The following is a 57,671-nucleotide window of genomic DNA, read 5'->3' on the forward strand; positions in this document are numbered from 1 at the left end:
TCGGAAAAGGGAATATATTTGTTGGTTTTGATAACTATGTAAAAATGTTTAATGATCCGCAAGTTTGGTATGCTACTGGAAACACACTATTGTATACTGCAATAGTTATCCCGGTTTCCATTTCCATATCACTAGTGATAGCTGTGTTATTAAACGAAAAGATATTCGCAAGAACAGCTTACAGAACTATTTATTTTATCCCGATGATTGCAGCACCAGCTGCAGTAACAATGGTTTGGAGATGGCTATATAATTATGATTTTGGAATCATTAATTATGCACTAGGAAAAATTGGTCTTGGTCCAGTTAATTGGATTAATGATCCAGATGTAGCCATTATTTCGGTATCAATAATAGGTATATGGAGTATCATAGGATACAATGTAGTTTTAATGCTAGCAGGACTTCAAGAAATTCCGAAAGATTTCTATGAGGCATCGATGATAGATGGTGCTAGTCCCATTTATAAATTCTTTAATATAACTATCCCATTATTATCACCTACATTATTTTTTGTTATAGTGACAACTATCATTCAATCCATGCAAGTATTTGACTTTATTTATATGATGATTGATGTAACAAATCCGTCCTACAATCGAACTGTATCTTTAGCATATCTATTTTATAACAATTCCTTTAAATACAGTGATAAAGGGTACGGTTCAGCAATTGTTATGTTACTACTAGTGATAATACTGATTATTACGGTATTTCAAATGAAAGCACAGAAAAAATGGGTTTATTACAGATAAGGAAGGTGAAAAACCGTGCGATCAACTAGTAAGAAAAACCTTAGAAGATTCTTCATACATATAGTATTAATATTTGGTGCATTAATAATGGTTTTCCCGTTTGTATGGATGGTTTTAACAGCCTTTAAAACGGTGACAGAGTCAACGTCCATGAATCCATTCGTACTCTTTCCGAGTGAGTGGAGATGGGAAAACTTTGTGTCGGTTTTAGAAAGATACAATTTTGGAGTGCTTTATTACAATACACTTGCGATGATGTTTTGGCGTGTTTTAAGTGGTGTGTTATTTAGTGCGATGGCTGCTTTTGCTTTCGCTAGACTAAAATTTCCAGGTAGAGATTTCTTTTTTGGCTTAGTACTATTTCAAATGATGGTTCCACCACAAATTTTTATTATACCACAATATATAATGGTTGACTCTATGGGTATGAGAAACACTATTTTCGCTTTAGTATTTCCCGGTCTTGTAAGTGCATTTGGAACTTTCTTATTAAGACAGTTCTTTATGCAACTCCCAAAAGAATTGGAAGAAGCCGCAATATTAGATGGAGCACATACAGGACAAATCTTTACACGAGTTATGCTTCCTCTAGTTAGATCAGGATTAATTGCTTTAGGAATTTTCACTGCATTATTCTCTTTCAAAGATTTAATGTGGCCATTGATCATTAACTCTGAAGAAAACGCCGCAGTTTTATCATCGGCTTTAGCAAAAATTCAAGGAGCATATTCTGTAGATTATCCTCAATTAATGTCAGCTTCAGTACTAGCATTTTGGCCAATGTTGATTGTATATCTAATATTTCAAAGGAAATTTATTGAGGGTATTTCTACTTCTGGAGGAAAACTTTAGCCTATCATTAAATATAAAATTCATTTTTAGGAGGATATCATGGCAATAGTTTATCATGAAAAATCAAAAGAATTTCATTTATATAATAATGAAATAAGTTATATAATAAAAATCTTAGATAACAACCAACTAGGAAATTTATATTATGGTAAAAGAATTCAGGATCGAGACGATTTTAGCCACTTGTTAAAAGGGTGTTTAAGACCATTAGCAGCGTATGTATTTGAGAATGATTACACATTATCCCTTCAACATACAAAACAAGAATACCCATCATATGGGACTACTGATTTTAGGTATCCCGCTTATGAAATTAAGCAAAGTAATGGTAGCCGAATTACAAATTTTTTGTATTATTCACATGAAATATATTCAGGTAAGAAAAAGTTGCAGGGCTTGCCCGCAACTTATGTAGAGGATGAAAATGAAGCCACTACATTAGAAGTTACATTATTTGATGAGGTAATTGATACTTCATTGGTACTTACTTATAGCATTTATGAACAATTACCAGTTATCACTAGAAATACAAAATTTATTCATCATGGTAATGAAAAAATTATAATAACTAAATCAATGAGTGCATCAGTAGATTTACCAGATAGTGAATACGAGATGCTTAACTTAGCTGGTGCATGGAGTAGAGAACGTCATTTAAAAACAAGACGCATTGAACAAGGAACACAGGGTATTTATAGTATGACAGGTACAAGTAGTGCAGAACATAATCCATTTCTTGTTTTGAAAAGACCTAATACAGATGAAAATATAGGGGAAGCTTATGGTTTCAGTCTTATTTATAGTGGTAATCATTTGGAACAAGTAGAGGTTGATACGTTTAACAGAACAAGAATCATCATCGGAATACATCCAGATACCTTTGAGTGGTCATTACAAAAAAATGAAGTCTTTCAAACACCTGAAGTAGTACTAGTTTATTCTGATCAAGGGCTAAACAAGATGAGTCAAACATTTCATAAACTATACAGAACAAGGTTAGCTAGAGGATACTGGCGTGACAAACCTCGTCCGGTTTTAGTTAACAATTGGGAGGCTACAGAGATGGAGTTTACCGAGGAGAAAGTGCTTCAAATTGCAAAAGCAGGAAAAAAGCTTGGAGCTGAAATGTTTGTACTAGACGATGGATGGTTTGGTGACAGAGATAATGATAAGGTTGGATTAGGAGATTGGTATGTCAACAATTTTGACAAATTGCCTGAAGGAATTGTTGGTTTGTCTAGGAAAATTGAGGAAATGGGACTTAAGTTTGGGTTATGGTTTGAACCTGAAATGGTGAATAAAGATAGTGACCTTTATCGTCAGCACCCAGATTGGATTATTGCAACACCTAATCGTAGAACTTCTCCATCACGTAATCAGTACGTACTAGACTTTTCTCGAGAGGAAGTAGTTGATTATATCTATGGACTAATGGAAAAAGTATTAGGTGAAGCAAATATATCCTATGTGAAATGGGATATGAATCGATATATTACCGAGTGCTATTCTGTAGGAAGAGATTCAGAAATGCAGGGGATGAATTTCCATCAATATGTATTAGGAGTTTATTCTTTGTATGATAGGTTAACTCACAGATTTCCAAATATTCTTTTTGAATCGTGCTCTAGTGGAGGTGCTAGATTTGACCCAGGCATCCTCTATTTTGCGCCACAAGGTTGGACGAGTGATGATACAGATGCAATAGAGCGATTAAATATTCAATATGGAACATCTTATGTATATCCGATAAGTAGTATGGGAGCCCATGTATCAGCAGTTCCTAACCAACAAGTTGGAAGAATAACACCAATAGAAACACGAGCAAATGTTGCTTATTTTGGTGCCTTTGGCTATGAATTAGACCTTAACTTACTATCTGATGAGGAGAAAAATAAAGTAAAAGAACAAATATCTTTTTATAAAAAACACAGAGAACTAATGATGAAAGGTAACTATTATCGTCTTCTTAGTCCGTTTGAAAATCAAGACACTGCTTGGAGCGTTGTATCTGATGATCAATCTAAAGGTATCATTGGTTACTATAAGGTTTTAAATGTACCAAATGATGACTGGAAACGATTAAAACTACGAGGTTTAAATCAAAATAAACAATATATCATAAATGGTGATCCTAAACGAATCCATTTTGGTGATGAACTCATGCATGTAGGTATTATAATCGATGATGATGACTTTTGTAACAATAGTGTTGATTTTTCATCAAGCTTATATGTATTAACAGAAAAAATATAAAAAATAATGTTACCAAAATAAAACTACCACAACTTATCTTGATATTGTGGTAGTTTAATTAGTTAATCGATTTATTTTTCAGTGGCATATTCAGGTTCTTGATACTGAGTCCGATATAACTTAGGGCTAACTTCAAAATAACTTTTGAAAACTTTTGAAAAGGTTAAGGGATCATCATAACCTACATCAGCAGCAATGTCGCTAATAAGGCGATTAGTTGTCTTCAATAAAGTACATGCTTTATCAAGTCGGTATTTTACTAAATATTCTTTAGGGGATACCTTTAAATGTCTTTTAAAGATAGATGTTAAGTAACTACGGTTTATCCCAATATAATTTGCAATATCGCTTACCTTAATGTTTTTCTCATAGTTGTGAGCAATAAATTCCAATGCATGTTCAACATATATATGAAATGGATAGTCATAAGTTTCATTTTTATTCGATTTATTTTTTCTACTCTTTTCTTCAATCAATGCCGAGAGGAACATAAAAAGATATCCTTCACGCTTTAATTCACTAGCATAGGTTAATTTGCTAGCATTTAATATCCCATTTACGTAATTCCAAAGCGATTCTTCACACTCAAATTTATTTACTCGATTATCCTTGCTGAACGTTGCATTGTTTAGACATGATTCAGCTTTTATTCCATCAAAACCTATCCATATATATGTCCAAGGATCTTCTTTATCTGCTTCGTAATAGGTAACTTCAGATGGATAAATTAAAAAAGAGTCATTTTTTCCTAAATGATAGGTTTTTCCATTTGCTTGAAAAATACCCTTTCCCTCAATTATATAGTGTAGTAAATATTCATTTCGACTAACAGGTCCATAAAAATGACCTGGATCACATTCTTCAATGCCACAATAAATAAGGTACAAGTCATATGAATTTTTTTTTAAATATTCAAGGCATTTGTATCGAGCGGAATTAGTAAACTTTGGTTTCACAATATTTCCCTCCGAAAAAGAAAAAAAGTTTTTCACATTATATCACTAAATTTATTTTAATGTCTAAAAGATTAGGAAAGTTTTACGCTTTCTTTAGCTTTAATCAATAAATAAATTATAAATCAATGAAAAGGAATTATTATAATTGAAATATATAAGAGTGCGATGCAAAATCTACTAAACCATTGAATACTGTAAGATATCATAAATTAAGAAACAGCACTAAGCCACATAATGTGACTAGTAACTTCTTTAGGATTATGATAACATTAACTAAAGTTTACTAAAAGGAGTTATTTCAATGGTAAGAATTAGTGATATTGCGGATGCAGCTAAAGTATCTACAGCTACTGTGTCGAGAGTTCTTAACAATGATAAAAGAATGAGTGTTTCATCAGAAACTAGAAAACGAATATTAGATATTTCAAAAGAACTAGGTTATGTACCTGTAAAGCAGAGAAAAGTACAAACGAATAAAGAATTAAACAATCAAAAAGTTGGAATCATAATGTACTGCTCACAACAATACGAATGGGAGGATGTATATTTTTTATCCATACGTAAAGGTATTGAACAAGCATGTAAATCTAAAGGTTTATCAGTGACAAAAATAATACATCTGGGTGATAACCAAGTAGAAAATGCTGAAGGATTAGATGGTGTCATTGTTGTAGGTGGTCCTAATAAAGAAGAGGAAAAGAAGTTACATGAGTTGATGGGCGCGAATATTGTATACGTAAATAACCTATCAATAAATAAAAATTGTGACCATATAGGTATTGATTTTAAGACTGCTACGGAGAAGGCATTGAATTATCTATTTGAATCAGGTCATAGGCATATAGGATACATTGGAGGTAAAGAACACGAATGGCAGAAAGGACCAGAAATAAAAAACCCAAGAAAAATAGCATTCAACGAGATTATGAGTGAACATAACCAATATAACGAGAATTTTGTGTTCCTATCAAATGAATTTTTAATAAATGATGGATATAAATGTATGAAAAAAGCATTAAAAAATAAATCATTACCCACAGCTTTTTTTGTTGCGAGTGATGCAATGGCTATTGGGGCTATTCGGGCTTTGCATGAGGAGAGATTAAAGGTTCCAAAAGACATTAGTATTGTAAGCTTTAATGATATTGAAATGGCTCAATATATTCAACCTTCATTAACTACAGTAAAAATTTTCACTGAGGAAATGGGGAGCTTTGCTGTTAAAATGCTGATAGATAGATTTGAAGGGAGAGAAGTTCCTTTACAAGTTTTGTTTCCCTCCGAATTAATTGTTCGTGAAAGTGTGAAGAGGGTTGCGAAATAGTATGTAATTTAGCTTATAATTACTGAGCATATATAAGTTATATTTATACTTTAAATATAAGAAAAAACGATCATTAGATGATAAAAAGAAGGATTGAAGCGCCACTTTATTTCAGCTAAATTATTTACATTTTATTTATATTACATCAAGATGGCTACTTAAACTTTCTCGAGATAATATGGCAAATTTTTTGCATATTGTTCAGGGGAGTTTTTTTATGGTTATTACTCACGATCTTGGGATGGAGTGCACAGAAAACTCACATTGAAAAAATTTCTATAGAGGATTTGGTATAAACCTAGATGATAAGGTACTCTATATTCATATTTTTTGATTTAGATGTTTATTCTGTCGGGTCAATATCTATATTTCATGGGTATATCAATTTATTGAAATAAGTGAATTAGGTGATATTATCTATAATTCTACTGATTAATAATAGAGTGATTTTCCTGAAATGTAATATATTAAATAAATTTAACTAAAAAAATAAAGATATAGTAGAAAAAATAACCAAAACATGATACTATTACTAATAAATATTTAGTTATTATTTATCTCGTTCGTTGTCGGGTGAAATAAAAGATATTAACTATTTTGAAAGCGTAAACAAAGTTATCATATTTGAGTTAAGGGATGATTATTGTTGGTGTAAAATACCAAAGAGGCTTTATTCGATTAACTTCTTTAATATGCAATTTTACTTAAATTATTATATGTGAAGTGATAGATATTTACCATAGGGTTATTATATATATAAATTTTTATGTGTAGCTAGTAAATAAAAAGTTATTATTTTTAAAATATAAATAAAATAATCTCAGTTAAGGAGGTGATTTTGATTTTAAAGTAAACATGATTTCATTTTTAGTTAAGAAAATCAATATTTCTAAAGGAGTGAAAAATTTTAATGAATTTTAAACGAAGCTTATTAGTCTTGTTTTCTATCATCCTTTTTATTCCTCAAGCTCCTATGATGATTTTAGCTGAAACGACTAAAGAAACTGTTGATGAAACAGCTAATCCTGAGCCGTTATACCATTGGGGGTTTGAACCTGATCAAGTAGATGGGAAATTTGTTGCTAACGAAGTAAATGAAGAAGATGATTCACAAGTTGCGGAATTGAATCTGAATGCAACCGTAACAGAAGACGCAGAAAGAGGAAATGTATTACATTTACCTGGTGAAGGTTGGTTGACATTACCAAGTGGTATATATGATGAAGTTAGTGATGAATTAACTGTTACAATGTGGGCGAATATTAGTGGAGATGCCGGAGCTTATTCAAGACTATTCTCTTCCACTATCACTGAGAAGCATCAATATTTTCAGGGCGTTTCAGGTGCTTGGGCTGACCCTGAGTTTTCCATTGTAGCTGGTGGTGGTGAATATAATCAGCCAATTAATACTGGGACAGACCCAGAAGGAGCCGCTGACTATCGTGCTGCTATCCATTGGGAAGAACAACCCTTACGAGATGAATGGCAACATATAACTTTCACGATGAAGAGTGATGGAAGTTATCATGTATATCTAGATGGAATAGAAGTTGATGATGATGGTATCGATAGTGCTGCTAGTATTGAAGGTGCAAATGTAGAAGAAGCAGTTCAGAATTTCTTTAATCCAGAATATTTAGAAGCATTAATATATAATGATTTTGGTCGCTCTATCTACACATCTGATAATGATGTGATTGGTTACTTTGATGATATCAAAATCTATAATAAGGTAATAAAGCAAGAAGAGGTAAATGATTTAATGGGAGCAGATTATATTGCATCTCTTAAAAGCGTAACTATTGGGGAGGATATAATAGAAGTAAATAGCCGAAATATCAGATATGAGACCAATAAAACTGGATTAAACATTGAAGATATTACTGTTGAAAAAACAAATCCAGAATCAACAGTCGAAATCTCAGAAAGAGACGCATATAATTATGAAATTACGGTTACTTCAGCAAACGGTTTAAAACAAAACACATATGTACTTCAATTTTATAATCCAGAATTAGGTGCAATCGCAAACTTTAATATGACAGAGACAAATGGTGAAATTATGCATGGTGCTAGTGGCTTCTTATACGGTGTAAGTGAGCCGAACGTACCAACTGTTGATTTATTGTCTCCATTAAAACCACAAAGCGTGGAGCAAAAACCACCATTCGGGCTTCAACACCCAACAGGTGATGGATTAAGAGTAGCAGATACGTATTTTGAAGCAGGTACAGAATGGATTCAATTAGCAGTTCCAGATATGTACTTGGAATGGCCATATGAATATGAAGGTTTAGATCATTATGAAGAGTTAGTACGAGAAACTGTTAGAACAGTAAAAGAAACTAGACATGATGGAAAAATTGTGTATGTTATTTTTAACGAGCCAAACGGAATTTGGTTTAGTGGAAATCTTGATGAAGATGGATTCTTGAGTGCTTGGGAAAGAATGTATAATGTGGTAAAAGAAGAGGATCCTGACGCACTAATTGCAGGACCAAACTTATCACATTATGATAGCGATTTCCATGAGGAATTTGTTGAGTTTGCAGTAGAAAACGATGTACTACCAGATCAATTTACATGGCATGAATTATCTGGGAACAGTTCCTTAAGTAATTGGGATACTCATATGGAGCATTATAAAAATTTAGAGGAAGAATATGGATTTGAATTACCTGTTGTTATTAATGAATATGTAAACCCTGAAGATAGTGGGGTGCCAGGTAATTTAATCAGATGGCTTTCTAGAGTGGAAAATAGTAAAGTTTATGCAAGTCTGGCATATTGGCATTCTGCTAATACGTTAAATGAACTTGCAGTAGACATGAATAAACCAAATGGTGCCTGGTGGATGTATAAATGGTATGGGGATATGACAGGTGAAACAATCAAAGTTAATACTGCTAACACCACTGTAGATGGTTTGTATGGCTTAGCGTCAATTGATGACCAAAAAGGAAAGGCCTATACTATTTTTGGTGGTGAAGAAGGTAACATTACTACTACCCTGGAAAACCTTGCTGATACAGAAACATTTAAAAATGCAGAAGCTGCGCATGTTAAACTGTATCGTACAAAATTCACTGGATTTATGGGTAGCTATGAAACACCGAGAGTTGAATTTGAAGGAAATTTACCTATTGTAGATGGAAACTTAAATATTACCATATCAGATGCTGATGAATTAAATGGTTATCATGCTATTGTGACTCCGGCAACAGATGATAGTATTTCTGATATCCCAGGTTATCAAAAAACTTGGGAAAAAACCTATGAAGCAGAAGATGCGGAGTTAAATGGTGTTCAAGTTGCAGATCAAGGCTGGGTTACTAATTCAAATGGAAAATATGTTAGAGGATTAAATTCTTCTGATAAGATTGTGAAATTCACGGTAGATGCCCCGCAAGATGGAAAATATAAGCTTGAAGTATACTATGGAAACCAAGCACCATTAATTGATGGTAAGAATCGAGCGGTAGGAGAGCTTGCAAAACAATCATTAAAATTGGATGGGGAAGAATTTGATGTATTAACGTATGACTCCACCATGGATATGAATATGTTTGCAAGTGAAAAATTATATGTAGACTTAACTGCAGGTACCCATTCACTGGAATTTAGTAAACATAGTGGTCTGGATGCTTCACTTGACAAGATAGATTTGACATATGTAGGAGAGATTAATCAAGATGTGACAAAGACCTATCGATTCGAAGCGGAGGAATCTAACTATGATAATGGATTGAAATTAAGTCAGTCTAAAGAGAATTTTAGTGGTGCTGGTTATATTGAAGGAAATGGTAACAATGAATTCAGTGTTGTAGTAGAAGATAATGGATATTATGATTTAGAGTTAGGCTATGCGTCAGACACTGCTCAAACTGTTTCAGTAGAGAAACGGATTGTAAATTACCCTTCTGATGCTACTATAAATTCTGAATTAACTACAGAATGGAGATCCATTGCTAATTATTCAGTAGAACAAAGTAATGATATTACTTCTGTATCAGGGGAAAAAGTTTATCTAACAGCAGGTGCAAATACTTTAAAGGTAACAAGTGAAAATGAAGTATCACTAGATTATCTAACTTTTTCATATTTGCCAGATATTTCATCCTCAGAGGTAATTCAAATTGAAGCTGAAGATGGAGAGTTATTTGGAAATGCAGAAGTAACGGAGAATGAAAATACCTCAGGAGGGAAAATTGTAACAAACATTGGGGAAAACAAGGATCATGGATTTTCTTTTACAGTGGACGTAGAAGAGGCTGGTGATTATAAGCTGTCCATTGATTATATTAACAATGAACCTGCACCAATAATGTATACGGATAATCATCCAGACGGATATCTACACCCTTATAACAAAGACTTAGTGGAGCGTTATGCACAGATAGCGGTGAATGATCAAACGCCACAAACCGTCTACTTTAAAAATACTTTGTCTTGGGATACGGTGAAAAACCATGTTATCGATATTCAATTAGAGGCTGGGGAAAACACTATCACAATTTACAACGATAATTCTTATCAGTTCAATGATGTTATTCAATATGCTCCACACTTTGACAAATTTGAAATTGCCAAAGCTGGACTACCAAACCAAGAAGATGAAAATCCATCTCCAGGTAAAAGCAAGGGTAAAGGAAAAGGGAAATCAAAAGGTCACGAAAAAGGAAAAGGCTTCGAAGTGGGTAAGGGGTTTGAAAATGGTAACGGACATGAATAATACTAAAATCGGAATTACAAAATAAATTCCTTTCTAATCGACTGTTCCTTTGAAAATGTCGAGTCTACTACAGCTGATAATTTGTAGGACTGAACATTTTATTGGTCAATACTTTGAATAATCAGATTTTTTGTTATTTCTTCCTGTAGCAGAAATTAACAATCCCTACAATTTCTTTGAGGTGTCCCATTTGTGATTTTTTTGAAATCGAGTTGGAATGCTCTTAGGTTTTTGAAGCGACAGTCAAAAACAATCACATATTCGTCCTTTACTATTTTTTAATAAATATCTAGCCTGTGAAAATCATATTGTAAATGTTAGTAGGATATTTAAGTGATAAAATGGTTTATGAATTAGTTAATAAAATGGACTATAAACAGCTTCATATAAACCGTAATCATTTGAATTAAATAACGAAGTAATATAAGGGTCAGTCTAAGAGTATTAGTTGAGCCAGCTGACCCTTAGCTTAAGGTTGCTTTTTTTATCATGGTGTTACCCGTTTGTAAGCCCCACTGATCATAGTCTCACTTTATATTAGGTAGGGATCATTTGTTTGCTGCTAACTCTTCGCTTTCACTATAAATTGTAGAATAAATTTCATCAATTACCCCAAAATCAACGGCATCTACATAAATTTCCTCTAATTTATCATGTAAGGCTTTGGCCTCTTTCAAATAAGTGATACCATCTTTCATTCGTTGCTTGTAGCTTTTCGTGTAATAAGTAATATCTGATTCATACTTTTCATCCGTACCAGGAGTGACCGTTTGCTCGTATAAGTCAACAATTTCATCCCCTTGACGCTCAGGAAAATATTCATGTGGATCGGTACTATCAAACACACAGAACCCTAGCTCACGGATAACAACCATATCGATACTTTCCGGGTCAAAACCGCAGTGATACATTTCAACATCAAAGCCACTTTCCTCAGCATTAGTGGCAACTTTTTTTAGAAGTGTTGATTTACCAGTGCCAGCACGCCCTTTAATAAAGTAACGTTTCGTCAATTCTTCAGTAATAGACGGAATAAAATCAACAACACCTTCTGGGGTAGATGCACCGAAAAAGCGATGTTTGATGACCGCATTTCCTTGAGTACTTATTTTATTAAGCAAAATCTTTTGAATTAATTCGTCAGTGACTTGATTTGCTTTGTTAAAATCCATTTCATTAATGTATATATCCTCTAAATAATCGTGAAGGTGAAGTCCCTCTGCAAAACAGTCATAAGATGATTGAAATGCCGCGCTTATTTTTGTTTGCAACTCAACGATTTCATCTTTATTATCTTTGAGCTTTGTTTTGTCCCAAGCTACTCCAAGGTTTACGTACTGTTCCATTGCACCTGGGGCCTTTGGCTCTAAAACATGTGGAGCAGTAGCATCAAAAATTCCAAATTGAAGTGAAGGGATAATAAGACCGTCTAACGACTCATTATCGGATGAACAATGAATTCGCTCAATATTATATCCTTGCTGTACCCATGCATTTGCCAGCTTTTTAATCATCGTGGATTTTCCCGTGCCAGGACCACCTTTTAATAGATAGATATTTTCTAAACCTTGCATATTAGACTCAAACAGGTCGTAGAATCCCTTTGCCGTGTTACCACCAGCATAATAGTTAATCACTTTTCCTGACAAAATCACCACCCCTTTGTAAAAAGATTTACACATTAGCCTATGCAATCGTAAGACTATCTGACACTAGCAGAGGCCGAGAGGGGTGGACTTAAAGCTGTTGTAGAAAAAAGAAAGAGGCTGAAAAGGTTATTATCAGGAACTGAAAGAAACTCAAAAATTGGAACCTAAAAATCTCAAAAAAAGTTCGTTCATTTGATATACAAAGTCATAAAATTCTAATATACTAGTATTATATTTATTTACACTATAATGGAGGGGTATGATGGAGAAAACGACGAAGAAGAATGAACCTTTGGTGACGCATATTTATACGGCAGATCCTTCAGCGCATGTGTTTGATGGAAAACTATATATTTATCCATCTCATGACCTTGATCATGATGGACCTTCGAATGATAATGGCGATCAATATGCGATGGAAGACTATCATGTGTTATCTATGGAAGATGTGAACGCACCATGTGTAGACCATGGAGAAGTGCTTCATTTACGAAATGTCCCTTGGGCAAGTCAACAACTTTGGGCGCCTGATGCTGCATACAAAAATAACACTTATTATTTGTTTTTCCCTGCAAAAGATAAGGAAGGCATTTTTAGAATTGGTGTCGCGACAAGCTCGAATCCTGCAGGGCCTTTTAAAGCAGAGGAAAGTTTCATTCCAGGAAGCTTCAGCATTGATCCAGCGGTGTTAGTGGACGATGACGACAAGGCGTATGTCTATTTTGGTGGTCTGTGGGGAGGACAGCTGGAAAAATGGCAAACACGAACGTATAAAGCTAATGGAAAAGAACCAGAACCGACAGAACCTGCTTTAGGACCCATAGTAGCTGAATTAAGTGAGGATATGAAAACGTTTAAAAGTGAACCCCAGGAAATTTCGATAATAGATGATGAAGGTAATCCGATTCTTGCGGGTGATGAGGACCGAAGATTTTTTGAAGGAGCATGGGTCCATAAATACAATGGTCTGTATTATCTATCCTATTCTACGGGGACCACACACAAAATTGTGTATGCGGTTAGCGAAAACCCAGAGGGACCATTTGTGTTCAAAGGGACAATTTTGAAACCCGTCATAGGGTGGACGACACATCATTCGATAGTACAGTTTAAAGAAAAGTGGTATCTATTCTATCATGACTGCTCCTTATCTGATGGTGTGAACCATAAACGTTCCGTGAAATATACAGAAATCCAATACAACGAAGACGGTACGATCCAAACTATTGACCCATATGGAGATAAATAAGAGATGAAAAGCTGGCTTTCAACGCGAAAGTCAGCTTTTTTCATCAGTTATATCTTCTCTTTAACATTTTTTGGTTCATCAAACCTACTGCCAATGTATTTGTAGTACTTTCACATCAAACAATGAAAACAGAAGGGGTAGGTCCTTCTATTCATTTATGGAATAATACGGAAAAACTTTGTTTATCCAATTGATAAACGAAGTTGTTGTTGGTATAATAAAAATTGCTAGCAGCTGACAAAAAGCTTTTTGTCAATTTAATGATAACGCTTTCTTTATTGGTAACGCGTTCCAAGAGCAGAAAACGACTATGAGAAAAGGGGATGGCTATGCAAAGGAAACTGAGAAAATTAATAATTGCTGCAATTGTAATTTTGTTGATGTTACCGACTGGAATAAGTGCGGAAGAAAATACTGAACCTGAACATGCATTAGATGTACATTCTTTAAGTGAGCGTTATGAAGGTTCGTTTGACATTGGAGCAGCAGTAGAACCTGCTCAATTAGATGGTGTTCAGGGAGAAATCCTGAAGCGTCATTATAATAGCATCGTTGCAGAGAATGTGATGAAGCCGATTAACATCCAACCAGAAGAAGGCAAATTCGATTTTGAGGAAGCGGACAAAATCGTAGAGTTTGCCGAAGAAAATAACATGGATTTACGTTTTCATACATTGGTATGGCATAGTCAAGTGCCAGAGTGGTTCTTTTTAGATGAAAAAGGGAACCCGATGGTAGAAGCAACTGACCCGAACCAACAAAGAAAAAATAAAAAGTTGTTGTTGACACGTTTAAAAAAACATATAAAAAAGATTGTAAAACGTTACGGAGATAAAGTCGATTCTTGGGATGTCGTTAACGAGGTAATTGATCCTAATGCGTCCAATGACAGAGGACTTCGCGAATCTCAATGGTATCAAATTACAGGTACTGATTATATTAAGGTAGCGTTTGAAACAGTAAGAAAATATGCAGATGAAGATGCCAAGCTTTATATTAATGATTATAATACTGAAGTCGAACCAAAAAGGACATACCTATATAATTTGGTGAAGGATTTATTGGCGCAAGGTGTACCAATTGAAGGGGTTGGACATCAATCTCATATCCAAATAGGCTGGCCTTCAATTGATGATATGGAAACGTCGTTTAACATGTTTGCTGAGCTTGGACTAGATAATCAGATTACCGAATTAGACGTTAGCCTTTATGGTTGGCCGCCACGTCCTGCTTATGAAACGTATGAAGATATCCCGCAAGAAGAGTTTGAACGGCAGGCAGAACGCTATGACGCTCTCTTCGAATTGTACGAGCGTTTAGGTGATAAAATCAGCAGTGTTACCTTTTGGGGAATTGCTGATAACCACACATGGCTGAATGACCGTGCCAAAGATTATAATGACGGGGTAGGGGTAGACGCACCGTTTGTTTTTGACACGGATTACAATGTGAAACCAGCTTATTGGGAAATCATTGATTAAGATAAGTATATAATAAGCAACCCTTTTTCTTGGGGTTGCTCTTTTTTTATAATATAGGAAATCGTTGGTATTACAGCATTTTGATCCCTATTAACGGTTAAAAAGTGACAAAAATAAAGATATAATTGACTAGTCATGTTGTTTATGTAGGACAATAATTAGTGAATAACTCATTTTATGTCTATCATCAGGCCCATGAAGTGTGCCGGAGTGGTGGTCAAACGATTGATATATTTCAAAATGTCCACTTATAGTAATCTCCACAGACCTACTTAGCATATAGTTATATGGATGGGCGGTTTTACCCAGTTTTTCTTAGACAGAAGTAGCTTACCTACAAAATATTATACTTTTCTAACGTGCAAAAAAAGGCCCTCAGCAAGTGAGAAGAGGCCCTGAATAAAATGTTTTCTGGTGAGACCAACGTTTTAACCTAAAACCTTTTTAAATTCCTCCGTCAGTAAAGGTACGACTTCAAACAAGTCCCCGACGATACCATAATCAGCAATTTTAAAGATTGGCGCTTCAGGATCTTTGTTAATTGCAACAATAATCTTCGACTGACTCATTCCGGCGACATGCTGAATTGCACCGCTAATCCCGCATGCAATGTAGATCTCTGGTGTAACAACTTTACCGGTTTGCCCGATTTGCAGTGAATAGTCACAATAATCAGCATCGCAAGCCCCTCTAGAGGCACCAACTGCTCCGCCGAGGACATCAGCTAACTCTTGCAGAGGCTTAAAACCGTCAGCACTTTTGACTCCGCGCCCGCCTGATACAACAATCTTAGCTTCTGATAAATCGACTTTACCTGATGTTTTTCGGACGACATCTTGGATAACTGTTCGTAAAGACGCTGGCTTAGCATACTCGATATTTTCAATTTCAGCTTTGCCGCCGCTGGGGTCAGCTGCTGAAATATTATTTGGTCTAACTGTGACAACCCATGGGGAGCTTTGGAAAACCTTTTTCTCAAACGCTTTACCTGCATAGATTGGCCGGGTGAACACAACTTGATCGTCGATGTTCTCAATGTTGGTTACATCCGAAATTTGTCCGGCATCGAGCTTTGCTGCAATCATCGGAGCCAGATCGCGGCCGATAGCCGTATGTCCCAAAATGATTCCGTCTGGATTTGAGGCATCAATCACTTGCTTTAAAGCAGCAGCATACGCTTCTGGATTGTATTGCTGTAGATCCGAGTGATCGATAAGATAAATTTTATCAGCATCAATACTGGAAAGGGATTCTGTCAAATCTTCTAATTGATGACCAATGACAGTGACATGGAGCTTGTCGTTTTCGGCTGAGCACAATGCTGCTGCTTGAATTGCCTCATAGGTGACTTGACGCAATACCCCGTCGCGGTACTCAGCAACGACTAGAATAGTTTTACTCATAGGAATGCCTCCTTATTATAATACTTTTGCATCATGACGCAGTTTTTCAACAAGCTCTTTCACTTGCTCAGCAGTCTCACCCTTAAGTATTTGTCCTGCTTCTTTTTGAGGCGGGAGAGAAAGTTCTGTTCTAGCTGTTTTTGAGGATAGCTCGGTTTCCTCTATATCGAGATCATCTAAGGTTAATTGTTTCAAAGGTTTTCGTTTGGCCTTCATAATTCCGGGAAGGCTTGGGTAACGTGGTTCATTTAATCCTTGTTGCGCAGTAAAAACAGCAGGAAGTGTGACTTCAACCTGTTCGAGGTCACCTTCTGCATCTCGATCTGCTTTTGCTTTGCTATCACTAATCTCGAGCTTTGTAATTGAGCCGACATGCGGAAGGTCTAAGAGCTCTGCTAATCGAACTGCAACTTGACCAGCACCGTTATCGATCGAGAAATAACCGCCTAGAATCAAGTCAACCTGTTGGCTACCTAGGTATGAAGCTAATACCTTTGAGATCGAGTTTTCATCTGAGCCAATTCTGTCATCGGATATTAATACGGCTTCATCGGCTCCCATAGCTAATGCTGTTCGTAGAGCTTCGGATGTCCGTTCTGGACCTACAGCAATAACATAAACATTTCCTCCTAATTCATCTCTTTTCTGAATCGCTTCTTCCACGGCATATTCATCATATGGGTTGATAACATATTGAACTCCATCTTCGGAAACATTGCCATCTTCAATAATAATTTTTTCTTCGGTGTCGAAGGTCTGCTTCATGAGGACATAAATATCCATCTATCATTCTCCTTTCAAGCATAAATGGTAAGCATTTTCTAATAATCACGTTCATATCCATAATATGAGAGCCCTAACACTTTCATGTGTGTTTCTTGCAAGGAAAAAGACAGTCCAAAAGCTTCTATAAACCTACTAAGGATGAGGAAGGGAGCGATCATTTTGGCTTGGCAATGGATTCAATTTCTAGCATTTCTCTTAGTAACTGGTTACGGCTTGTATTTATTTGGGAAAGTCGTTTATCATCGCTACTTATATATTAAGCTAGGAAAGCAAGTGGAAATAGAAAAGAATCTGGATGAACGCTTTAGAACGTTTGTTTCTCAAGTATTCGGTCAATCGAAATTGTTGAAGGACAAAAAAAGTGGGATCATGCATGTCATTATTTTCTATGGCTTTATCATCTTACAGTTTGGCGCCTTGGATATCATTGTCAAAGGTCTAGGGGCAGATGGGCTTCCGGTTCCTGGCTATCACGTCTTTAACCTCTTTCAGGAAGTGACAGTCTTTCTCATTTTTCTTGCAGTTGGCTATGCTGCCTACCGTCGTTACGGGGAGAAATTGCCGCGCTTAAAAAGAGGGAAGAAGCCTCGTATCGTGATTTATTTCATTTTCTCCTTAATGTTATCGGTTTTATTGACGCTTGGATTTGAGCGGGTCGTACATGAGCTAGCCTTTTCTTGGTATGCTCCGATTTCCTCTGTAATTGCAGCAGGTTTTACGTGGGTTGAAGAGGTCACAGCACATGTTCTTTTTTACACGTTTTGGTGGGCGCATTTGTTGATTTTGCTGGCGTTTTTAGTGTATGTTCCGCAGTCGAAGCATTTTCATCTTATCGTTGCCCCAATCAACATTTTTTTTAGACGAACGGAGCCAGTTGGTCAATTGCGAAGCCTTGATCTTGAGGATGAACATGCGGAATCATTCGGTGCTGGGAAAATCGAGGATTTCTCCCAGCAACAAATGCTTGATTTCTATGCCTGTATTGAATGTGGACGCTGTACGAATGTGTGTCCAGCTTCCAATACGGGCAAGGTACTTTCACCGATGCACCTCATAATAAAGCTACGAGACCACTTGACTGAGAAAGGAGCAGCAATCACATCGAAATCACCTTGGGTACCCGAAACTAGTTATGGTATACACAGTATTCAAGATGTTGATAGAGAGCAGGTTGAGTGGGGAAAAGGGACGACGATTCAACCGACGATGACGCTTCAGCAGCAGATGTGGTCGACAAGTGATAAAAATGTAGAGGAGCTAAGTCTCGTTGGCGATGTGATGACCGAGGAGGAAATTTGGGCATGTACAACTTGTCGGAACTGTGAAGATCAATGTCCAGTCGGGAATGAACATGTTGATAAAATCGTTGACTTACGCCGATATTTACTTCTCATGGAAGGCAGTGTTCCTCATGAAGGCCAGCGTGCGATGCAGAACATTGAACGCCAAGGAAATCCGTGGGGAATCAATCGAAGAGACCGTGCGAAGTGGGTAGAAGACATTGACGGGATTCCGGTGCCGACAGTAAAGGAAAATCCTGATTTTGAAATTCTTTATTTTGTCGGTTCGATGGGATCATATGATAATCGCAGCCGGAAAGTGTCCCGTGCGTTTGTAAGATTACTTCATGAAGCAGGCGTCAACTTTGCAATTCTAGGTAATGAAGAGAAAAATTCTGGTGATACGCCGAGAAGAATGGGCAATGAATTACTTTTTCAAGAGCTATGCATGGAAAACATCGCAACATTCCAGAAATACAACGTGAAAAAAATTGTCACAGCCTGTCCGCATACTTTTAATACGCTGAAAAATGAGTACCCTGAATTTGGTTTAGATGGGGTTGAGGTCCTTCATCATACTGAGCTCCTCAATCAGCTAGTGAAAAATGGCCACTTGACGCCAACGTATGAATTGGATGAACGGATTACGTATCATGATTCTTGTTATCTTGGACGCTATAACAATGTATATGAGCAGCCTCGAGATATACTCCGTTCGATTAAAGGTGTGGAATTGCTTGAGATGGAGCGTAACCGTGAGAATGGAATGTGTTGCGGTGCAGGTGGAGGTATGATGTGGATGGAGGAAACCGCTGGAAAGCGGGTCAATCTCGCTCGGACAGAGCAGGCGCTTGACGTGAATCCAACGGTGATTAGCAGTGCATGCCCGTATTGTCTCACGATGCTCGATGATGGCACGAAAGCAATCGAAGTAGAGGAGCGTGTGCAGGCAAAAGATATTGCGGAGATCTTAGAGCAAGCTGTTTTTGGCGAGTCTAGTAAAGTGAGACTATGATCAGTGGGGGTTAAAAACCCCTGCTGATCATTAGCGAAACTTATCAGGGTGTTAGCGTCTGTTTACATCCTCTTAGCTTCCTTGTAGTACTTGAAGTGGGGGTCTTACAGACGGTTAGCACCGTGGCAAACTTACAGGATGATCTAGAACAGGAGGTTTAATCGTATGGAAAGACAAATTCGACGTGCAGCTGTAATTGGTTCAGGCGTTATGGGTGCAAGTATCGCAGCCCACTTAGCAAACGTGGGGATCCCTTGTCTCTTGCTCGATATTGTCCCAGATCAATTAACAGAAGATGAGAAAAGAAAAGGACTGAATCGAGATAGAAAGGAAGTCCGAAACCGTTTAGCTGTAAATGCGATCAAAAAACTTAAGAAAACAAAGCCAGCCCCACTATATGATGAGGATTTGGCATCGTTTATAACCCCTGGCAATATTGAGGATGATCTGGAGCGAATAAAAGAAGTTGATTGGGTTGTTGAAGTGATTGTTGAAAATCTTAACATTAAGAAACAGCTTTTCGAACGCATTGAAACAGTATGGGAGAAGGGGACAATTGTCAGCTCCAACACGTCTGGCATTTCCATCAATGCAATGGCTGACGGGCGTAGTGAGGAATTTAAAAAGCATTTTCTCGGCACACACTTTTTTAATCCGCCCCGTTATATGAAACTATTAGAAATTATTCCAGGCAAGCAAACACTACCTGAAATCGTAGATGTGATGAATCAATTTTGTGAGAAAAAGCTCGGCAAAGGGGTCGTGATAGCCAAGGATACGCCGAATTTTATCGCTAACCGGATCGGAGCATACAGTCTGCACGTTACACTAAACGAAATGCTTTCTAAAGGCTATACAGTCGAAGAAGTTGATGCCTGTACCGGTCCGGCAATGGGGCGTCCGAAAAGTGCGACATTTCGAACGTTGGACTTAGTGGGACTCGATACGTTCGTACACATTGCTAACAATATGTACGAAAAAGTGACAGATGAAGCGGAAAAAAAGGTGTTTAAGGTTCCGGAGATTTTACGGGAGATGGTAGCAAAAGGCTGGATTGGTGAGAAGGCAGGGCAGGGCTTTTATAAAAAGGTGAAGAACGAGAAAGGGAAGAAGATTCTCTCCCTTAACCTTCAGACGATGGAATACGAGTCGCAAAAGAAAGCAGTCGGAGCATCTTTGGAAACAGCAAAAATGGCAAAAGGTGCAAAGCAGAAGCTGAAGGCGCTTCTAAGTGCACATGATCGTTACTCGGAACTCGCCTGGAATACACTAAAAAAAGTACTCATTTATTCAGCGGAAAAAGTCGGGGAAATTGCGGATTCGATTCTGGAAATTGATGAAGCAATGAAGTGGGGCTTTAATTGGGAACTTGGTCCATTTGAAACGTGGGATGCAATTGGATTGGAAACATCAGTAAAGCGGATGGAAGCAGAAGGACTGAGCGTTCCACAATGGGTGAAAGACTGGCTCGAAGCAGGGAACAAATCATTTTACAAGAAGCAAGAAGGTACGACGTTTTTCGTTTTAGATGGTGCCTTCAAACACATGGAGCAAAAGCCTGAAGTGATTTCACTACGGACGCTTAAAGAGCAAAATAAGGTTATAAACGCTAATAGTGGAGCCAGTCTGATTGATCTTGGTGATGGAATCGCATGTCTCGAATTCCATTCCCCTAACAATGCGATCGGTGCAGATATATTAATGATGATTGAGCAAAGCATCGAAGAAGTCCGTAGTAATTACGATGGCCTCGTCATCGCCAATCAAGGCCGGAATTTCTGCGTTGGCGCAAACTTAATGATGCTCTTAATGGAAGCGCAAGATGAAGAATGGGATGAAGTCGATCATATTATCCGCATGTTCCAGAGTACAATGTATCACTTAAAGCATTTTGAGAAGCCTGTCATTGCAGCTCCGCATCAGATGACCTTAGGCGGCGGTGTTGAAGTTTGTCTGCCGGCCGATCAGGTTGTCGCCTCAGCAGAAACGTACTACGGATTGGTCGAGGTTGGCGTCGGGTTAATTCCAGCAGGCGGAGGGTGCAAGGAACTCATCTGTCGTCTTAGCAACTCCGTTACCAATCCTGAGGTTGATTTACAACCATATGTCAACAAAATTTTTGAAACGATCGGCATGGCAAAGGTATCGACAAGTGCTCTAGATGCAAAAAAACTTGGCTATTTGCGTGATGAGGATACCGTTGTCGTCCATCAGGATCATCGCATTTATGAAGCAAAGCAAGCCGCACTACGGTTGGTTGAGCAGGAATATGCTCCAAAGCTAAAGGAGGACATTCGCGTCGTCGGAAGCGAAGGGAAGGCGGTGTTGAAGTTAGGTGCCTACCAAATGAAATTGGCAGGTTATATCAGTGACCATGACCAATTGATTGCCAATAAACTGGCTCATGTATTAGCTGGGGGGGATGTTCCTGCGGGGACACGAGTGAGTGAACAATATATGCTTGATCTCGAACGGGAAGCCTTTTTAAGCTTATGCGGTGAGTCGAAAACTCAACAGCGTATGCAGTACATGTTAAACAAAGGGAAACCATTGCGTAACTAAATTAGAAATGAGGTGAATTGTGTGAGAGAAGCAGTGATTGTATCGATTGCACGCACACCGGCGGGGAAGGCAAAGAAAGGCGGATTTGCCCAAACACGCATAGAGGACTTAGGAAATACGGTTTTAAATGCGGTCATGGAGCGGGCTCCTGGATTAAAGAAAGAAGATGTGGAAGATATCATTATTGGCTGTGCCATGCCAGAAGGGGAACAGGGATTAAATGTTGCAAGAATTATCTCCCTTTATGCTGGTTTTCCAGCAGCCACTCCAGCTATTACGATTAATCGATTTTGCTCATCTGGCTTGCAGTCAATTGCGTTTGCCGCAGAGCGTGTCATGCTAGGTCATGCAGATGTTGTCATTGGCGGAGGAGTAGAGAGTATGAGTCATGTCCCGATGTCGGGGTTTAAGATGTCCCCACATCCGCAAATTGTCGAGGATATGCCGGAAATCTATATGGGGATGGGATTTACGGCTGAAGAAGTGGCAGAACGATTTGATGTTTCACGAAAGGATCAGGATCGCTTTGCTGCAACGAGCCATCAGAAAGCAGCAGCAGCAGTCCGGGCAGGGAAATTTAAGGAAGAAATCGTCCCGGTGCAAACAGTGCTTAAAGGAGTCGACGAGAACGGCAACCGTTGGGAAGAACAAAGCGTTGTCGACACGGATGAAGGGGTTCGTCCGGATACAAGTGTTGACGTACTGGCAGGATTAAAGCCGGCATTTAAGCAGGGAGGGACCGTAACTGCCGGAAACTCGTCGCAAATGAGCGACGGTGCAGCAGCGTGCGTAGTGATGAGTAAAGAGAAGGCGGAAGCACTTGGCCTAAAACCATTAGCTACGTTTAAATCCTTTGCAGTTGCTGGCGTTGAACCTGAGATTATGGGGGTTGGCCCGATTAAGGCGATTCCAAAGGCTCTCAACATGGCAGGGGTTAGTCAGAATGACATCAAGCTTTTTGAAATAAACGAAGCATTCGCAGCACAATGTCTGCCAATCATTCGTGAACTGAATATTGATGAGGAGAAAGTAAACGTGAATGGAGGAGCAATTGCACTTGGCCACCCTCTCGGTTGTACAGGAGCCAAGTTAACCTCAACCTTACTTTATGAGTTGAAACGTCGAGGCGGCGGGTACGGAGTCGTTTCAATGTGTATCGGAGGCGGTATGGGTGCCGCTAGCGTGTTTGAAGTGCATTCAGGGTAAAATGATGCGTGAAGCGCGCTGAATCACCATGCCAGCACCACGATAGAAAGGGGAACTCCATGATGGATGAAAAAATAGTTGGTGGAAGTTTTATTATTGATGATGTCGATTATAATTCAGTAGTCACACCTGATGATTTTACCCAAGAGCAACGAATGATTGCCGAAACTACAAAGGATTTTATTGAAGGAGAGATTCTGCCGCAGGACGAAGCGATTGAAAGCTTAAATTATGATCTTACGGTAAAACTCCTACAAAAGGCAGGAGGATTGGGGCTTCTTAGTGCGGATGTGCCAGAGCAATATGAAGGTCTTGGTCTAGATAAAGTAAGCTCGACGTTGATAAGTGAACGATTATCTAAGGCATCATCTTTTGGTTTATCCCTTGGTGCACATGTCGGTATTGGTACCTTGCCGATCGTTTACTTTGGAACAGAAGAGCAAAAGGAAAAATACCTGCCCCAATTAGCGAGCGGTAAAAAAATTGCAGCCTATTGCCTGACAGAACCATCCTCTGGTTCAGATGCGCTTGGTGCAAAAACAACCGCCACGTTATCTGAGGATGGTACGCACTATATTTTAAACGGAACAAAACAGTTTATTACGAATGCAGCCTTTGCTGATATTTTCATTGTTTATGCGAAAGTGAATGGAACGGATTTTAGTACATTTATTATTGAGAGAACGATGGAAGGAGTCAGTGTTGGACCAGAAGAAAAGAAAATGGGGATCAAAGGCTCCTCGACCTGTCCGCTCATTTTGGAGGATGTGAAGGTTCCTGTAGAGAATCTGTTGTGGGAGGTTGGAAAAGGTCATCTTATTGCCTTTAACATTTTGAACATCGGCCGATTTAAGCTTGCAGCTGGGTGTCTCGGTGCCTCCAAGGATACAATTGAACTAGCATCGGCCTATGCGAATGAGAGAGTTCAATTTAAGCAGCCAATCTCATCCTTTCCTCTCATTCGTAAAAAATTAGCAGAAATGAATATTAGAGCGTATGTTCTTGACAGTATGGTCTATCGGACGGCAGGATTAATAGATTCGAGTATGAATGATATTGATTTCAATAGCTCAGACGCAGGGGTGGCGTCGGCTAAGGCAATTGCTGAGTATGCGCTAGAGTGTTCGATCAATAAAGTATTTGGCTCTGAGACGTTAGATTTTATTGTTGATGAAGGAGTCCAAATTCACGGTGGCTATGGGTTTATACAAGAATACAAAATCGAGCGCATCTATCGTGATTCGCGCATCAATCGAATATTTGAAGGAACAAATGAAATCAACCGTTTACTCATACCAGGTACACTTATTAAGCGAGCGATGAAGGGCGAACTCCCGCTGATGCAGAAAGCACAAAAATTGCAAGAAGAGCTACTTACATTTATTCCACAACGGACGTTTGACGGGCTCTTGGAACAAGAACAATACATGATTAAAATGGCGAAGAAAATCTTCCTCATGATTGGAGGTCTAGCGGTACAAAAATACCAGCAAAAGCTTGAAAATGAACAAGAAATCCTAAGTTACCTAGCTGACATCATGATCCAAGTTTATGCAGCTGAAAGTGCGTTTCTTAGAACGAAGAAGCTGATCGCAAAGCAGGGAGAAGAGAAAGCTGCCAATGCGATCGCAATGACACAAATATTTGTCCACGAATCCTTTGAAACAATCGAATCTCTCGCTAAGGATTCTTTAGCTGCGATGGAATCAGGCGATATGCTCAAGACTCAGCTATCTATCCTAAAAAAGCTAGCTCGCCGAACGCCAATCAATACGATTTTACTGAAAAGACAAATTGTTGATCGTGTCATTTCAGCCGAGAAGTATGTCGTTTAACAACTGTATGCCATAGCCAAAAAGGAGAGTTGGGTATGTCTGAAAAAGTATGGTTAAAGTATTACCCCAAAGAAGTCGCACCGTCATACGAATATCCAAAGCAAAATTTGGCTCAATTCATGATAGATACAGCAGAAAAATATCCTCAACATAAAGCGCTGTTTTTCTATGGAAAAAAGTTCACATATAAGCAGTTATTAAAGGAAACATACCAGTTTGCCAATGTCCTAAAAGAGTTAGGGGTTGAGAAGGACGATCGGGTAGCGATTATGCTCCCGAATTGTCCTCAATCCGTCATCGCTTACTACGGAACATTATTGGTTGGTGCGATTGTCGTTCAAACAAATCCACTTTATGTGGAAAGAGAATTGGAGCATCAGCTGAATGATTCTGGAGCGACAGTTCTTATCGCCTTGGATCATTTATTTAAGCGTATTAAAAACGTATTGCCGAAAGTAGAAGTAAGACATACAATTTTCACCTCATTTAAGGACTACTTACCATTTCCTAAAAATATACTTTACCCGATAAAAGCAAAAAAAGATGGTTTATCAATGGAGGTCATCTTCGAACAAAATACGCATTCGTTTAAGAAACTTCTATCTAAAGCATCGGCTAATCCGACGACCGTCCAAATCGATGCAGAAGAAGATTTGGCTCTGCTTCAGTACACAGGCGGTACAACTGGCGTGTCCAAAGGTGTCATGCTTACCCACTATAATCTTGTCGCGAATACTTTGCAGACGAGAGCTTGGGTATACCGTAGTGAGGAAATGAAAGAAGGATACTTGGCGGCGCTCCCATTTTTTCATGTATTTGGAATGACCACACTCATGAATCTTTCGATAAGATTAGGAGGAACGCTCATTCTTCTTCCTAAGTTTGATGCAGACATGATATTGAAGCTAATTGACAAATTAAAGCCGACTACATTTCCTGGAGCGCCAACGATGTATATGTCATTAATCAATCATCCAAAAATAAAGAACTATGATTTATCGTCCATTAATATATGTATTAGTGGTGCGGCCCCGCTTCCCGGCGGGGTCCAGGCAACGTTCGAGAAGATAACCGGGGGCAAGCTAATTGAAGGCTACGGTTTAACCGAAGCTTCTCCCGTAACACATGCGAATAACATTTGGGAAAAACGAAAGCTTGGCTCGATTGGGATTCCTTTTCCGGATACAGTCGCAAAGGTTGTCGATCCGGATACTGGTGAAGAACTTGAAAACGGTGAAGTGGGTGAGCTGATCGTTCAAGGACCACAGGTTATGAAAGGCTACTGGAAACGACCGGAGGAAACGAGTAACGCCTTAAAGGATGGATGGCTATATACAGGTGATATGGCGAAAATGGATGATGAAGGCTTCTTTTATATTATCGATCGAAAAAAAGACCTCATCATTGCCGGCGGATTTAATATATACCCTCGAGAAATTGAGGAGGTCTTGTTTGAACATCCAGCAATAATGGATGCAGTTGCGGCAGGAGTTCCTGATGAATACCGAGGTGAAACGGTGAAGGCTTACATTGTATTAAAAGAAGGTGCGACAACAAACGAAAAAGAGCTCGAAACCTTTTGTCGAGAAAGACTTGCCGCATACAAAATACCACGAATATACGAATTCCGCGAAAGCCTGCCAAAGTCATTAATAGGAAAAACCTTGCGCCGATTGTTAGTTGAAGAAGAGCAAGAAAAATAAAGTCTGATAAGGAATAAGCTGTTAAACAGCATACACTTCCTGAAATAGAGAAAGCGAATACATTGAGGTGTGAGGCAGGAACAAAAGTGATTCGATAAAAATTAAAAATCCGGATGATTATATCAATTCTACGATTAGAAATTGTTATCATTCGGAATTTTCTATTGCGTAATAGGAACAGGGGTAATTTTGACATGTATAAAATGTTTGAAAACCGCTACGGCTTGCCCACTTGCTTTCCGAGGGGCGTGTCTTCAGCTAACTTTTGTAAAAAAAATCACTTTACAAAAGTTAGCTGAGGATAAAACCCCACGGAAAGGTGAGCGGGCAGCCGGAGCGGATGTTTAGCAGTTCAAACATTACACTATTCGTCTTTGGAGTGGAAAAAATTGATTTGCCCAGACTCTTTGTAACAATAAGACGCATAAGAACCAAAAATAGAAAGTGAACAAGTCAAAATGGTACTTAAAACTGGTTTAAGTACCAAAAATGAGACCCAATATTATAAATTTGGTAGTTAGGAAGGGAATAAAAGATTTCCCCATAAAAAGAAAAATGGAAATAAAGGATCAGGTAATGTTCCTAACATGCCTGATTTTTTGTTTGTTGATTATCACGGTGCTAATCGTCCGTAAAACCCTCGATGATGGAAGACTCACTTTATGTAAAATACTTGTACATAGAACATAATTAATGAAAAATTTTAAATAAAGTAATACACTATTTAAAGTGGTAAAAGAATAAAAGTTTAATAGCTTCTTATCAAAATCCAAAGCAGAAGGAGAATGAAAATTGAATACGTTAACAAATACAAAACGGTTACAGTTGGCTATTCTATTAGGATCACTATCCATACTTGGTCCTTTTACAATAGATATGTATTTGCCGTCATTTCCAACTATTGTAGAAGACTTTCAAACAAATGCTTCTTTAGTACAAATTAGCTTAACAACTTGCTTATTAGGACTAGGCTTGGGGCAGTTAATCATTGGGCCGATGAGCGATGTACTGGGTCGTCGTAAACCATTACTTATTTTTCTCGGCTTATATTTCATATCTTCTTTAACATGTGCTGTGGCACCTAATATTTATGTTTTGATCGTTTCCCGTTTCATCCAAGGCTTTGCAGCTGCAGGTGGACTTGTTATTTCCAGGGCAATAGTTAGAGATCTTTACAGTGGAAGGGAATTAACTAAATTCTTTGCTACGTTGATGTTAGTTGGAAATCTTGGTCCAATTGTTGCACCGGTAATGGGTGGTGCTATTCTCTCCTTTGCAAATTGGAATGTAGTTTTCGTTGTCTTGGCGTGCGTTGGTTTAATTTTAACATTAACAATTTCATTTAAACTTGAAGAAACATTATCAACAGAAAGGCGTATACCAAGCAATTTTAAGCAAGTCATCGGTAATTTTGGTTCCTTATTAAAGGACAGGGAATTTACTGGTTATGCTTTTACGCAAGGTTTTACTATTGCAGGAATTTTTGCTTATGTATCCGGTATTCCTTTTGTCTATCAAAATATCTATGGCGTTTCGCCTCAAGTATTTAGTTTATTATTTGGTGTGAACGGTATTGGATTAATTATTGGTACTCAAATTGTTGGGCGAATATCGATTGTTTCAGAGAAAACTTATTTGAAGATAGGTTTAGCTATTTCTAATTCGGCTGCTATTTTATTGCTTATAGCTCTTCTGTTAAAAGCACCATTAGTAGCTGTTGCTATTCCTATTTTCTTTCTCGTAACTTCTATCAGTATTATTGCAACATCTTCTTTTTCTTTGGCTATTGAAACAAAGGGGCATATTGCAGGAAGTGCATCTGCATTACTAGGTGTATTGCCATTTTTACTCGGTTCATTAGCTGCTCCACTTGCAGGAATAGGAGGGGAACATACAGCTATTCCAATGGGGATTGTTATCTTCTTTGGAAGCTTTTTAGCCTTTTTATCTTATTTTGTATTAGCCCGAAAAGCTCCAATTAAAGTAGACGATGCAAAACGAGTTGTAAATAACAATTAGAACACATGACAAGAAACCACCTTACTATTCGGAACTCAATCCGAATAGTAAGGTTTATTTTTGTACTTTCAGAATGTATATACGAAAGTGGAACAGCTTGTGCATCTGAATGAAACGTTCTTAGACAACCTCTCTTCGCCATAAATTAGTTAAGAAGGGAGAGATTCTTTTGAGACAATTAGATTGGACTATGATATTGTTTGTTAGTTCTTCATTATTGCATGAATATTGGTTGTTATCAGGTCTACCCCGCATTTACTACTGGGATGTGAAAAGACAACATGTAAATAATGTGAAGGAGGCCGATGAGAATAGAAAAACTGCTTAATAGATCAACGATATGAATCGCAAGTACAGAGCAGTAGCATATCAAATAAGGAAAATGAAGTGTCGGAAAAATATTGACAGTCAGCGGGAACAGTGCACACCACAACCAACTACTTTCTCGTTTGGCGAATGTCTCTAGGTTAAGCGAGTAAGGTGACAGATAAATACAGAGGAGCGCATGCCTTATTTGTATGGATTGTAACATTTACTCGATCATTAGAAAGACCATTAAGTTTTTCTTTTTTTTTTTACATTTTATGATTGACTAAACGTTCAGTCAATCATAAAATTGAGTACATAATTGAAATATAAATTGGATGGAGGGTTTACCATGGATTTGCATTATCAGATAAATGGAGAAGGACATCCTATAGTACTTCTCCATAGTGGAGGGACGGATTTGAGAGACTGGACATTTTTAGCTCCACTCTTAGCTAAAGATTATAAAGTTGTTACATTTGACGTGCGTGGAATTGGAAAATCACCATCACCAATTGAAAAAGCCAATTATGTTGAAGATTTATTATTACTTATTGATCATCTAGAGCTAGAGACGGCAACACTTGTTGGTCATTCAATAGGAGGGCAAATTGCAACAGAGTTTGCGTTGAATTACCCGGAAAAAGTAAAGAACCTGATTTTAATTGCACCATCATTATCAGGTTTTAATTATTCTCAAGCATTTAATGAGTATATTAACAGCATAAACCAGGTTGCTCCAGACATCGATCAAATGCTTGATGTCTCTTTGAGTGGTTCGTTGTATCAAGTTGTCATGTCAAGCCCACATCGAGATATAATGATTCAAATGCATCGAGACTACTTTCATCGGGTTTTAACATGGCCTAAATTTGAAATCATCTGGCCACAACCACCTGCTATTGAGAGATTAGATGAATTATCGATGAACACATTGTTTATTATAGGTGAAAAAGATTTTCAAGATAATCATCGTGTAGCAGAACATTTTAATAAAGTTCCGAATGTCCGTTTCTTTGAAATAGCAAATGCAGACCATATGGTAACACTTACTCATCCAGATGAGTTATTTGCGAAGATTGATAATTTTATGAAGGAATGATTTGTACCTATGCCAAGAACTCACGAAGAGAATGAACGAATTCGTCAAAAAGCAAAAGAAAATATACGACACAAAGCGATGAAGCTGTTTATTAAACAAGGGTATCATGCGACTTCTATAAGTGATATAGCGAAAGAAGCAGAAATCTCTAAAGGCTTACTTTACAATTACTTCAAAGGAAAAGAAGACCTTCTTGCGACAATGGTTGAAGAACAAATTGGAAAATTAATGGAAGTGATGGAGGGTGCTTTGTCACTTAATACCCCAAGTGACCAGTTAAAATATATTGTAAATCATGCAATAGATAATGTTTACACAGATCCTCATGTGCATCGTTTTTTTCTACACTTACAGACACAACCTGAAGCAGATGAAGAGTTAATTAAATATAGTAAACGGATCGTCGAGGAAAACGCAAGACAATTTGAGCTACAATGTGAAATGTTTGAAAACTTAGGAGTGGAAAATTCTCGAAAAAAATCTTTATATTTTTCTTCTACCTTGCAAGGGGTGATGTTGATGATTTCAACTTATCCTCAGACATTTCCAGTTGAAGAAATCAAAACACAAATCATACAAAAATTTTGCCAATCATCGAGCAATGAACGTTGAATCATAAGATACAACACTGTATTGAGTGAAAAGTATTTATGAACGCCTAGTACACTTTTCCTCCTTGATGAATTTACTAGTATTAGTGGATTGTAGCAAGGAGGAGAAGTATGGCACGGGTACGCTTAATTCCATATAAAATAGAACAACAGATTAATGACACGAGTGAAATTCCTGTTGGTATAGAGATGATTCAAGCACCAAAAAAGTGGGAAGAAGGTTATAAAGGTAGAGGTGTTGTTGTTGCTGTAATTGATACAGGATGTGATCGAAACCATCCTGATTTAAGAAACTCAATCATTGATGGGAGAAATTTTACTACTGAAAATTATAGCAATCCTCGAAATTTTTCCGACCAAAACGGACACGGTACACATGTTGCCGGAACGATTGCAGCTACGCTCAATGGTCGAGGTGTAGTCGGAGTAGCTCCTGAAGCAAAATTATTAATATTAAAAGCTTTTGATGCCAAAGGTTCTGGAGACTTTAGTAGTATTATACAAGCGATCCAACATGCTATTAAATGGCGTGGTAACAATGGGGAAAAGGTTCAAGTTATTTCGATGTCCTTTGGTGCAAAATGGGATGTACCAGAGCTTCATCAAGCGATTCGAAAAGCCGTTGCCAATGACATTTTAGTTGTGTGTGCCGCTGGAAATGAAGGTGATGGAAACGTACGTACAACAGAACGACTTTATCCCGGGTATTATAAAGAAGTAGTGCAAGTGGGTGCTGTAGATAATGAGGGTAATATGGCAGATTTCACGAATACAAATAATGAGGTAGACTTAGTGGCACCTGGTGTTGACGTGATGTCGACTTATTTAAACGGGAAATATGCGAAGCTGTCGGGAACTTCCATGGCAACTCCTCATGTTTCCGGAGCTGCTGCGCTTCTAATTGAGCAAATGCAAAAGGAATTTGGCAGAACCATAACAGAACCTGAAGTATATGCGCAACTTATTAAATCAACGTCTCTCTTAGGGTATAGAACAAGAGTGGAAGGCAATGGTTTGCTTACTTTAACTAACGAGTCTGTAAATAGAGGGGATTCAGATCATCTAAAAGAGAAACAAACCTCGTCAAAGGTTAAAAGTAATACAACAGAAGGCGGTGGTTTCGTTATTTCAGATGCAAAAGTATAAATCAAACTGGTTTCAATTGAATGAACCGCATGAAATAAATGTTTCATGCGGTTTTACTTTGAATAATATCCAATTATTTTTAACATAAAGCTGCAGGCTCACATTTATTTATTTTTAAAAAAGTACATCGTAAAAGGGCCAAATATCGCAATTAAAGCAATCGATATATAGATGACAATCATGACATCGCCATTCGTTCCTGTGCCGTGGATAAGTGTACGAACGGCATCGACTACAAATGTAATTGGATTAATATCAACAAACTTTTGTAACCAGTTAGGCATTGTCGAAGGGTCAACAAATACACTACTTAAAAAAGTGAGCGGGAATAAAAACATCATACTAATTCCCATCAGTGCCTTTTCAGAACGGACGATAATACCTAGCATCGTCCAAATCCATGATAAACTAAATGAGAACAAGAGTAGAATGACAACCCCCATGATGACACCGCTAAATCCAGCTTCTGGTCTAAATCCTAATATATATCCAAGAGTCACCATAATCGTCGAGGCAATTAAATATCTTAGCGTGTCTACGAGTAATGCACCAACCAATACTGATGGTTGCCATATTGGTAAGGAGCGAAAACGATCAAATACGCCTTTTTCGATATCTTTATTTAAATCTAGTCCCGTGTACATCGTTATCATGGAAACGGTCATAACTAAAATACCTGGTAAAACGAAATTTAAATATTCCCCCGTAGAACCGGAAATCGCCCCACCAAACAAATAAGTAAACATTAATAAAAAGATAATCGGAAAGATAGTGACGTCAAAAAGCTGTTCAGGTACATAACGAATTCGTAACAACGCTCGCCATGCGAAGGTAACAGATGCTTGGATTGCTGTGGGACTTTTTGGTCGGGTTCGATTCGTTAATACTTCCTCGATTGCAGATGGCTTATTCATTTGTAGAGTCGCCTCCTTCTTGATCTAGTACATTACCAGTTAAGGTTAAGAACACTTCATCAAGGCTCGGCTGACTCATGGAAAAGTCTTTGATTTGGACATTAGTATTCGCTAATTCACCAATTGCTTTGGCTGCCTTTGCATGTTCCTTAATCATAACAGTTAAGGAAATATCTTGTTCGTTTATGTCAGGCTCCTGTTCAAATTGTGAAACGAAAATGTGCTGTGCTTTCTCCAATTCTTCGCTATCATCAAAATGAACGGTTAAGCTACCAGCACCAATAGAGGATTTCAATTCTTTACTTGTACCTTCAGCAATCAGCTTTCCACGGTCGATTACACCAATTAAATCCGCTAATTGATCTGCTTCTTCTAAATACTGTGTGGTTAAAAAGACGGTGGTTCCATTTTTGACGAGTGCTTTGACGATGTCCCATACTTGGTTTCTGCTTCTTGGGTCTAGTCCTGTGGTAGGTTCATCAAGGAAAAGTAATTCTGGGGAAGTAACAATACTTGCTGCAATGTCGATACGTCTACGCATGCCGCCGGAGTATTTTTTTACTTGGCGTTTGGCAGCTTCTTCTAACTGAAAGGCCTGTAGTAATTCGTCTGCTCTTTGTTTTGCTTCTTTTCTGCTATAACCTACTAATCTACCGATAAAAATAAGATTTTCTCTACCTGACAGTTCCTCATCAACTGATGCAAATTGTCCGGTTAAACTAATTGAATGCCTTACTTTATCAGCTTCTTGTCCAAGGTCATACCCCATTACTTTGGCATGCCCCTCATTTGGTTTCAACAAGGTCGCTAGCATGCGAATCATTGTTGTCTTGCCCGCCCCATTTGGCCCAAGGAATCCATAGACAATGCCCTTGGGAACTTTAAGGCTAATCCCATCAACAGCACGGTGCTTACCGAAAATTTTCACTAAATCGGTTGCTTCTACCGCATATATAGTCATGCAACATCACACCTTTATTATTATTTCATCTCATCTATAAGAGTATAGCATATTAGTGTTTGGATATAGTAGGAAAATCAGTGGATTTTATCCAAGATTTTTATACATATGATTACAGACTGGTGTGAAGATTTCATCGCCATATGTTATAAATAAAAAGGTCGTTCTATATAAAAATAAAATACTTTTCTTTTGACTATAAAAGTAGTAATTTGATAGTGTATAAATAGAATGACTGTTCTATCTAATTAAAGGAGAAGTTAAGCATATGAGGCGATCTGCAAAGAAAGATACATTACTTAAAGTAGCTGAACGTTTATTTTACGAATATGGATTTCGAGGCGTTGGTTTGAAACAAATCATTAATGAAGCAAATGTAGCATCGATGACGCTTTATAACCATTTTGGTTCCAAGGATAATTTGGTAGAAGAAGTATTAAAACAACGGGAAGAACGCTATTGGTCTTATTTAGATGCACATGTAGAAATGGATTCCGACTCTCCTTTCATTCTTGTTGTTGAAGCTCATGGTCGTTGGCTAAAAGAACAATCCTACAAAGGATGTATGTTTTTAAGAGCGATAGAAGATTATGCCGGAACGGATAACGAGATCGAAAGTATTGCAAGAGGGCATAAATCCAAATTGCTTAAATATTTTCAGCAATTGGCTCAAAAGAAGGGGATAGAAAACGAACGAAATTTAGCTAATCAATTTACATTGTTGCTTGAAGGAACAACATCCATGACAACTTTGATTGGTGCTGAGCAAGCAACAGAATATTCTATTGCGATGGCGAGGACACTTGTCCAACACACATCGTAATTTTTTTATAGAAAAAGTAGAAAGGTCGTTCTATATAAAAATAGTTAGGGTGAATGAATATCATGAAATTTTCAAGATTAGTTTTACCAGGGGCTACCATGATTGCTGCTACCTATGGATTAGCGAGATTTAGCTTTGGATTACTTCTTCCCGATATGAATGAATCATTAGAAATGTCTGAGTTTGTATCAGGGATGGTCTCTTCGTTATTTTATTTAGCTTATTGTTGTACGATTATCTTGTCGACTGTGATTACGACAAACGAAGGACCTAGAAGAATGATTATTTCAGCTGGTTTATCGGCATTTGCTGGATTGGTGTTAATAGCTGTAACACCAAATGTATGGGTCCTTGCGTTGGGTGTTTTACTTGCTGGAGCAAGTACAGGTTTAGCATCTCCACCTTATGGTGCGGCGATATCACTATGGATTAAGACTGATCAACAAGGGAAAGCAAATACATGGATTAATTCAGGAACAAGTTTTGGCATCGTTCTATCTGGATTAGGAGCAATTTTTCTAACACCTAATTGGCGGTTAACGTATTTGATTTATGCTATCTTGACATTTCTAATATTGTTATGGAATTTCCGAGTGATTCCAAAAGTCGGGACTAGTTCGAGTTTGATGTTACAAAAAGGGAACCTCTCTATACGAGGAGTAAAAGGAGCTATTCCTTTGATTTTTGCATCTCTTATCCTGGGTATATCCACAGCAGCCTTTTGGACTTTTTCCAGATCTTTTATTGAAGAAGCTGGTGATTATAGCGATTGGCAGCTTTCGGGATTTTGGGTCATCATTGGGATTTTTGGTGTGCTAGGTGGTTTTTCTGGTTCTCTTGTGGAAAGATGGGGACTGTCTGTTGGTTATAAATTGGGGAGTTTGTCGATTGCTTCAGCATCGATTATGCTATCTTTCACATCTGAAAATTGGTTAGTACCATACTTATCGGCTGGAGTCTTCGGTTGCTTTTATATATTTTTAACCGGAGTACTTCTTGTGTGGGGGACTCGTGTATTTATTACGAATGCATCATTAGGTATTGGTATTCCATTTTTGCTCTTGGCAGTAGGGCAAGTATTAGGTTCATTACTAGCAGGATTGTTAATTGGAACATGGGACTATGCTACTGCGTTTATGCTTTATGGAATAATCGGCATGGTGGCAACCCTTTTAGGGCCGAAAAAGAATAAAATAGAGTAATTTTGATATGCATATACAACAAACGTTAGATGATTTCATTTAGTATCTAAAGATCAAACAGGTACTGAGTATAAAGCAATCCAACCGATTGTATCACTCACTGTTTGAGGGGGAAAGGCGAAACTCCCCCCTGCTTCAAGATAAAGTCCGTTGTTTCAGTAACATCTATTTAAATTATCTGTATGACAAATATAGGGATAAGGAATTAAATTAAAAAAATCATCCTCAAAAATATTGAAAACGAATACATTTTATATTATAATCACGTTATCGAAACGTTTCACTAAATTATAACTACTAACTTAAAGATGTTTGATTATTACATCTATTTTTTAACCAATTTTATCGAAACGTTTCACCAAATGGATGCAGGAGTGAATATTATGGTAACCATTAAAGAAGTGGCAAAAAAGGCAAATGTTGCAGTATCGACAGCATCATATGCTTTAAATGGGATAAAAAAAGTTAGTCCAGAAACAAAGGAAAAAGTTTTACAAGCTGCTAGAGAGCTTAATTATAGAAAAAATGGGTTTGCTAGTGATCTTAAAAGAACTTCTACTAAAACATTAGCTTTGATATTAAGTGACTTGTCAGGTCCTTTCTATTCAGAGTTAATTAGAGGAGTGCAAGATGTAGCAACAGATCATGGGTATGATTTAATCGCATGCAGTGCTATCGGTGGTGAAAATTCAACAGCTGCAAAGTTTTTAACAGAACATCGTGTCGATGGCTGTATCGTACTTGCAAATAATATTACAGATGAGATGTTAAAAAATGTGGCACATCATAATTTTCCCATTATTTTGTTGGATAGAGAAATAGAAGTAGATTCGACAGTGCATGTAAGGGTGAACAATAGAAAAGGTGGCTTCAAAGCAACTGAATACTTAATTCAAAACGGTCATACTGAGATTGCTTTTGTTAGTGGTCCATCTAGTTCATATGACAACAAAATGCGTTTGGCGGGATACCAAGAAGCGTTACAAGCATATAACATAGAACTTCAAAATAAATGGATGGTGTCTGGTAATTTCACAAGAGAGGGTGGAGAAAGCGCTGCAAATATATTAGCTGCACAAGATCAAGTTCCTACAGCTGTTTTCTTTGCAAATGATGAGATGGCTCTAGGAGGAATGGAAGCTTTTCAAAAACGGGGGATTAGTATACCGAATGACATTTCCATTATCGGCTTTGATGATATTTTAGAGGCGAAATATGTATATCCAAAGTTAACAACAATCCGACAACCTAAGTATGAAATGGGAGTATCAGCGACGCACATGATTTTTCAAATGCTTAAAAATGAGGAAGTTAATCCAACTTTGGAGTTGCATACTGAATTAATCATTAGAGAATCTGTTAAAAAACATTAAAGCTTTACTTCATAAAAGGAGGTGTGGAAAAGTATCATTATTCTCTTATTCTTTATCAAGATCTAAATCTTAAAAGGGGTGTAAAGAATGAAAAATAAAGTGACTTTAATTATAGGTTTGACTGCTGCAGTTATGTTATTACTGGCTGGATGTTCGTCAAGTGAAGATAATGAAAACGCTATCAAGGTTTGGACAATGAATAATTCGATGAAAGATTTTGTGAAAAAGTATGAGGAAAAAAATGATGTATCTGTGGATGTACAAGTTATTCCTTGGGGAGAAGTACGAGATAAGTTTTTAACAGCAATTGCGTCTGGTGAAGGCCCCGATGTAGTACAAGTAGGTACAACAGGTGTACCGGAATATGCAAGTGCTGGCATGTTTAAGGATTTATCAGACTATATAAGTGAATATGAAAATTTTAATCCTGACAACTTTTATGAAGGTGCAATTGGTACAACACAATTTGAAGGAGAAACGATAGGGATTCCATTTCATGTAGATACTAGAGTCTTATTCTATAGAACGGATATATTAGCAGATGTAGGTTATCCAGAGGGACCAAAAACATGGGATGATATGGTAGATGCTTCTAGGAAATTAGCGGAACGAGGGGATGATCAGTACGCGATTGATCTTCCTAGAGATGATCCTCAATATCCATTTATGCTCGCATGGCAACATGGATGGAACTATAAGAAGGGTGAAGGTGCTAGTAATTTCGAAGATCCTAAATTTATTGAAGCCATGTCAAAATATGAAACATTTTATCAAGAAGGGTTGTCGCAGTTAGAAGAAGGTAAAGAATTAGTTCAATCCTTTAGTGACGGTTCTAAACCAATGTTTTTTAGTGGTCCATGGGATATTAAAACAATCAGTGAAGGCGCCCCAGAAATTGAAGGTAAATGGGATGTTCGGGTTATGCCAGAGAAGGAAACGAATCGTTCTATGATTGGTGGTTCTCACTTTGGAGTGTTTCATAACTCAGAAAAAGTAGAGCAATCCCTAGATTTTATTAACTGGTTAGCTGATGCAGATACACAGTTAGAGTGGTATAAAGAAGTGAATGAGTTACCAGCTAATTTAGAAGCTTGGGAAGACCCAATTCTAGCAGATGACCCTAAATTTAGTGTGTTTGGTGAACAACTTCAGTCAACAGAATTATTACCGATGATAACGGAATATACAGAAATGAGTGAAGAATTACTTAAATATTTGGAAGAGGTATATCGAGGTGGTGCAGATTTAGAGTCCACTTTAGAAGAATATCGCACTAAAGTAACTGAAATTCTATCTGAATAAAAACAAATAAGAGTAGGGTGCACTTGAATAAGTTTGCACCCTACATTGCTTAAAGGCGGGTGAAAAAATGACTAGATGGAAATATAAATTAATGCCACTATTTTTTATAGGTCCAGCAGTTTTGTTGCTAATGGTATTTTCTTTTGCACCTATATTTCTTTCGTTAGGAATTAGTTTTACCGATCTAACCTTAATTGGTTTAGCTGATTGGTCTAAAATAAACTTTATTGGTATTGAAAATTTCGTGAAATTATTTAAAGATAAAGTATTTCTTGAATCCATATTTAATACTTTTTTCTATGTCATTATAGGTGTTCCGCTGGCTGTTTCTAGTTCATTAGTTATTGCTTTACTATTATCAATGGTAGGAAAGTGGGTATCTTCGACTTTTAGATTGATTTACTACATGCCTTCTGTAACAAATATAGTAGCAATTGCAGTAGTTTGGGGCTTTTTGTACAACCAGCAATATGGCTTGTTTAATTATTTGTTATCGCTAATCAATATTCAGTCCATACCGTGGTTGGAAGACCCTTTAATCGCAAAATTCTCATTAATTATTTTAGCGGTATGGAAAAGTAACGGTGTAAGCATGCTGATTTTTTTAGCTGCCTTACAATCCATCCCCAAAGTGTACTATGAGGCAGCAGATATTGATGGGGCAAATCGTTGGCAGAAGTTCTTCAAAATAACATTACCATCGATGAGCTTTGCTACTTTTTTTGTCACTGTAACAACAGTAATTGGTTGGCTTCAGTTCTTCGAAGAACCGTTTGTAATGACGGAAGGCGGTCCATTAAATGGTACAAACTCCATGGCGTTATATATCTATCAAAGAGGTTTTGAATATAACGATTTTGGTTATGCAGCTGCGGCATCTTTTGTGCTGTTTATCATTATCATTGTTGCGACTATTATTCAATTTAGATTTAGAAAAAAAGACCAGACATTGTGAGGTGTGATTAATGGAAGCTAAAGGTAAATTAGAAAAGTTTATTGTTACACTTTTACTCGTCTTAGGTGGTATTTCCGTTTCTTTACCATTTATATGGATGATATTAAGTTCTTTTAAAACCGAGAGAGAAGTTTTACAGATACCGCCAACATTATTTCCTCGAAATCCAACTTTTCAAAATTATTTGGAGTTATTCCAAAGTCTAAATTTTGATGTATATTTGGTAAATACATTAATTATCGTATTTTTCTCGATGGTAGGCTTGTTGCTAAATACAATGGCTGGATATGGTTTTGGTAAGTTCGAATTTAGAGGAAAAGAAATTTGGTTTATGGTAGTGCTTGTTACAATGATGTTGCCAGGACAAATAACTATGATCCCAACCTATTTAATTCTTAACGAAATGAGTTTAACGAATACGATGACTGGTATCGTATTACCGGGATTAATCGTTGCCTTTAATATATTTTTAATTAGGCAATTTATGGTAACAGTACCTGATGATTTGATTGAGGCAGCTCGACTCGATGGTGCGGGGGAAATATATATTTTCTTTAAATTGATTATTCCTTTAGCGAAACCAATTTTATCTGTGCAAGTAATCCTAACATTTATCGCATCATGGAACAGCTTCTTGTGGCCATTAATTATTGCAAATGATCAAAGGTTATACACATTGTCTGTAGGGCTATCGTTATTACAAGATCAATATGCAACAAACTATGGATTGCAAATGGCTGGTTCGGCCATTATGGTAATACCAATTCTTATCATTTTTATGATTTTCCAAAAATATCTAGTAGAAGGTTTTAACGTATCAGGAATAAAGTGAAATGTTAAAAGTTAATGTTTTATGAGGGGGCACACAATGAATCTAACACAATTACTAAATGACATGACTTTAGATGAAAAAATAGATCAGTTAATTCAATTGGCGACTTTCTTTTATGCTGGTGCAGAAACCCAAGGTGAAATTACAGGGCCAATGGAGGATATGGGAATATCGAAAGAAATTATTCGTAATAGTGGTTCTGTACTTGGTGCATCAGGTGCAAAAGAAGTTAAAAATATCCAAAAGGTTCACTTAGAAAATAATAGATTAGGTATACCTTTGCTTATGATGGCTGATATTGTTCACGGTTTTAAAACGATCTTCCCAGTCCCATTAGCAATTGGTTGTTCGTGGGACGAAGAGCTTGCAGAGCGCAGCGCGGAAATTGCAGCGAAAGAAGCTGCTGTATCAGGCGTGCATGTTACCTTTGCGCCAATGGTTGATTTAGCAAGGGACCCACGTTGGGGCAGAGTGATGGAAACCACTGGTGAAGATCCTTATTTAAATAGTGTCTTTGCAAAAGCTTTTGTACGTGGTTTTCAAGGGAATGATTTGACCAATGAAAAGGATCGAGTTGCTGCATGTGTTAAGCACTTTGCGGCTTATGGTGCACCTGAGGGCGGCCGTGACTATAACACAGTTAATATGTCAGAAAGAGAGCTGAGAGAATATTATTTGCCAGCTTACAAAGCAGCGCTTGATGAAGGTTGTGAAATGGTAATGACAGCCTTTAACACAGTTGACGGTATACCTGCAACAGGTAACAAAAGGCTAATGAGAGATTTATTAAGAGAAGAATGGGATTTTAATGGTGTTATGATCTCTGATTGGGGTGCTGTTAAAGAATTAATACCTCACGGTGTAGCAGCAGATGAAAGTGAAGCAGCATTGAAAGCGATTAAAGCTGGTGTAGATATTGAAATGATGACAGCTTGTTATGTGAAGAACTTAAAGGATTTGGTGGAATTAGGAGCAGTAAAGGAAGAACTTATCGATGAAGCTGTAATCCGTATACTTAAACTAAAACAAAAATTAGGCTTGTTTGAAAATCCTTATAGAGGAGCTGATGAACAATTAGAAAAAGAAGTGATTATGAGTACAGAGCATCGTGAAGTAGCGTATGATCTTGCTACTAAGTCATGCGTTTTATTAAAGAACGAAGAAATTCTTCCACTTCATAAAGAAAAGAAAATAGCACTTATTGGACCATTTGCAAATAATGGTGACATTCTTGGGCAATGGTCTTGGCAAGGCTCAAAAGAAGATGCTGTAAAGATTTATGATGGAATGACTAATAAGGTAGGAACGGACAATGTTCTTATCGCTCAAGGTAGTGGAATTGAGTCTGCTACAGAGGATCAATTTGCTGAAGCAGTTAAAGTTGCAAAGGAAGCAGACGTAATTGTGTTGGCTTTAGGAGAAAAGTCAGAAATGAGTGGTGAAGCAGGGAGTCGTTCCAATATACGCTTACCTGATGTGCAATTAAAGCTAATAGAAGAGATAAAAGAATTGAATAAACCAATCGTTTCTGTATTGATTAATGGCCGTCCACTTGACTTACATGGTGTATATGAAGAATCTGATGGTATTTTAGAGGCGTGGTTCCCTGGTACAGAAGGTGGAAGAGCTATAGCTGACTTACTTTATGGTGATGTTAATCCTTCTGGTCGTCTGACAATGTCTTTTCCTTATAATGTAGGGCAAGTACCCGTTTATTATAATCACTACAATACAGGCCGTCCAAAGGATGCTCCTGATGCACAGGAACGCTATGTGTCGCAATATTTAGATATTCCAAACGAACCTCTTTTTCCGTTCGGTTTCGGATTGAGTTATACAAAATATCAATATAGTGATCTATCTTTATCGACGGACCGCTTAACGGCAAATGGTGAAATCGAAGTCTCGGTAAAGGTTAAAAACGTTGGCTCTACCAAAGGTGAAGAGGTTGTTCAATTATATGTGCGAGATCTTGTAGGTGAGGTTGTACGACCATTAAAAGAATTAAAAGCATTTCAAAAAATTACACTGAATCCTGGGGAAGAACGAGAAATTACTTTCAGCTTAACAGAGGAACAATTACGTTATTATCATGAAGATCTGTCTTTCAAAAGTGATATAGGAAAGTTTAAAGTATTTGTTGGACCTAATAGCAAAGAATTCTTGGAGCAGTCATTTGATTTAAGAAAATAAAAACATAGGGAAAAACGGGTGTGTTAATTTGCACCCTTTTTTTCTATACTACATGTTTTTAAGGAGTGTTCGAGAATGATGGAAGTCAAGGATCAAAGTATAGTCATTAATGGCGAACAAGTAATGACTTTTGGATTTAGAGAGGGCTTTAAAAAACAATAAATGGATTTATATTTTATGGTGTTGGTCTAGATTATCTAGCTTAGGCTTTATCCCCTTCATTCTCGTTTAATTTTTCTGCATCGACTAATAAAGCATATCATCTTCGTTTTACCTCTTCAAAACTCGTACTTGTAACAAGGGAGAATCCTATGAGAAATATTGTAAACTGTATCGGTAATGAATAAAGGTGATTCCAATTGATTGACTTATATAATCCTAACCATTCGAAAAACGGTTCACCTATTAATGAGCTAAGAAATGCATAAAAAATAGCTTTTAAAATAGGTGAAATATTTGGTTTTATTTGTACAAGTAACAGAAAAGCAACAGGAAGAAGACTTAAATCCCATGGGAAGAAAGATGGCAAAAATGGTATAAGTTCATATCTGTAATCCCAATAACCCAATTCTGTTCCAAAGGAATCTAGGAGAATCGAGATAAACATGATAAAAAAAGCCCCGAGTAGTAAACGGCTAGTGGACTCCTTTTTTCTATATTTCCACCATAAAAACCATGGAATAATAGTTAATATGAAACAAAACCACCATTGCCAAGATAAAAACACATATTCCATCCAAATATTATGATCCTTTTGATTTGCTTTGACTAAAATTTTATAAACATCATCTATTTTTTTTGCCACTTCTTCTGGAATAATCATTTTAATCATCCCTTTTAATGAACTTTTTAAATCATTGACACAATATTATATGGTTAAACTAAAGTCTAGTTTTTATTCTAATTATCTCCAGCCAATGGTTGTAATATTATGGGTTTAATACCGTCAATCTGATCTAAACAAAATAAGAAGTGCAAATTTAAACTATTTTCTTTAATGCGGTGAATACTATGAGTTAACTTGAGATGGAGGCATCCCCATCCATTTTTTGAACATGCGATTAAAATAAGATTGATCACAATAACCTAGATATTCGGCTGCTTCCTTAACAGACATTTGAGTAGTAGTTAATAGATTCCATGCCATGTTTACACGTGTCTGGTGTAAATATTGAATGGGTGTCACGCCAATTACTTCTTTAAATAATACCGTAACATAGTTAGGTGATACATTTGCTATTTTGGATAATTCATCAATGGTAATATGATTGCGGAAATTATAAAGGATATACTCTTGTACTTTTCGTACCACAGTTTCCTTTCCAGGTGAAGCACTTTGTTCAAACCTTTCTTGGGAAATTAACAATAATAATTCCGACAATATATTACGTGATAAGTGCTCGTAATATGTTCTTTGGCCAAGCCATTGTACATATAAAAAGGCAAAACGTTGCTCAAAATAAGCGGAATTTCTCGGCTTATACCGAAATAATTGATCTTTTTCTGGAAAGGGTAAAGGAAAATCAAGCGTTTTGGTTTCAGTAGAAAATAAAACGGTATATTTTCGATGAGATTTAAATTGATGATTTTTCCAGGCACGGTATAAATTATCGGGTATCCATAAAAACTCTCCCTTTTCTAACTCTAATTGCTTATTTTCGATGTAATAAACCACTTTTCCTTCCGTAACATAAACAAGTGTATATAAGCCACGTGCTTTTTCCGTGCTCCAATATGGATCGATATCATGATATACCCCTTCTATGTTCAACATAAGTCATACTCCTATTTAAGAAAAATTGATGAATTGTACAAATATTGTGATTTTGTTTATTTTAATTATAACGCAATCCTATTATGATATCTATAAAGTTAACAATTCGCATTGAATGTTTATCCATTCCGATAAATGATCTATAGTTCTAGTTACGAGATGATGAATTATCCAATACAAAAATGAAAGTGAGGAGATTTTTATTAAAATTTTGTATATTGACATTGATTCGCTACGTCCTGACCACCTTGGAGCATATGGGTACCATCGAAACACGTCGCCAAACATTGATCGAATTGCTGAAAAGGGGGTGACCTTTACAAATTATTATGCATCAGACGCGCCATGTGCGCCATCACGTAATGCAATGTTTAGTTCAAGGTTTGGTATTCATACGGGGTCAATTAATCACGGTGGATTAGATGCAGATGTTAGACCAATAGGTGCTGACAGACCATTTAACCATCATCATACTCCTTATCAAGCATGGGTAGAAGATCTTCGATTTAAGGATCACCATACTGCAATGATTAGTCCATTTCCTGGTCGACATGCAAAGTGGAATGTACTGGAAGGATTTCTAGAAATGCATGATACGGGAAAACACGCCGGTGAAACAGCAGGGGATGTAGCGAAAGAAGCATTGAATTGGATTAAAGGGCGAGGAACAGAAAAAGAAGACTGGTTCTTATATCTGAATTTCTGGGACCCGCATACCCCTTACCGTACACCTACGGAATATGGAAATCCTTTTGAACATTCCCCAGCCGCTGATTGGTTGACAGATGATATCATCGCAACACAGAGAGAAAGTTTTGGTCCAATGAGTGCTCGAGAGTTACCAGCAAGAAATCATTGGCCTAATTTGCCCGAAGAAATCTCTTGTCGTGAAGATTTTAAACGTTGGATTGACGGTTATGATACAGCGATAAAATATGTGGATGATCATGTAGGTCAACTTCTTCAAGCATTAGAAGAGGAAGGAATATCAGAAGAAACAACGATCATTATATCTGCAGACCATGGTGAAAACCAAGGTGAGTTAAATATATACGGGGATCATCAGACAGCCGATCATATTACAAGTCGTATCCCGTTAATCATGGCTGGTCCAGATATAAAACACGGACATATTGATGAAGAATTCCACTATCAAATTGACCTGGGACCAACATTAGTTGAACTAGTTGGTGCAGAACCACGTGAAAGATGGGATGGGGCAAGTTTTCTCCCTACCATTACAAAAGGAGAAACAACAGGTCGTGACTATTTAGTAGTTAGTCAAGCTGCATGGAGTTGCCAAAGAGGTGTTCGTTATGAAAACTGGATGTTAATTCGGACCTATCATGATGGGTTAAAGGATTTTCCTGATTTAATGTTATTTGATATTGAGAATGATCCACATGAGACAACCAATTTAGTAGAGAAAAAGCCAGAAGTTGTAGCAAAAGGTTTAAGATTATTGGATGAATGGGTGGCGGAACAAATGATTACATCCGAGTCACCAACAGATCCGATGTGGAACGTTATTCAAGAAGGTGGACCTTTCCATACAAGAGGTGATTTTAACAATTATGTAAAGAAGTTAAGAAATGAAGGTCGAGAAGATGCCGCAGAAATACTAGCAAAACGTCATCAAAAATTTCAAAAAATCTATAACAAACGTAATTAAGGAGCATTTTTTGCTGTAAGTCATTTTAAGGAGACAAATTTTGAGATAAATCAAATTGGCATGAATTTCGACATCTTATAGAGAAAGGAAAGTGGAAAATGCAGCTGAAAGTGATGAGCTTTAATCTAAGAGTAGATATTCCAGACGACGGAATGAATGCATGGGAGTATAGAAAAGCGATAGTTTCCAATATTATACAAAAACACCAGCCTTGTGTTTTCGGTATTCAAGAAGGGTTACTAAGCATGATCAAAGATTTAGAAAACAATTTGCCGGAATATCGGTGGATTGGTGATGGCAGAAGAGGTGGTAACGATGATGAATATTGTGCTATCTTCTATCATCAAAAGCTAGAATGTATAGATAAAGGACAGTTTTGGTTATCAGATACACCTGATGTACCAAATAGTATTAGTTGGGAAAGTGATTTTCCAAGAATATGTACTTGGGGCCATTTTCGTAGTAAACATGACTCTAATAGAGAGTTTATCATTTATAACACACATCTCGATCATATCAGCCAATTAGCTAGGGAAAATGGAATCGCTTTAATTTTAGAAAGGATTCAAAAGCATACTGAAGATTGCAGTGTTCCCTTTATTTTAACTGGGGATTTGAATAGTGAACCAGATGATTTAGTCATTCGTTTTCTACGCGGAGAGGAAACCATCCAGGAGTTTACTGCTAATTTACAAGATACATTCAAAGTAGTGAATAGTAAACCAGGTCAGACCTTCCACGATTTTTTAGGGGGGATAAATGGGGAGCCGATTGATTATATTTTTTGCACACCAGGATGTAAGGTGTTAAGTGCAGATGTTGATAGAAGTAAAATTAATGGAAACTACGCTTCTGATCATTACCCTATTATTGTAAACCTAGAACTTTAGAAATATATGAAGTGAAAATAAATGATGAATCAGTTTAATAGGAGGAATAACAATGCGAGTATTACTATTAGATCTAGACTCTACAAGACCAGATCACTTAGGTTGCTATGGATATCATCGAAACACGACGCCAAATATAGATCGAATTGCAAAAGAGGGAGTTCGGTTTACCAATTATTACACAACAGACGCTCCTTGTGCTCCTTCAAGGAACGCATTTATGACAGGCCAATTTGGTATTCATACAGGCAATATAGGGCATGGTGGCACAGCTGGAGATATGCGAAACGAGGGGCCTAGTCGTGAATTTCACGATCAATTAAAAACGGATAGTTTTCCGAATGTTTTCCGCCAAGAAGGAATGAAAACTGCATTAATAAGTCCGTTTGCTGAAAGACATTCATCATGGCAATTTTATGCTGGTTTTAATGAAATATACAACACAGGCAAAACAGGAGATGAATCAGCAGAAGAAGTGACGCCAACGGTATTGGATTGGATACAGCGTAATGGACAGAAGGATGATTGGTTTTTATATGTGAATTACTGGGATCCGCATACACCATATCGAGCACCAGAAAGTTACGGTGATCCGTTTAAGGATGAACCTTTGCCAGAATGGATTACAGATGATGTCCTCCAAGAGCATTTGCAAAGTATTGGTCCACATTCTGCAAGAGAAATCAATATGTATGATAATAATACTAACCCAAACTTCCCACGACACCCAGGTGAAATAACAGATCGAGAAGGGTTAAGAAAAGTAATAGATGGATATGATACTGGTCTTCGGTTTATGGATGACAATATTGGCATGATATTTGCAGAGATGGAAAGACAGGGGCTCATGGAAGATACTGTTATCATCGTGACGGCTGATCATGGAGAAAATTTAGGGGAATTAGGCATTTATGCGGAACATGGTACAGCAGATCAAATGACATGTCGAATCCCGATGATTGTTCGTTGGCCTGGTATGGAAGAAGGACATGTCGACCATGATTTGCATTACCATTTAGATTTTGCCCCAACTGTAGCTGAATTATTAAACCAGAAACCTAGAGAGAGTTGGGATGGAGAAAGCTATGCTCCGGTACTGTTAAAAGGAGAAAGTTGTGGTAGAAATTATTTGGTTGTGTCTCAAAATGCACATGTATGTCAACGTAGTGTAAGGTTTGATGATTGGTTGTATATTCGTACTTATCATGATGGATTTCATCTTTTTGACAAAGAAATGTTATTCAATCTTAAAGAAGATCCATATGAACAACATAATGTAGCGAAACAACGTCATGATATTTGCATGCAAGCAGTATATTACCTTAATGAATGGCACGAAGAAATGATGATGACAATGGATCATGATGTTGATCCGATGTGGACGGTGATCAAAGAAGGCGGACCATATCATGCACAAATAAAGAATCTAAAAAGATATTTAGGACATTTGGAGAAGACAGGAAGAAAAGAAGGTGCTCAGGCGCTAAGGAAGAAATATGCAAAAGAGCTTAATAGGTAGATTGTTTTGTTTGTGAGTCATTAGATTGGCTCACAAACGTTTTGCATTCACAGGTAAGACTTTTTTTGGACAGTATTTTCGGTATGTAACAGGCAGCCCCCATTAAATGTTACAATGGATATGTACTAAATTAAAAGAATGAGGAGTGAGATGAATGCAGGAAAAACAATTAGAGCAAATGAAAAATGGACAAGGCTTTATCGCAGCACTTGACCAAAGTGGCGGTAGTACTCCAAAGGCACTTGCTGCATATGGAGTATCGGAAAACGAATATTCTAATGAAGATGAAATGTTTGATCTTGTACATCAGATGAGAACGCGAATAATTACTGATCCGGCATTTAACTCAGAGCAAATTCTTGGTGCTATTCTATTTGAACAAACGATGGACCGTGAAATTGAAGGTAAGTATACGGGAGATTACTTAACAGAGGAAAAAGGAATTGTACCATTCCTAAAAGTAGATAAAGGACTTGCTGAACTTGTTAATGGTGTTCAGAAGATGAAGCCAATTCATGACCTTGATGAAACATTGGAAAGAGCGAACAAGCGTAACATCTTCGGAACAAAAATGCGTTCCGTAATTAAAGAGGCAAATGAAGAGGGAATTAAAGAGGTCGTTAATCAGCAATTTGAAATCGGTAAAAAGATTATTAAAGCAGGGCTTGTTCCTATCATTGAGCCTGAAGTAGATATTCATAGTGCAGATAAGGAGCAATCCGAGGAAATATTAAAGCAAGAAATCAAAAAACATCTTGATCAATTAAATGAGAATGAACTGGTAATGTTGAAGCTTTCGATTCCGACAAATGCCAATCATTATAAAGAGCTTATCGATCATCCACAAGTAGTTCGTGTAGTAGCGTTATCTGGTGGATATTCTAGAGAAGAAGCAAACGCCAAACTGAAAAATAATGAAGGACTAATTGCAAGCTTCTCCAGAGCTTTAAGTGAAGATCTAAATGTCAGCCAAACCGATGAAGAATTTCATGCAACATTAAAAGAAGCGGTTGATTCTATTTATGACGCATCTGTAAATAAAAAGTAAAAAACTAATAAGCAGGATAGAGTCCTCACAGATGGAGAACAACATTTGTGAGGATTTTTTGTGAAGCATCAGGGGAATACTTGACATGTCACCAAACAGTGTCGTATTATAAATGTTAAATAAGACACCAATAAGTGTCATTTTAAAATGTGAAGGTGGAGGGTGTTGAGCGAAAAGAGAATGGAAAGGGATGTTTATGAGGCAATTGCCGATTTAAATCGGCGGAAACTGATCCATTTGTTGGCGGATGTGGATGAATTACCGCTTTATGAAATAACCGTTCACTTCGAAATGGGTCGTACTGCAGTTTCCAAGCATTTGGCAATCCTAAAAGAGGCAGGACTTGTGACAAGCAGAAAAGTAGGTAGAGAAACAAGGTATCAGTTGGATGCAGCTCCGTTGAAAGAAGTTCAAGATTGGATATCTTATTACGAAGGTTTCTGGCAAGAAAGAATGAATAAATTAAATCTTATATTGGAGGAACAAAAAATGAAAGCAGATGTATCATTAGATTTTCAATATACAAGTTCAATTGAGGAAGTGTGGAAGGCATTAACAGATTCAGATATTCTTGCAAAATGGATATGGGAAAATGACTTTAAACCAGTTGTTGGACATAAATTTCAATTTCGAGCTGAGCCAAATAAATGGTGGAATGGAATTGTAGATGGGGAAGTACTCGAAGTAGAGGAGCCACATAAATTATCTTACACTTGGGAAAGCGCTGGAGAAAGCACCACCATAACCTGGACTTTAAAACAAAATTCAGATGGAACTACCCATTTACATCTCGATCAAACTGGATTCAGTGAAGAAACAAAAGCACGTAAGGGAGCCATCGAAGGAGCGAAACATTCATGGACGCAAATGGGCGAGCAGCTTGAACAAGTGTTGAATCAATAATCCCATTCGGTAATTAAAAATGGAGGTGAAGAAGATGAGTTTTGTAAAAGATGTATTTGGAATATTCAAAAAAAGAGATTTATTATTTTTAGAAACCTACCAAGAATCGGAAAATGTTTATACCTTTGTTTTTGAAAAAGGTAATGATGTAGCATGGAAAGCAGGACAGCATGGGTTGTTTAATATTACTCATAAATCTATTAAAAAACCTGTACGACCATTCAGTATGGCAACTGCTCCGGCAGAGAATACTATTAAAATAACAACGAGTATCAGTGATACACCAAGTGACTTTAAGCAAGCTTTGCTCGAATTAGAAAAGGGTATGAAGGTTAAGATGAGTGGACCTGTTGGTTCTTTTTATTTAAAAGATAATAGCCCTACCCTTTTGATTGCAGGTGGAATGGGAATTACACCATTTCGATCGATTTTAAAACAAGTAGAGGAAGAGGGAAATAGAGCCGATCAACCAATTAACCTACTTTACATGGATAGTGAAACGTCCTATCTATTTAAAGATGAGCTTGATCACATCGCAAATAGCACTTCTATAAATGTAACTTATCTTAATTCAAGGGATGATTTACATAAGGAAATAGATGCGTTTACCACCTCTTATCCGGATAATGGTAAATACTTTATAGCTGGATCCAAGTCAATGGTAGACTCCATTTCGACTCACTTACAAAATAAAAATATATCAAAACGAAATATCAAAAAAGATGTCTTTTTTGGTTATTAGTGTTATCTAATCCATAAACCAAAAGGAGGGCTAACGTGACAAAGAAAGCGGAAAGAATGAATCCAAAGGTTGATGAATTTTTAAGTAAAACTTCAAAGTGGAAAGAAGAATATGAGATATTAAGAAATATCGTTCTTGACTGTGAGTTGACCGAAGATTTTAAGTGGATGCATCCTTGTTACACGTATGAGAATAAAAACATCGTTCTAATCCATGGGTTTAAAGAGTATATTGCATTTCTGTTTCACAAAGGATCCTTATTAAAAGATACACATGGAATACTAGTCCAACAAACAGAGAATGTGCAGGCGGCCCGTCAGATTCGGTTCACCAATGTTCAAGAAATAGTTGAAAAGGAAGACATCTTGAAAGAATATATTTACGCAGCGATTGAAGTGGAAAAAGCCGGTTTGAAAGTAAAAAAGAACACAGAATTCGTCATTCCTGATGAGCTTCAACATAAATTCGATGAAATTCCTGCCTTGAAAACTGCTTTTGAGGAATTAACGCCTGGTCGGCAAAGAGCATACGCCCTTTATATTTCTAAAGCCAAACAATCCAAAACTCGAGAGTCAAGGGTTGAAAAGTATATCCAGAAGATTCTCGATGGAAAGGGATTAAATGATTAGGTATACTCGGTGAGAAATAGAGTAGAAAGGTAAAGGGTGGTTCCCTTTACCTTTCTCAGCTGGGAAATTCTAAAATTTGGCTATGTGGATAAATATGGACATGATGAGCCGCGTCCAGTTTCAACGCCCAGAAACTAGGCGACTTCACGAATCGCCCTACGATAAGTCATTATCGGCTCGCAAGCTCACCGTGATTCCTTTATCTCAGTTGATTCGCTCCAGTCGCTACGTTTCTGATCGGGCGCTTACACTTTTGTTCCTTTACTCTTGAATTTCCAAGACACGATCGGATTCGCGGCCGTAGCCATCGATTTCTAAGCGATCTTTGTAGATGCGAATGATAGAATAGGCAGTGGTGTCCTCGGTTTCCACCATACCTTGAAGATTGACATAGTGAATACCATTTTGTACACCATAGTTACCAGCATGGTTATGTCCGTTAAAAAAGGCAACTACATTGTCGTTATCCTCCAGTACCTCCTTCACTTCTTCTGCATTCCAGATATTGTGGACATTTTCTGGGTAGACTGGCATATGTCCAAAAACGACAACTTTTTCATTTCGTTTTGCTGCAGTGTCTAGTACATCCTGAAGCCAAGTTAACTGTTCGGCACTTATGCCACCGTTCCATGTTTTTGCATTGATAGCACCATTTTCTACTAAATTATTATACATTTTCTCGGCTTCTTCGTATTTCTCAGAACCTTCTGGATTTGCATAGAAACTTAGGTCATTGGTGTCCAAGACAACAAAGCGCCAATTCTTGTATTTAAAATCATAATATTGGTTTTGCATCCCAAGAATGTCAATCGCTTCGTCCGTCTTTACAGCAAAATCGTGGTTGCCGAGTACATGATATTTTGGACCTTCTATCATATTAAAGATTGGTAGAATCGTAGAGAAACTCTCTACATCTCGATCGATAAGGTCGCCTAGTTGGACAGTAAAATCGACATTCTCTTGATTTAATGTTTGAGATGCGTCAATCAGTTTTGTCACTGAATTACGATAATAGCGCGTACCATTAACTTCACAATCACAATACTGTACATCCGGGACAACCCCAAACTCCAATTTTGGCTGTTCCTTACCATTGGCATATACGGATGCTGTTGGAGAAATGGAAACCAGTATTACAGCAATTCCAACAGTGACTATAAAACTAGTTAATTTAGTGAAAAGTCCTTTTTTATGAAACATGATTTATTCTCCTTTCCCTATTTCATTAGTTGTTTTTAACCGGATGATCATATACGTGCTCTGGATAGTCCGTGATAATTCCATCTACACCTAATTGAAACAAACGATCTGCTTGTCCTTGTGATCTAGATGTATATGGCATCATCTGCATTTCTATAGTATGAACACGATCTACTAACTCTGGTGTTACAATGTTCTGATTAGGATTGAAATAATCAGCATACGTTGCAAACTCTGCTAATTGCTCATCTGTCACATCTCGCCAACTCATACCTGCTAATACACCATGAGGAATTGCTGGTAAAAGCTTTTTGGAACGTTGCATGGATTCATGATTAAAGGATTGGATAATAATCTTTTCATTATTGGCCAGATCCATATTGCGTTCTTTTAAAGCGTCTGCCACTTTTTTCTCGATGCCAGGATAAAGCGCTGGTGATTTTAGTTCGATTAAAATGCCTACTTTTCCACGAAAGGCATCTAGTACTTCTTCAAACGTGGGGATTTTTTCTCCAGTAAATTCTTCGCTAAACCAGCTACCGGCATCCAATGTACGAATTTCTTCTAGTGTCCATTCACCAACTGCACCAGTACCGTTTGTTGTTCGGTTTACTGTGGTGTCGTGAATAACTACTAATTTTCCGTCTGCCGTCATTTGTACATCAATTTCAATGTAGTCTGCCTTCATTTCTACACCTTTTTGGAAAGCTGCCATAGTGTTTTCCGGTGCATGTGCTGATGCTCCACGGTGAGCCACATTAATCATCTGTTGCTGTTCTTTCGTGGTGATTGTGCCTTCCTTTCCATTCGCAAATGCTGGAACTGCGAAACTAGTCATTAAAATACTCATGATAAAGAAAATAAAAAAGAAACGCTTCATGTTATCACTCCTATCAATTTGATAACTCTATTATAAATAGACAATATGAAGCGCTAATTAATAGAATATAAAAATATTGTATAGAATTTTGTGAGTATTGTTGCAAGTCAAAAGTAGGTATAGTCAATAATTTTATACCTAATCATTAGAATAGTTTCTAAACCCAATAAAGTATATGCTGATATTCTTATGATACAAGAATCAACAAGACATGAAATGAATGTATTAGGATTGTCATAGTTGATATATAGGGGATGAAAATTAACTACACTTGAATGATTGGGACTATCTAAATAAGTACGGTACGAGTTTATGATGATAGAAGGAGATTATGTGAGGATTAGTTTTACCCATAAATAAATAGCGAATAATACTTTTTATACTATCAAGAAAGTACTCGAAAAACAAAATGTATAACCAGAAATAACATAAAAATGTAGAAAATAAAATAAGGTAGATCATTTGTATTTTTTATCACGGTGCTAACCGTCTGTAAGAAACCCACTTCAAGCTTCAAGTAACACAAGGATAAGTTTAGGGATAACAGAGGCCATTATTCTATGAATCATTGAATAATAAAAAGAGATGTTGGATGAAATTATAAACGGTACGAAGAATATGTATTGTGAGATGTGTACTACATTTGAAAGTATGGTGAGAGTTGTTGTTAAAGTATTGTTGGTTATTAAGTTAGAATCGTTAATTGTATTGTATGAATCTAATGTAAATAACAAACACTATCTACATATTTATTCATATCTGGAGTGAAACGATGATACTTAGATTAGGATACGTCTCAATCGCACTATCTTTGTGGGAAGCCTCACCATCTCGAACATTAACCTTTACGAATTGGAGTAAGCTTGATGAAAGAAGTCGCAAGGAAAAGTTACACTACCTTACAGAACAAAATTTAAAAAATACTATCCGTATTATCCATTACAATATTGCACATGGTATTGATGTTTATCGGATGTCCTCCTCGCTTGTTCCTCTTGCTACTCATCCAGAGGTTAAGTGGGATTATTTAACAGTCTTCCGAACGCAATTCAAAGAGATAGGAAGGTTGGTAAAAAAATATAATCTTCGAGTCACTTTCCATCCGAATCAATTTACACTATTTACGAGTCCTCAAGATCATGTTACAACTAATGCAATTACGAGTATGGTTTATCACTTCCAAATGTTGGAGGCTATGGGATTACATAAGGATGCAACTATAAATATCCATATTGGAGGAGCTTACGGAAATAAACAAGAAGCTATCAAAAGATTCAACAGAAATTTCGCAAAGCTTGACCAAGAAATCCAAATGCAAACAACGCTTGAGAATGATGATAAAACATATACTGTAGAAGAAACCTTGCAAGTTTGTGAACAACACGGTATTCCATTTGTATTTGATTATCATCATTATCGGGCAAATTCTAGGGATGAAGTTTTTGAGGATTTGTTACCAAGAATCTTTGCAACATGGAAGGGCACTGAAAAGGTTCCTAAATTCCACTTATCATCTCCTAAGTCAGAAAAACTTTTTCGAGCACATGCGGATTATGTGGATCTTGACTTTGCTATACCCTTTATCAAAGCGTTACAAACTTATGGAAAATCAGCTGATATTATGATTGAAGCAAAAGCAAAAGATAAGGCAGCTTTAAAGCTAGTGGAAGATTTAAGTAAAATACGAGGTTTTAAACGGATCAAAGGAGGCGCTATAGAGTTATAGGTCATTTAGTCTCATTTGTAATTAGTTATTTCATCAAGCGAGTATTATAGGACGCCGAAGAGGTTTTTCCTTTTTCTCCTGCTTTGTTGTTTGAATTTTAAATAATTTACATTAAGGAATCACTGCGACATAGGTAATGGAACTCCCTTGATACAATTAAATATCTTATTGAATAATACTTGAAAAGTAAAGGGAGTTTAAAATAAAAAATTGCTAAAAAGATATATTACAAGTGTCCAGTTAGCTAACTTTTAACTAATTCACACCATCAAATAATTCGTGTCTTACAATCAACTTGTTTTTAAATAGTTCCATACTGCATTTGTAAATAGTTGTACCTGTGGTTCAATAGGCGCTCCCTCAAACAATTGGAGAAATGGTCTCAACAGCTTTTTAACAACTATTTTACGTACACGATCACGTTCTAACTCGCTTAAAATGACATCGAATAAATCCTGTTGTTCCTCATTAAAGTCACATTGAACTTGTAATTGATCTACCATTTCCATTAACTCAGATTTCGTTACCACTTTTTTATGGACGTTTGTCTGAAGTATGTTGATCGCAGAATCACTTAGCATGGTGCTGCCTTTTTTCTTCATCTGTGGTATAAGCAGTTCTACGTAAGACAAAATGGTTTCGATTAATTCATGTAATGCATAATGGCTATTAGTTAGGTTTAGGGTGAATAACATATACTGCAGCATGCCAAAGTACAATACGGTTGCCTCTGTTGCATACTCTCGAATGTCTTCTCCCATAACATCAACCAGACGATTAGCTAGCCATTCCATTTCTATAACTCTATGCTGTAACACTAGTTTTTTTAGATCTGCTTGATTGGAAGATAGAATATTTTCAAATAGAGCTCGTAAATTTTTTTCTTCATTTAGCTTCATTAAAATGGTAATCTGTTCAATTAAAACTTCACGATCTTGTGGGTCCTTGCCGATTTGGATGGCAACTCGTTGCTGACTTGCATCATAACGAATGTTTTCTAATATTTCGGCAATACAATCATTTTTAGAAGAAAAGTAATTGTAAAATGTCCCTTTAGAAATGTCCGCTTTGTCGATAATTTCCTGGATGGATGTTTGCTGAAAACCCTTTTCGATAAACAGGTTTAGAGCAATATCGGCTACCTTTCTTTTACGCTCGTTCATAGTATCCTCCTGTCCTCTACATGAAATATTATACGTTTCTTAATCTGGAAAAACAACATTTTTATACTTTAGGTATAAAAATGTTGAAAAAATTGAACTATAGGTATAAAATATTCAAGTACTAAATATATTAAGTAAAGATAAGAGGGAAAATTATGAATACACAAGTGAATAAGACACCATATTTAATGATCAGTATTTTGTTTATCGGAGCTTTCGTCTCATTTCTGAATAATTCATTGTTAAACGTAGCACTTCCTTCAATTATGGTTGATTTAGGAATTAAAGATTACTCTACGGTACAATGGCTTGCGACAGGATACATGCTTGTCAGTGGAATATTAATTCCTGCATCGGCATTTTTAATCACACGTTTCTCTAACCGCAGCTTGTTTGTTACAGCTATGGCGATATTTTCATTAGGTACTGCACTCGCAGCTTTTGCACCTAATTTTGGTGTGTTATTGACCGGACGTATGGTTCAAGCAATGGGTTCTTCTGTAATGGGGCCTTTATTAATGAACATCATGTTAGTAAGTTTCCCGCGTGAAAAACGTGGTGCGGCTATGGGTGTATTTGGTATGGTAATGATTGCAGCACCAGCTATTGGGCCTACATTATCAGGATATATTGTGGAATACCATGATTGGCGTTTGCTTTTTGAAATGATTTTACCATTAGCTATTTTCAGTTTAGGTCTAGCGATTTGGAAGTTCCAAAATGTAATGGAACAAAATAAAGAAGC

General features: G+C 37.1%; 44 protein-coding genes and 1 pseudogene (2 of these 45 running past the window's edge). 34 read left to right on the plus strand and 11 right to left on the minus strand.

What is annotated here, in order from left to right; all coding sequences use genetic code 11:
- From ACTWP4_RS06895 to ACTWP4_RS06905, 3 genes are all read left to right on the plus strand, one after another.
- Window positions 1-755, plus strand: the 3' portion of a protein-coding gene (locus ACTWP4_RS06895; protein ID WP_443128026.1) for a carbohydrate ABC transporter permease. Its footprint begins 163 nt before the window's first position; 755 of the gene's 918 nt are visible here — the last part of the coding sequence; its start codon lies beyond the left edge, outside the window; the stop codon is at window positions 753-755.
- Between the two features lie 198 nt (window positions 756-953).
- Complete coding sequence (locus ACTWP4_RS06900; protein ID WP_443128027.1) at window positions 954-1,607, plus strand: carbohydrate ABC transporter permease; 654 nt, start codon at window positions 954-956, stop codon at window positions 1,605-1,607.
- A 39-nt stretch (window positions 1,608-1,646) separates the two neighbouring features.
- Window positions 1,647-3,860 carry an alpha-galactosidase gene (locus ACTWP4_RS06905; protein ID WP_443128028.1) on the plus strand — a complete coding sequence of 738 codons (2,214 nt, stop codon included), beginning with the start codon at window positions 1,647-1,649 and terminating at the stop codon, window positions 3,858-3,860.
- A gap of 71 nt (window positions 3,861-3,931) precedes the next feature.
- Here ACTWP4_RS06905 and ACTWP4_RS06910 read toward each other — a convergent pair whose 3' ends face one another.
- Window positions 3,932-4,816: an AraC family transcriptional regulator gene (locus ACTWP4_RS06910; protein ID WP_443128029.1), complete on the minus strand. Its 885-nt coding sequence runs from the start codon at window positions 4,814-4,816 to the stop codon at window positions 3,932-3,934.
- 301 nt (window positions 4,817-5,117) lie between these two features.
- On the opposite strand from ACTWP4_RS06910, the gene ACTWP4_RS06915 reads away from it, so the two are divergent.
- Both ACTWP4_RS06915 and ACTWP4_RS06920 read left to right on the plus strand, forming a co-directional pair.
- Window positions 5,118-6,140, plus strand: coding sequence for a LacI family DNA-binding transcriptional regulator (locus ACTWP4_RS06915; protein ID WP_443128030.1), 1,023 nt, complete (start codon window positions 5,118-5,120; stop codon window positions 6,138-6,140).
- Window positions 6,141-7,050: 910 nt separating this feature from the next.
- Window positions 7,051-10,872: a LamG-like jellyroll fold domain-containing protein gene (locus ACTWP4_RS06920; protein ID WP_443128031.1), complete on the plus strand. Its 3,822-nt coding sequence runs from the start codon at window positions 7,051-7,053 to the stop codon at window positions 10,870-10,872.
- Window positions 10,873-11,420: 548 nt separating this feature from the next.
- On the opposite strand, the gene ACTWP4_RS06925 is transcribed toward ACTWP4_RS06920, so the two are convergent.
- Window positions 11,421-12,521, minus strand: a complete 1,101-nt coding sequence (locus tag ACTWP4_RS06925; protein WP_443128032.1) for a PRK06851 family protein — start codon at window positions 12,519-12,521, stop codon at window positions 11,421-11,423.
- 262 nt (window positions 12,522-12,783) lie between these two features.
- Between ACTWP4_RS06925 and ACTWP4_RS06930 the strand changes: the two genes are divergently transcribed.
- Complete coding sequence (locus tag ACTWP4_RS06930; RefSeq protein WP_443128033.1) at window positions 12,784-13,770, plus strand: glycoside hydrolase family 43 protein; 987 nt, start codon at window positions 12,784-12,786, stop codon at window positions 13,768-13,770.
- 329 nt (window positions 13,771-14,099) lie between these two features.
- On the plus strand, window positions 14,100-15,251 hold the full coding sequence (locus ACTWP4_RS06935; protein WP_443128034.1) for an endo-1,4-beta-xylanase: 1,152 nt from the start codon (window positions 14,100-14,102) through the stop codon (window positions 15,249-15,251).
- A 428-nt stretch (window positions 15,252-15,679) separates the two neighbouring features.
- On the opposite strand, the gene ACTWP4_RS06940 is transcribed toward ACTWP4_RS06935, so the two are convergent.
- Complete coding sequence (locus ACTWP4_RS06940; protein WP_443128035.1) at window positions 15,680-16,654, minus strand: electron transfer flavoprotein subunit alpha/FixB family protein; 975 nt, start codon at window positions 16,652-16,654, stop codon at window positions 15,680-15,682.
- A 15-nt stretch (window positions 16,655-16,669) separates the two neighbouring features.
- Window positions 16,670-17,437, minus strand: coding sequence for an electron transfer flavoprotein subunit beta/FixA family protein (locus ACTWP4_RS06945; RefSeq protein ID WP_443128036.1), 768 nt, complete (start codon window positions 17,435-17,437; stop codon window positions 16,670-16,672).
- Window positions 17,438-17,578: 141 nt separating this feature from the next.
- On the opposite strand from ACTWP4_RS06945, the gene ACTWP4_RS06950 reads away from it, so the two are divergent.
- The 10 genes from ACTWP4_RS06950 to ACTWP4_RS06995 all read left to right on the plus strand — a co-directional run bounded on the left by ACTWP4_RS06950 (window position 17,579) and on the right by ACTWP4_RS06995 (window position 32,225).
- Window positions 17,579-19,735, plus strand: coding sequence for a (Fe-S)-binding protein (locus ACTWP4_RS06950; RefSeq protein ID WP_443128037.1), 2,157 nt, complete (start codon window positions 17,579-17,581; stop codon window positions 19,733-19,735).
- A 165-nt stretch (window positions 19,736-19,900) separates the two neighbouring features.
- A complete protein-coding gene (locus ACTWP4_RS06955) occupies window positions 19,901-22,297 on the plus strand; it encodes a 3-hydroxyacyl-CoA dehydrogenase NAD-binding domain-containing protein (RefSeq protein ID WP_443128038.1) in 2,397 nt (798 codons plus the stop codon).
- Between the two features lie 21 nt (window positions 22,298-22,318).
- Window positions 22,319-23,503, plus strand: a complete 1,185-nt coding sequence (locus ACTWP4_RS06960) for an acetyl-CoA C-acyltransferase (protein WP_443128290.1) — start codon at window positions 22,319-22,321, stop codon at window positions 23,501-23,503.
- A 62-nt stretch (window positions 23,504-23,565) separates the two neighbouring features.
- Window positions 23,566-25,338: an acyl-CoA dehydrogenase family protein gene (locus tag ACTWP4_RS06965; RefSeq protein ID WP_443128039.1), complete on the plus strand. Its 1,773-nt coding sequence runs from the start codon at window positions 23,566-23,568 to the stop codon at window positions 25,336-25,338.
- A 35-nt stretch (window positions 25,339-25,373) separates the two neighbouring features.
- Complete coding sequence (locus ACTWP4_RS06970; protein ID WP_443128040.1) at window positions 25,374-27,041, plus strand: long-chain-fatty-acid--CoA ligase; 1,668 nt, start codon at window positions 25,374-25,376, stop codon at window positions 27,039-27,041.
- Between the two features lie 792 nt (window positions 27,042-27,833).
- Window positions 27,834-29,060 (plus strand): multidrug effflux MFS transporter, encoded by a 1,227-nt coding sequence (locus ACTWP4_RS06975; protein WP_443128041.1) that lies wholly within the window; start codon window positions 27,834-27,836, stop codon window positions 29,058-29,060.
- Window positions 29,061-29,229: 169 nt separating this feature from the next.
- Window positions 29,230-29,388 carry a hypothetical protein gene (locus ACTWP4_RS06980; RefSeq protein WP_443128042.1) on the plus strand — a complete coding sequence of 53 codons (159 nt, stop codon included), beginning with the start codon at window positions 29,230-29,232 and terminating at the stop codon, window positions 29,386-29,388.
- Window positions 29,389-29,718: 330 nt separating this feature from the next.
- The gene (locus ACTWP4_RS06985) at window positions 29,719-30,468 is read left to right on the plus strand and encodes an alpha/beta fold hydrolase (RefSeq protein ID WP_443128043.1); all 750 of its coding nucleotides are present in this window, start codon (window positions 29,719-29,721) and stop codon (window positions 30,466-30,468) included.
- A gap of 9 nt (window positions 30,469-30,477) precedes the next feature.
- The gene (locus ACTWP4_RS06990; RefSeq protein WP_443128044.1) at window positions 30,478-31,080 is read left to right on the plus strand and encodes a TetR/AcrR family transcriptional regulator; all 603 of its coding nucleotides are present in this window, start codon (window positions 30,478-30,480) and stop codon (window positions 31,078-31,080) included.
- Window positions 31,081-31,190: 110 nt separating this feature from the next.
- On the plus strand, window positions 31,191-32,225 hold the full coding sequence (locus ACTWP4_RS06995; protein ID WP_443128045.1) for a S8 family peptidase: 1,035 nt from the start codon (window positions 31,191-31,193) through the stop codon (window positions 32,223-32,225).
- A gap of 104 nt (window positions 32,226-32,329) precedes the next feature.
- On the opposite strand, the gene ACTWP4_RS07000 is transcribed toward ACTWP4_RS06995, so the two are convergent.
- Window positions 32,330-33,139 carry an ABC transporter permease gene (locus tag ACTWP4_RS07000; protein ID WP_443128046.1) on the minus strand — a complete coding sequence of 270 codons (810 nt, stop codon included), beginning with the start codon at window positions 33,137-33,139 and terminating at the stop codon, window positions 32,330-32,332.
- Window positions 33,132-34,100, minus strand: coding sequence for an ATP-binding cassette domain-containing protein (locus ACTWP4_RS07005; RefSeq protein WP_443128047.1), 969 nt, complete (start codon window positions 34,098-34,100; stop codon window positions 33,132-33,134). Before ACTWP4_RS07005 ends, ACTWP4_RS07000 begins: the two co-directional genes overlap by 8 nt.
- Window positions 34,101-34,368: 268 nt before the next feature.
- On the opposite strand from ACTWP4_RS07005, the gene ACTWP4_RS07010 reads away from it, so the two are divergent.
- The 7 genes from ACTWP4_RS07010 to bglX all read left to right on the plus strand — a co-directional run bounded on the left by ACTWP4_RS07010 (window position 34,369) and on the right by bglX (window position 42,780).
- Window positions 34,369-34,923, plus strand: a complete 555-nt coding sequence (locus tag ACTWP4_RS07010; protein WP_443128048.1) for a TetR/AcrR family transcriptional regulator — start codon at window positions 34,369-34,371, stop codon at window positions 34,921-34,923.
- A 62-nt stretch (window positions 34,924-34,985) separates the two neighbouring features.
- Window positions 34,986-36,125 carry an MFS transporter gene (locus ACTWP4_RS07015; RefSeq protein ID WP_443128049.1) on the plus strand — a complete coding sequence of 380 codons (1,140 nt, stop codon included), beginning with the start codon at window positions 34,986-34,988 and terminating at the stop codon, window positions 36,123-36,125.
- 383 nt (window positions 36,126-36,508) lie between these two features.
- A complete protein-coding gene (locus ACTWP4_RS07020; protein ID WP_443128050.1) occupies window positions 36,509-37,498 on the plus strand; it encodes a LacI family DNA-binding transcriptional regulator in 990 nt (329 codons plus the stop codon).
- 87 nt (window positions 37,499-37,585) lie between these two features.
- Window positions 37,586-38,800, plus strand: a complete 1,215-nt coding sequence (locus ACTWP4_RS07025) for a sugar ABC transporter substrate-binding protein (RefSeq protein ID WP_443128051.1) — start codon at window positions 37,586-37,588, stop codon at window positions 38,798-38,800.
- Window positions 38,801-38,867: 67 nt separating this feature from the next.
- Complete coding sequence (locus ACTWP4_RS07030; RefSeq protein WP_443128052.1) at window positions 38,868-39,755, plus strand: carbohydrate ABC transporter permease; 888 nt, start codon at window positions 38,868-38,870, stop codon at window positions 39,753-39,755.
- A gap of 10 nt (window positions 39,756-39,765) precedes the next feature.
- Window positions 39,766-40,587, plus strand: a complete 822-nt coding sequence (locus tag ACTWP4_RS07035) for a carbohydrate ABC transporter permease (RefSeq protein WP_443128053.1) — start codon at window positions 39,766-39,768, stop codon at window positions 40,585-40,587.
- Window positions 40,588-40,623: 36 nt separating this feature from the next.
- Entirely contained in the window at window positions 40,624-42,780 is a 2,157-nt protein-coding gene (bglX, locus tag ACTWP4_RS07040; protein WP_443128054.1) for a beta-glucosidase BglX, read from the plus strand.
- Window positions 42,781-43,039: 259 nt separating this feature from the next.
- Here the strand turns inward: bglX and ACTWP4_RS07045 are convergent, their stop codons facing one another.
- Both ACTWP4_RS07045 and ACTWP4_RS07050 read right to left on the minus strand, forming a co-directional pair.
- Window positions 43,040-43,603, minus strand: a complete 564-nt coding sequence (locus tag ACTWP4_RS07045; protein WP_443128055.1) for a CBO0543 family protein — start codon at window positions 43,601-43,603, stop codon at window positions 43,040-43,042.
- A 186-nt stretch (window positions 43,604-43,789) separates the two neighbouring features.
- Entirely contained in the window at window positions 43,790-44,554 is a 765-nt protein-coding gene (locus tag ACTWP4_RS07050) for a helix-turn-helix domain-containing protein (protein WP_443128056.1), read from the minus strand.
- Between the two features lie 211 nt (window positions 44,555-44,765).
- Here ACTWP4_RS07050 and ACTWP4_RS07055 point away from each other — a divergent pair, with 211 nt between their 5' ends.
- From ACTWP4_RS07055 to ACTWP4_RS07090, 8 genes and pseudogenes are all read left to right on the plus strand, one after another.
- Window positions 44,766-46,226, plus strand: a complete 1,461-nt coding sequence (locus ACTWP4_RS07055) for a sulfatase family protein (protein WP_443128057.1) — start codon at window positions 44,766-44,768, stop codon at window positions 46,224-46,226.
- Window positions 46,227-46,324: 98 nt separating this feature from the next.
- Entirely contained in the window at window positions 46,325-47,116 is a 792-nt protein-coding gene (locus ACTWP4_RS07060; protein ID WP_443128058.1) for an endonuclease/exonuclease/phosphatase family protein, read from the plus strand.
- 52 nt (window positions 47,117-47,168) lie between these two features.
- Window positions 47,169-48,635 carry a sulfatase family protein gene (locus ACTWP4_RS07065; protein WP_443128059.1) on the plus strand — a complete coding sequence of 489 codons (1,467 nt, stop codon included), beginning with the start codon at window positions 47,169-47,171 and terminating at the stop codon, window positions 48,633-48,635.
- Between the two features lie 154 nt (window positions 48,636-48,789).
- The gene (locus tag ACTWP4_RS07070; protein ID WP_443128060.1) at window positions 48,790-49,683 is read left to right on the plus strand and encodes a fructose bisphosphate aldolase; all 894 of its coding nucleotides are present in this window, start codon (window positions 48,790-48,792) and stop codon (window positions 49,681-49,683) included.
- A 180-nt stretch (window positions 49,684-49,863) separates the two neighbouring features.
- Window positions 49,864-50,034 (plus strand): annotated as a pseudogene (locus ACTWP4_RS07075) (ArsR family transcriptional regulator); the annotation flags it as partial.
- Window positions 50,035-50,172: 138 nt separating this feature from the next.
- Window positions 50,173-50,586: an SRPBCC family protein gene (locus tag ACTWP4_RS07080; RefSeq protein ID WP_443128291.1), complete on the plus strand. Its 414-nt coding sequence runs from the start codon at window positions 50,173-50,175 to the stop codon at window positions 50,584-50,586.
- Between the two features lie 34 nt (window positions 50,587-50,620).
- The gene (locus ACTWP4_RS07085) at window positions 50,621-51,328 is read left to right on the plus strand and encodes an FAD-dependent oxidoreductase (protein WP_443128061.1); all 708 of its coding nucleotides are present in this window, start codon (window positions 50,621-50,623) and stop codon (window positions 51,326-51,328) included.
- 56 nt (window positions 51,329-51,384) lie between these two features.
- Window positions 51,385-51,957: a YdeI/OmpD-associated family protein gene (locus ACTWP4_RS07090; RefSeq protein ID WP_443128292.1), complete on the plus strand. Its 573-nt coding sequence runs from the start codon at window positions 51,385-51,387 to the stop codon at window positions 51,955-51,957.
- Window positions 51,958-52,218: 261 nt separating this feature from the next.
- Here the strand turns inward: ACTWP4_RS07090 and ACTWP4_RS07095 are convergent, their stop codons facing one another.
- A complete protein-coding gene (locus ACTWP4_RS07095) occupies window positions 52,219-53,157 on the minus strand; it encodes a metallophosphoesterase (protein WP_443128062.1) in 939 nt (312 codons plus the stop codon).
- A 25-nt stretch (window positions 53,158-53,182) separates the two neighbouring features.
- Window positions 53,183-54,037, minus strand: coding sequence for a glycerophosphodiester phosphodiesterase (locus ACTWP4_RS07100; protein WP_443128063.1), 855 nt, complete (start codon window positions 54,035-54,037; stop codon window positions 53,183-53,185).
- Window positions 54,038-54,809: 772 nt separating this feature from the next.
- On the opposite strand from ACTWP4_RS07100, the gene uvsE reads away from it, so the two are divergent.
- Entirely contained in the window at window positions 54,810-55,763 is a 954-nt protein-coding gene (uvsE, locus tag ACTWP4_RS07105) for a UV DNA damage repair endonuclease UvsE (RefSeq protein WP_443128064.1), read from the plus strand.
- 290 nt (window positions 55,764-56,053) lie between these two features.
- Here the strand turns inward: uvsE and ACTWP4_RS07110 are convergent, their stop codons facing one another.
- Window positions 56,054-56,926: a TetR/AcrR family transcriptional regulator gene (locus ACTWP4_RS07110; RefSeq protein WP_443128065.1), complete on the minus strand. Its 873-nt coding sequence runs from the start codon at window positions 56,924-56,926 to the stop codon at window positions 56,054-56,056.
- A 155-nt stretch (window positions 56,927-57,081) separates the two neighbouring features.
- Between ACTWP4_RS07110 and ACTWP4_RS07115 the strand changes: the two genes are divergently transcribed.
- Window positions 57,082-57,671, plus strand: partial view of a DHA2 family efflux MFS transporter permease subunit gene (locus tag ACTWP4_RS07115; RefSeq protein ID WP_443128066.1) — the 5' portion only. 919 nt of this gene lie beyond the right edge of the window; 590 of the gene's 1,509 nt are visible here — the first part of the coding sequence; its start codon is at window positions 57,082-57,084; the stop codon falls past the right edge of the window.

The sequence above is a fragment of the Gracilibacillus sp. D59 genome (assembly GCF_052246695.1).
Classification (GTDB): domain Bacteria; phylum Bacillota; class Bacilli; order Bacillales; family Amphibacillaceae; genus Gracilibacillus.

Bases quoted from the DNA above. Each gene is read 5' to 3' on its own strand.
- ACTWP4_RS06905 (WP_443128028.1), top strand. From the start codon at position 1,647: ATGGCAATAGTTTATCATGAAAAATCAAAAGAATTTCATTTATATAAT.
- ACTWP4_RS06915 (WP_443128030.1), top strand. From the start codon at position 5,118: ATGGTAAGAATTAGTGATATTGCGGATGCAGCTAAAGTATCTACAGCT.
- ACTWP4_RS06920 (WP_443128031.1), top strand. From the start codon at position 7,051: ATGAATTTTAAACGAAGCTTATTAGTCTTGTTTTCTATCATCCTTTTT.
- ACTWP4_RS06930 (WP_443128033.1), top strand. From the start codon at position 12,784: ATGGAGAAAACGACGAAGAAGAATGAACCTTTGGTGACGCATATTTAT.
- ACTWP4_RS06935 (WP_443128034.1), top strand. From the start codon at position 14,100: ATGCAAAGGAAACTGAGAAAATTAATAATTGCTGCAATTGTAATTTTG.
- ACTWP4_RS06940 (WP_443128035.1), bottom strand. From the start codon at position 16,654: ATGAGTAAAACTATTCTAGTCGTTGCTGAGTACCGCGACGGGGTATTG.
- ACTWP4_RS06945 (WP_443128036.1), bottom strand. From the start codon at position 17,437: ATGGATATTTATGTCCTCATGAAGCAGACCTTCGACACCGAAGAAAAA.
- ACTWP4_RS06950 (WP_443128037.1), top strand. From the start codon at position 17,579: ATGAGGAAGGGAGCGATCATTTTGGCTTGGCAATGGATTCAATTTCTA.
- ACTWP4_RS06955 (WP_443128038.1), top strand. From the start codon at position 19,901: ATGGAAAGACAAATTCGACGTGCAGCTGTAATTGGTTCAGGCGTTATG.
- ACTWP4_RS06965 (WP_443128039.1), top strand. From the start codon at position 23,566: ATGGATGAAAAAATAGTTGGTGGAAGTTTTATTATTGATGATGTCGAT.
- ACTWP4_RS06970 (WP_443128040.1), top strand. From the start codon at position 25,374: ATGTCTGAAAAAGTATGGTTAAAGTATTACCCCAAAGAAGTCGCACCG.
- ACTWP4_RS06985 (WP_443128043.1), top strand. From the start codon at position 29,719: ATGGATTTGCATTATCAGATAAATGGAGAAGGACATCCTATAGTACTT.
- ACTWP4_RS06990 (WP_443128044.1), top strand. From the start codon at position 30,478: ATGCCAAGAACTCACGAAGAGAATGAACGAATTCGTCAAAAAGCAAAA.
- ACTWP4_RS06995 (WP_443128045.1), top strand. From the start codon at position 31,191: ATGGCACGGGTACGCTTAATTCCATATAAAATAGAACAACAGATTAAT.
- ACTWP4_RS07000 (WP_443128046.1), bottom strand. From the start codon at position 33,139: ATGAATAAGCCATCTGCAATCGAGGAAGTATTAACGAATCGAACCCGA.
- ACTWP4_RS07005 (WP_443128047.1), bottom strand. From the start codon at position 34,100: ATGACTATATATGCGGTAGAAGCAACCGATTTAGTGAAAATTTTCGGT.
- ACTWP4_RS07010 (WP_443128048.1), top strand. From the start codon at position 34,369: ATGAGGCGATCTGCAAAGAAAGATACATTACTTAAAGTAGCTGAACGT.
- ACTWP4_RS07015 (WP_443128049.1), top strand. From the start codon at position 34,986: ATGAAATTTTCAAGATTAGTTTTACCAGGGGCTACCATGATTGCTGCT.
- ACTWP4_RS07020 (WP_443128050.1), top strand. From the start codon at position 36,509: ATGGTAACCATTAAAGAAGTGGCAAAAAAGGCAAATGTTGCAGTATCG.
- ACTWP4_RS07025 (WP_443128051.1), top strand. From the start codon at position 37,586: ATGAAAAATAAAGTGACTTTAATTATAGGTTTGACTGCTGCAGTTATG.
- ACTWP4_RS07030 (WP_443128052.1), top strand. From the start codon at position 38,868: ATGACTAGATGGAAATATAAATTAATGCCACTATTTTTTATAGGTCCA.
- ACTWP4_RS07035 (WP_443128053.1), top strand. From the start codon at position 39,766: ATGGAAGCTAAAGGTAAATTAGAAAAGTTTATTGTTACACTTTTACTC.
- bglX (WP_443128054.1), top strand. From the start codon at position 40,624: ATGAATCTAACACAATTACTAAATGACATGACTTTAGATGAAAAAATA.
- ACTWP4_RS07045 (WP_443128055.1), bottom strand. From the start codon at position 43,603: ATGATTATTCCAGAAGAAGTGGCAAAAAAAATAGATGATGTTTATAAA.
- ACTWP4_RS07050 (WP_443128056.1), bottom strand. From the start codon at position 44,554: ATGTTGAACATAGAAGGGGTATATCATGATATCGATCCATATTGGAGC.
- ACTWP4_RS07060 (WP_443128058.1), top strand. From the start codon at position 46,325: ATGCAGCTGAAAGTGATGAGCTTTAATCTAAGAGTAGATATTCCAGAC.
- ACTWP4_RS07065 (WP_443128059.1), top strand. From the start codon at position 47,169: ATGCGAGTATTACTATTAGATCTAGACTCTACAAGACCAGATCACTTA.
- ACTWP4_RS07070 (WP_443128060.1), top strand. From the start codon at position 48,790: ATGCAGGAAAAACAATTAGAGCAAATGAAAAATGGACAAGGCTTTATC.
- ACTWP4_RS07080 (WP_443128291.1), top strand. From the start codon at position 50,173: ATGAAAGCAGATGTATCATTAGATTTTCAATATACAAGTTCAATTGAG.
- ACTWP4_RS07085 (WP_443128061.1), top strand. From the start codon at position 50,621: ATGAGTTTTGTAAAAGATGTATTTGGAATATTCAAAAAAAGAGATTTA.
- ACTWP4_RS07090 (WP_443128292.1), top strand. From the start codon at position 51,385: ATGAATCCAAAGGTTGATGAATTTTTAAGTAAAACTTCAAAGTGGAAA.
- ACTWP4_RS07095 (WP_443128062.1), bottom strand. From the start codon at position 53,157: ATGTTTCATAAAAAAGGACTTTTCACTAAATTAACTAGTTTTATAGTC.
- ACTWP4_RS07100 (WP_443128063.1), bottom strand. From the start codon at position 54,037: ATGAAGCGTTTCTTTTTTATTTTCTTTATCATGAGTATTTTAATGACT.
- uvsE (WP_443128064.1), top strand. From the start codon at position 54,810: ATGATACTTAGATTAGGATACGTCTCAATCGCACTATCTTTGTGGGAA.
- ACTWP4_RS07110 (WP_443128065.1), bottom strand. From the start codon at position 56,926: ATGAACGAGCGTAAAAGAAAGGTAGCCGATATTGCTCTAAACCTGTTT.